We start from the raw sequence: 50,445 nt of genomic DNA on the forward strand, positions 1-50,445 counted from the left end.
GGGAACGGCTCGACAGATCCTAGAGCATAATCGAAGCGGTCAAGATCTGTGCGGATGGAAGCCTTGATCACGCCGTGAAGCCGGAGATGACCAGTAGCACGACAACGAAAGCCGCCAGCGCCGAGTAAAGCTTCAGCTTGCTCTTGTCGATCCGGAGAACGATGATCTCGCGCTCAAGTGGCGCACCGAGTGACTGAGGCTCGAGTACGGTCTCGCGGTAGCTCTCGACGAAAGGCACCCGACCGCGTTCGAGCCGATCTCTCCGCTCATCCATTCTTCTTCTCGGATCCATCTTCGCCCCATTATGCGCCTTAAGTCGCGAACAGCGACAATTTCCGTTCTTAAGTCGCGTTTATCGACAGATACAGCCCTATCCGCCGTCTTAAGTCGTGAATATCTTACAGCTTAAACCTATACATTCTTCGAGCGCTTCACTCGCACCCAGCGACCCCACTTCTCTTGCGGGTAGGCAATCTGCGTGATCTCGCGATTGCGCTGGAGTGCCTCATGCTGCCGAGCATGCCGCTCTGCGACCTTCCAACGATAGTAGACGGTTCCGGCAAGCGCGATGATGCACAGCGCGACGACCAGCCATGCGGCGGCCCAAATGATCCAGACGATGCCCACGAGGAGATAGTCATCTCCGTTCTTGAAATTCGACGCGAAGATCAGTTCGATCAGTCCGTCTTTTATGATGATGATCGGCGCCGCCAACATAAGAAAGAAGATGGCGAGGTATGGCAGCGCCCCCATCATCAGACGCTCCCAGCGGATCTGCCAGAGGTCTTCGTGGTAAAACCCTTGCGCCTGGTGGCCGATCCTTCCGGTGTAGTATCCAGCCATGCATAGAAAGAAAATTGCCAAAACTGCGTAGCCACCAGCAAGCGCATAGAACATTCGCGGAATTCCCCCAGGCAGCCGCAACTTCTGCATTTATAATCCCGCGAAGATATCGCGTCGAGGGGGCAGATCCTCGCTTCCAGGATAGCAATCCATGCTTCCTGGGACGAATCCGCCGGCGCTTTCGGTTGTTTGTGGGTTTCGGCCGACGGCAGGATCCTGGTCTCGTCAGACAAGGAGAACATACATGCTGAAGAAAGCCCTGAACCCGATCTGGTACCTGAACGGCCTGACGGCCATCCTGCACGATCTGTTCGGACGAATGCTGCGGTGGCTGGGCCTAATGAAATCGCAGCCGCCCATCGCCCACGACAACACGCAGGTTGATGATGTTCTAGCCGCGGCTGAGCAGGCAGCCGAGGATGCGGCGGCAATGGAAGAGCTGGGTAAGCAGATGACCCCGGCCGAAGTCGTGCGCAAATATGCGAAAGCGAATGAAGAAGATCGTCCGAGCATCGATCTGTCAGCTCTGACTGCGCAGCAGCAAGACTGGCTTCTGAGCCGATCTGATGTAGATCTGGTTTTCCTCGCGAACGAGACCGATACCGGACTCGAGCGCTCGTTGGAAGCTCTGCAAGTGTTTCGATGGAAACCGCGTCGTCCAGAACAAGAGCCAGCCCCAGTTCTGTCGACGACGCCGATGTCAGATGAAGAAAAAGCGCTTTTCATTCGCGCCCGCGTCTCGGAACTCTGGCTACCGAACGGAAGCGCCAATCCGGAACCGAAGTACCGAGGGTGAGCGGTCAACTGTCACCCTGTCGCATCTCATTCCGAAACCGCCCGAGGTCACGGCCGGGCGGTTCTCGACTTCAAAGCGTTTCAGCGCCTCGAAAAGTTCCGGGATCTCGAACAAAATGTCGCCGAACTGCGCGACGAGGCCTTCGTCGGAGAGATCAGGGATCATGCTGCACTCCGTGCGCGGTTGCGGTCGATGAATGCCTGACGCTGTGCCAGCACCGTCTTGAGCTGGCGAACTTCCGCTTCGAGAGCGGCGATGCGCCGTGCACCAGCGATAGCAAGACGGCCGAGTTCGTCCGCGCGACTAAGGGCTTCGGCGAGGTCGCGTGCCTCCCGACGGCGCATGTCCGCTTCACGAACACGATCTGCATGGCGGATCCCATTCATGAGACCGCCGGAAAGCGCCTGGGCGACGCCGTAGGACAGGACTCCAACCTGGAGCGCTGCGCTGACCGCGGGATCGGGAGCAATGTGTCGGTGCATGCGAACCTCCTTCAATCAAGAGAGGCCGACGCTATACGGACCCGGAACATTTGAGAGCCCCGCTGAGCGAAAATTCTGCTGCCAGTGTAAACAGAGTACGATCGGGAACACTGACTGGTCCGTTATCGCTTCATGCGACCGAGCTTCATTCGATTGCCAATCCTATTGTTGCATTTCGTACATCGAAGTCTCGGAAACAATGTCACGATAGGAGTCCGCTTGCCGTATCGCCGCGACAGCTCCCAGCGGTCGAGCCAGCCAGTGTGACTGCACATCGCACAACACCCCGCGAGCAGGTACCATTGTTCGAGTTGCTCGAAAGTGAGGTCGTCATCCTTGGACTGCTTGAACGGCGCGGCCGCATCCGCCGCATGGGCGGCCGCTGGAACTCCGGGGGCGGAGGATCCGGCGCCTTCTCGCATGACATCCTGTGACGACCATTGAGGTGAACAAGAACTTTACCAGGCCGGGCACGTAGCGACGCCCTGTAAGCTGCCATCGAGACTGAGAAATCGGTGGCGCGCGATATCGTCTCCAAAATCTCGCCGCCGGATTCGGGCTCATCGCTCCAGACTTCAACGCGATAGGTATGCTCCGTCGAGTCCGATCCAGATCGACGACTGCCTTCGCCAACTGTGTAACCGACGTCGGAAACTGTCCGTACGAGATCGATACCCTTGCGATGCTTCATCAGACGCGCTCGTACTGAGGCTTCCAACCGCGGCCTATCCCCTTCGACATCAGGCTGCTGGCGATGAAAAGCTGGTCGCGCAGGAAATCAGCGTCTTCAAGAAGAGATCGGATTGCAGCGACTGCATCACCATCGTGGGCCTGTAGGACAGACACGGCGAGATCGATTTCTGAAGCGGACTGGGTGACAGTTTCTTCGACAGCAATATCGAGAGCGAGCTGTTGGGTCATGAGATCTCCTTAGGAATAGCTTCCGTCGTCAACGGAATTTGTTCCTATTTTGTTCTCATTGGCTCCGGAGTCAAGCGGGGTCTTTGCAGACTGTCGCGACGACGCGCTTGTTCTTGAGGATAAGGTCACCGAGGTCGGCATCGCCGCTGAGGACGGATAGGAGCTGGTCGAGATCTGGGCGATAGAGATCGTAGGCATAGACTTCTGATGTCGGGACTTCGTAGCCGTCTTCCAGTTCGATTTCGGCGCGCACCTCGCGAAGCTCTTTCGCGACCTCTTCAATGGAGTTGCCGAATCCGGTGACCGTGCTTGCGGCCGGATCGACTGCGTATGCGTAGACTGTGATGCCCATGACGATCTCCACTGTTGGTCGAGGAGAGATATCCCGGATCACACGATCGATGTCCACTGTAGGATTCTACAGTGGACCATTACCGATCAGGATGTCGCCGTCTCTGTTTCGGGTTCAACCACAGACGTTCGCCTCCTAGCTGAAGGGCCTGCACGCTTCAGGAGATCGAACAGATAATAGATGTGTTCATCGGTCAATGCTATGCCAGCATACCAATCGCGATGGCCTTGAGCTTTGAACAAGGCGCCACTGACCTCTGGCCAGACACGGTGCAGGGCATTCAAACTTCCGTGGTTGTTGTGTTTCAGAGCATTGGCAAGACGGTGGACTCTAGCGAAGTCTGCCGGGATCTCGATATTCATTTCCCTGGCAGCTGCTTCCAATTCTGCGTGCTTGCCGTCCGAGAGCTTGCAGAATACCCGGATCTTTCGTTCCCAGTAGTGATAGATGGCCATAGCGAAAGCCTTCCTGAGTTCTCCATAGGCCTCCCCAAGCGTCTCCATCTTATAGTTATAGACATCGGCGGGATCGAAGAGCGTAGAGCCATCTTCGGCGAACTCTAGCTGGTTTTGGTACTCCCCGGATTGCAAGAGCGCTTCCCACGCTTCGGTTTCCTCTCGGCTTTTAGCCTGTATTCCTTTCGCTGCAGCGGTGAAGCTATCGCGGAGACAATCGATGCCCGATTCATACATCCATCCGTGCACGCTGAAATTAAGCTTCACGCAAACCCTCCCCGTATCTTCAGATCGTCGGCACCGAGCCGCGTCATCTGAAGAACACGACATTTCGCAAGTCAATAAGCGAGGATCTCGAATCTTGCAGGGGCCTGGGCGACGATCACCCAGCTCATCCTTGCTGAAGCTATCAGCCGCTCAGTTCAAAACTGAGGGGCTACGGCTCCCCGCTGCGGCCGAACATCTCGGCGACGGATGCGGATTAGGCTTGAGATTGCGTTCCAGTGTTTTGAACTTAGAGGCTCATAGCTTCAGCAAAACACAGTTGAGAATCTTGCTCACCGACGGTTTCCGACGGGTTGGAAAATCCAATCTGTCGGTCAATCTGTCGGTGGCGATTTCGGGCGTCCATTAGCGGAAATGAAAAAGCCCTGCATTGCAGGGCTTTCAGCTGGTCGGAGTGGAGTGATTCGAACACTCGACCCCCACGTCCCGAACGGAGAAGGCTTCGCGAAAACCCAGCATTTCTGGGACAGGCGGTTTCTATTTGTTCTCGCCTGTTCCTATTCTGTCCAGCGAAACGGTCCGCAAACGGTCCGGGAAGGATGATTATGAACGATCTCATCGAACGCATGGAAGCCCAAGCCGACATGCAAGGCCCGGAAGCTGAACTGCTGCGGGAGGGAGTTTTGAAGATCACGTACCTTCGCGAGGCATTGGCAACGTGGAGGCTTCTTGCACTGGTAATCGGCTCATATGGGGCCGGCTATATCGCTTACGATATCTGGAAGAGTCTTTGAAAAAGGCGAGGAATGGCAAGACTTAATTCTTGCACAACATGCCCAATGTGATATCATGGGCCATTAGCACATGGAGCACATATGGAAAAGGAACTAAAAGACCAACGCGTCCCGGTCATGTTCTCTAAATCGGAACTGGAACTGATCGACGATTGGCGCTTCGCACATAGAGTTGGATCGAGAGCCGAAGCCATCCGGCGGCTCTGCCGGAAGCAACTCATCAAGGACCGCCGCCTGCTTGAGGATGGACGGATCAACAAGTTGATGGATGAGGCAGCTACCCACAACGTGGAAGAGGACAGCGGTCAATGACAGATCCGCGGACGATAAAATTCCAGTTGATGCTGGCTCAGTCTGACGCGGATCACATCGATGACTGGATGTTTGCTCGCCGCATTCGATCCAGAGCAGAAGCAATCCGTCAGCTATGCAGGGTCGCTACAAGCCTGCTTGATGAACGAGACATCATCGTTCGCCTTACAGATGAGCTCTGGCCCGCAATTCAAAACGAAGCCGATCGGCATGGCCGTTCCATGAGTGCTGAGATTGCCACATTACTGGAGCAGAAGAAATCTTCGCCTCGTGAGCGGAAGAACCGGGAGAAGGCGTTCGTAGACGGCGTGCGCGTCCTTATGGAGAGGTATCTAGAGCCCGAAAATGATAGCGGATATAAAATTGAAGACGTTTAAGGAAACGTCGCTATTCATGAGCAATCGCGCCGCCCTCAAGGAGCATGAAGGATCGGGACTATGAGCGACGAAACAAATTTCCGCAAAGAGCGCGTTGAAAAACTGCTTTATGAACTGCAATACGAAGTGACGCGCGGCATAATGGAAGGAGACCTCGACGAGCACATGGGGTTTCTCTTCATGATAGGCGTGTCGAAGCAGATCAGTGATGGTGTTGTCGCGTGCGAGTTCAGAACGCGGCCAGTTCCCAGATATCATGTTTCGCCTGATGACCTTCAGCCGCGGCTTCGGGTTATCAAGTAATGCTGAACAGCCGCCGTCTCCACCTCCAAGCCTTTATCTTCGCCCTGATGTTTATCGGCTGGCTGGGGTATGAGGGGTGGAAGGCGATCGGCTAAGGCCGCACGACTGGCGTTCGCCATAGTGTCTTGTTCGCCCGCGTCTGCGCATCATCGAGCTTGCTGCTCAAGACCTCGACGCGGGTGGCAACCTTATTGATGCTCTCGATAGCGGTATCCAGTTTGCCACCGAGGGCTTCAACAACCCGATCGATCCTGGCGTTGGATGCCTCGATACCCTTCTTATTCTCCGCAACGCCTTCTAGAGCGCGCGTTGTTTGAAATGTGAGAGGCGCGATGTCGGCCACGGCCTTGTTCAAATCGATGTCGGCCTTGATACCTCTGTCGGTTTCCGACTTGAGCTTATCCTGAATGTCCTGGATATCCCGCTTCGTGTCGTTCCATGCGATAGAAGCCACTGCGACGTTTGCCAGGGTGGCGAAGGATATCCCGCCGATGACAACCAGCGTATTGAAGTTCCATTCGAACCTCTTGCTGCGTTCCGGTAGTTGCATGTTAGCTCCGTTCATTCCCCGCGCCCTGTCCGTCTATGCCCTGCGAATTAATGAAATAGGAATGTCTGGCTGCCACTCTGCACTCAGCCGTCGCGATCCCGGTGATCGTGTGGTCAGACCGCCGCTCCTGTTACGAGCAGGTGTGGCGGTCGCTTGGTCAAAGAAAAACCGCCCGAAGGCGGCCTATGGATGTCTGCGATGTGATTGCGCTCAGTCGTTCTTTGCCAGATACGCGGTTATAACCGGATAGCGTTCGTTAAGACTTTTGCGGATCGCGTCTTCGTCGCCCGCCATGAGCTTAGCCTCACGCCGGATTGCTTCGATGTCTTCGCGCCTCCGCAGCATGTTGCTGACATCTTTGGCGTCGATGCGCTTGCCCCAGAAACCGCCGCCGTTCTTTGCTCCGGAGTGTTCGGTCTTGATTGCCGGATATCCTCATGGAATTAAACGGGGGCGCTCTACCAGACTGAGCCACCTCGAAAGGAAGGGATTCGAACCCCTGACCTCCCCCGCCGCGTTGCGCTACCAGACTGCGCCACCATCCTGAGACAGGCCGGATTCGAACCGGCGACCACCGCGTCAATTTGATGATAGTCGATCAAGCTACCTGCGGCAAGATCGGATGGTTCGTATCCCGAGCCAATAGCTTGGTGCGCAGCGTCGTATAATCGACCGTCTGAACGCTTACAGCGCCGTCGATCGCCATCGAGGCGATAACGCCCGCCGCCTCGCCCTTGAGGCCGCCGGTGGGCTCCAGACGCCCCATGTACCAGCAGAGGATCGTGCACGAGGATGCCCAAGGAACAATGACATTGGTCTTCGTTGCGGCGTCTGGAACGATCTCCTCAAGAGGGACAGGGGCAATCTTGTCGGCGCCAGCCACAAGCGAGCCTGGAACGCTGCCCTGCGTATAGAGCAGGCCACCAGATGCGACCTTCCACGGCGGGTGCTTGTCGCAATCATATGAGGTGACAGCCACCGTCTTGTCGGAGCGGAGGGCCGAACCGTCCGTCTTGCAGTAGTCCTGCGCGGTCGAGACATAGCCCGTATTCTTGAGCCGCCAGATCGGGTCGCGCTGATACGGGCGGTTAGGCCAGAAGAGCAGCCCACCGGGGCCGGGGTCAAGGAAGGTTCCAGCATCAAGACCAAAGCCTTGGAACTGCGTTACCAGTGTCCCAGGAATGCGGCTGTCACCGGAATTTGCGTGCCACCAGAACCACCCGAGCTGATAATCCCTCAGATCGTCGATGACGGCAAGCTGCGCTGCCCGGTTCGCTGCGGTCGCATAGCGATAGCCGCTGCCTGGCAAGTCGGTCGACAGGCCACCGGAACCGTTGTTCACGTCCATCTTGTTCGTCGAGCCGCCGACCGCGAACTGCAGGATGGTCGTGGTAACGGCCGGATTGCCGATCGTGACGCTGGGGTTGAGGACATAGGCGCGGGCCGCTGTCTCGTAGCGCAGGGAATTATAATTCCGATGTGGGTCCATTGTGGTGACAGGAACCAAGCGCGCCGGGTCGGTCGTCATCGCAAGGCGGTAGTTCATGCTTTCGATCGATGGATCAACACCATCGACGGTAAGGCCGGGAAGCGGCATTTCGCCTTGGATGTCAGGCAGCAGGCCAGATGCCTGAACGCCATCCGTGATGTAGGGGCTGATATCCGAGCCATAGGGCTTGCTGAGAGCGCTTGATCCCTTGTAGCCGTTGTTGGCTTCCGAGCCGGCGCCGGCCGCCTCGCTGCCCGTGAATGTCGGAATACCGGACGATTTGTGGATGTATTCCCCGTCATAGTCCGCGGCGATGAACTGCCGAGCCGTGAAGGTCCGCCCGTCGTTGGTCTTCAGCGCAGTGTCCGTGGTGCCGACAGAGGTGATGGACTGGATGCCGGTGGAGAAGTAGACCGGGATATCCTGCCCGAGAATAAGCGTGCCGTTCGTCCGGGTCGGGTCGAGCATCCGGCGCACACCCTGGACGAACTGCCAGCTTTCAACAGAGTTGCCGGTCTGTGTGTTCGTGTCGGCGCGGTTGATGATGGTGCTGTTGACCCACGATGTGAGGTCTCGATAGAGTCCCTTGAGCGCCGTGAAGTTGTAGCAGTCCACGTAGGCCAGGCCCGACGCCGGCATGCCGCCGATATCCCAATCGGTCTTTGCCAGATCGTCGAGAACGAGGGCAACGGTCTTGCCTTCCTGTTTGGCGGCATAGGCAGCACAAACAGCCGTCCAGCTCGCGCCGTAAACGAGAACGTCATAATCGGCCGTCGTCGGGGCATAGCCCGCAGCATAGGTGTCCACATACCCAAAGCGGATTTTGTAGTAATAATCCAGCAGCGCCGCGCTGATTTCCCGGCATTGCGCATCGTTCAGGGTCACGTCGAAGATGGCGAAGAGGCCGCAGTCCTTGGTTGAAAGTGCGCCGCCATTGATGCCGCCGAGGTGAATTGTCGGGTTGGTCGCGGGAGAGACATAGGTGGGTGACGGGGCTTCGCGGGTGATGCCGAAGGTATCAAGGCTATTCGGGCGGATGCTGTGCATGCCTTGGCCTGGGGTGATCGTCGTCGAGGTCGAGACGTAGTTCGTAGCCTGCAGGCGCGCGTTGAACTTGCTGGACGCGTCTTTTGTGTTTGCCCCAATACCATCACCGCCGGCCGTCTGTGCGCCGAATTCACCACTGCTGCCGCCTGTCGAGGTCCGCGAATAGTAGAATATGGTGAACTGCCCCTGAGAGAAGCTCTGAAGCCCAATGCCGGTGTTGTATTTTGCAGTAGAAGTCCACCCGCTCCAACGGTCGTTTGCCGTATAGGTCGGCACGCCTGCACCGGTCAGCGTGAGGTCGTTCGTGCCTGGGTGGAACTTGTTCAGTCTGCTATTGATCTCAGTCGGCGTATCCGGGGTGTAGAGGGCTTTGGCATTCGTCATGCTTATGCCAGCGCCCTTGATGCGCGTGATCAGGCGATCGTAGGCCAGCTTCTCCGAGCGGCGCATGGTGATGCCCTGCGCTGCCTTGGCCGTCTCCAGCGTTGTCGTTTCAGATTGGAACGTGAAAGCAGGAAGCGATGCACTGCCACCACCTCCGCCCAACTGGTTGGTGATGCCGAGGCTGAGTGCTAACGTCGTGCTCATGGGCGCTTACTTTCGGCAGGCCGGCAGCGTGTCGCACGTCTGGTTATGTGCGACGATCTGCTTGGCGAAGGGGATATCGTGGGCGATGATGTATTGCCGTGTGCCGGCCGATGGGGTTAGGCGCTCGAACCCGGCGCCGTCATTCGCAGAGGTTGTCGCTTGGCACCCAGACACCGCCAAGCCGGCGGCAAATATCAGCGGGAGAGAGCTTGCCGATCTCAGCATTGGTCTTACCTCGTTCTTTGATGAGTTCCATGGACTTCTGAAGGGCGGCAGTGCGCTCGGCATCCCTGCCCTCATTGCGGGCCGCAGGAAGCCACCAGACAGCGTTGATGACGATAAGGATGGATGCGGCGGCCAAAGCCCCGGCAAGCGCTGCAGCGGGCAGCTTGAGGGAGTCAGGGATGAACGACAGCATCAGCTTTCAACCGCCTCGCGAATGTCCTTGATCGCCGCAATGATGTAGTGTCGCAAGACAAGGCCGCTGATTGCGACAATCAGGATGGCCCCGATGATGATCGCGAGCGCACGCCAATCGAACCCGGTTAGTGCCGCGACACCGAGACCGCCGCCGCCGCCGAATGCGCTGCCGGCCCAGCCGAGAAGGCTGAATTTCTTCTTGACCTGTCGTTCAACCGCCGTTGGCACGACGGGCTTTTCTTCGACGACAGGAGCCGCCATGAATGCTGCCTGCTTTGTCGATGAGCCGGATATAGCGAGAAGAGCTTTGTGCAGCTCTGCGCGAGTCTTCGGACCTACGTCCCCGTCTGCGGCAATGCCTGCCTTCGTTTGGAACTGCTCGACGGCTTCTGGTGCGAACCCGAGGACGACCAGCGCCAGTCGTGCATAGTGATCGATACGGTCTGCGAGCCCGTTGATGCCACCGTTGATCTTCTTAGTGATCGTCTCGATGTCGCCCTGATCGGCCCATCGGTTCAAATGGCGCGTATCCCAGTACCAGAGAGGAGCCAGTCCTTCCCATGGGTCAGTATTGACGAGATCGGGGCTGGCAACAAAATCCGGCGGGTTCAGGTTGTTTCCGTCGCACCATTCGTAGAATTCCCGATAGTTCGCCTTCCCGGTGATCTGGACGGCTGTCCGGCCGGCATAGAGCTTGCCGTCCCCATCGGTCGCAGGTGTATTGCCGAGGTCGGCCCGCGTATCGTAGCGCTTCTGTGCGGCTGTCGGGCCCCAGATTTCACGGTCAAAGCGAAAGTCACCGCTCTCGTGCATGATCTGGGCATAGTACTGGACAGCGCGATGAGGCAGATCCAGACCGAAAATAGATCCGTATTGGTCCATCGCTTGAAGCACGGAATTGAGATTGGCAACATTTACCGGCCCGTTTGCGGCCGCACGAAGTTGCTGAGCGGTGATGCTGCTCATGGAAGGCTCCAGATTGTGGATATGGCAAAAGGCCCGCTGCCAAGGGCAACGAGCTAGGTGGCTTCGATGATGTGGAATGCTTAGAGGTTCAGCGCTGCCTTGAGGGCGGCAACTGCCAGGGTGGCGCGCTGCTCGGCGCCAGCTTCATTCAGGTGGGTGTTATCGTACCGGCCGGATGGGCCGATCAGCTCGACGTTCTCGCCGGCAAACACAGTGCTGTTGTTCACGACGCTCGCCTGAGCAGCAAGGATGCCGGCATTCGTGTTGCCGTAGTAGTAGGCTTCCTGGGCGACGAGGACAGGGCAGCCAGGAATGGCGCGGTTGAATTCGGCAATCACCTTCTGCAGGCTTGCGGCATAGGAAGCTTGCGAGGTGTTGGCGGCGGTGTCGCTCTCGCCCTGCCCCCACATGATTGCGGTGCATGGGAGGCCGGCGTCTCGGATGCGAAGCCCAACCGTGTTGATGATGTTGAACAGGTATGGAGCTTGCGAGGGATCGGCCCATTGCCCGACGCGGGTATTTCCAACCGCCATAGGAACGAGGATGACGCGATCATAATGTCCATCGGAAATGAGTTTATCGGCCATCCGCATCATCCACGTGCCGCGCTGGTCCGTCACCGTGCCGCCGCTGACGTTGATGCCGAGCAGCGGGTCTTTGGCCTTGTAGAGCTTGCCGTCATGGATATTGATCTGGTCGATATTCGTGTTGACCGGGACATATGGCGTCGGCACTTCGTTGACGCTCAAGGACTGCCCGATAACGACGATGACGGCGGTATTGCTGAGATCGCCCTTCGGAACCTCAATGCGGCCTGTCAGGTCAAGGACAGGATCAGCCCCGGTAATGACTGAGCCGGGGGGATAGATGTAATACGCCTTCTCGCTAGTATAGCGATTGTAGGCCAGACCTGAGCCCCCGAAGAGCATGGCAGCCATCAAAGCACCACCGAGCCGATAATGCCGGTTTGGTAGCCGCAAGGTTGCCCTCCATCGCCGAACCAAGTCTGTGTGCCTCCATTGCCGCGTTCAAGCCACCGCAATTCATGGTAGCCGATCCCGACGTATCCAGCATATCTTGCCCACGCTGGCAAGACGGGAAACGCGCTACCGGCAGCGGCTGGGTTTTTCACCTGGGAAATATCGGAAGCCGAGGTATCCAAGCCGATCCCGACGAAGCCCGCAACCGCCGATGCAGCGCCGTTGATCATATAGGCTGAGGCCGTCACATCCACCATTCGCCCAGAGACGCCACAGAAGACTTCGATCTGGTTCAGCGGGTTGTTGTTGGCCTGCCGCCATTGCGCTGCAGAATAAACCCAAGAGTCCGCGGTATCGACACGGCAGACCGGCACGAGGGTCGCGTCTTCAAGACTCCAGACCAGCCGTGATTGTTTGGTGCTGCGCGTCTGTCCCGCAGCGTGGCAATGAAACCCGCCGACAAGATGGGCGTCTCCGGTCGCAATCCCGGCGAACGCGGAGGCATTGACGATATCATCGCCGCTCCGAACCACCTGCAGATCCCGGGTCGTGCTGTTCGTCCAAGCCGGGCCGATGACCAGCCCACCTGAGGTCAGGAAGACGTCGTAGTTCTTGCCCAACACAGCCGATGACAGGTCAAGTGTTTGACTGCCGTAGAACAGTGTGCCGGTGGTGACATCTGTTTCTGGAAATTCTTCAATCGAAACGGAAAGTCTCATCGGAATACCTCAACTCCTACAGCGGTTGGATCGAAGGCTCCGGTTCCGGAGCGGACTGCGATTATTCGGACTGAGCCAGTTGCCTGACCACCTGTCGCGTTCACGTTGATCGTGTCGACGTTGGCTGCAGTGGTGCCTTCCGCCCCACATCTGGTCACATAATTCGCATCCGGCATCGCTGTGGTGAAATTGATCGTATAATCCCCGGCGCCGTTCCTTGTGACGCTGGTGACGTTCCCGGAGCCGAGGATTGCGCCCGTGGCTCCGGTAAATCGAACCCACGCCCGGCAAGCGTAGACCGGCGCGCTGCCTGTCGCGTTCAAGGCATCCCGGAGCTTCAGCGGTGTCAGAACGGTTGCGTCATCAGTGCCGGCCGCAGCTTGCGCCGTCGAGGCTTTGGTGACGGTGATGACCTGGTTCGAAGAGAGCGCGCCGCCGCCCGTTGCCAGGCCACCGCCGGAAACCGTGGTGGTCTTGTCCACCTTCAGCGCAGCGGATGTTGCCACCGCGCCATCCGCATAAGCCGTTGTCGCCAGCCGGGTCGAATTGTTGCCGGCGGATTGCGTCGGCGCCGTCGGGTTGCCGGTGAAGGCCGGAGACGCGAGCAAAGCATACCCGGAGATCAAAGCCCCTGTCGGGATGGTGACGATGCCGGTGAACGTCGGGCTATTGAGCGGAGCGCCGCCAATGTTCGACAGAGAGGTGGATGCGCTCAAGACATCGGAAAGATTATTCGCCGCCAGCAGTGCGCCGGTCACCAGTGTGCCGCTGATCGTCGCGGGGTCCATCAGAATGAAATCGGTGCCGTCATACCAGAACGAATGATCCTTGCCGGCCACCAGATCTCCGACAACAACCGCGACCTTTCCCGCCGGCGTGATCCGCTTTATGGTCCGCGCGTTCGCGCCGCCATACTTCAGGGTCGGCGCCGTGGTCGTGTTGGCTCGGTCGATCCGGACGCGGATGATCTCGTAGATGTTGATGAACTGCGGGTTCGAGGAAGGGGTGACGATATAGGCGTCTGCAGAGCCGGTCGTCGGATAGAACGGGTTGAACCGTCGCCATGAGCGCTTGATTGCGCCCATCATCATCCGGCCGATCAACTCGATGGCGGCCGGCACGCCTGGAGGCCACCCGTAGGGCGCAACTTCGGCGTTCTGGTCGTCGCGTTCGGACCAGTTGTCGTCTGCAATATCTGGCATGGAGACCTCAGTTCACCCGGCCGCGGCTATCGAAGTAGCCGAGCGTTTCGAGATTATAGGCTGTCAGCGTTCCGGCGGTTTGCGAGTTGTAGATCTGCCCTGAGCTGTTCGTTCTGACGTCCAGAACCAAAGACATCGCCTGGGCAAACGCCGCAGTATTGGCAAACATCTGCAAGACGCCGGTTCGAGCAGAAGGCAGAGATGCGCCTAAGGACGGGTCCCAATGGTTCGCATTCGGCATGACACCTGCGCCGTTGTTGATCTGCACGCCGATCCTCGCCATGACAGAGAAAGCGGTAGGAACCTTGATCGTGCGAAGCGTCGGAGTGGTCAGGATAGCGGTTATGTCTGCGGTGGGGGCCTTGTATTCAAAGAAATCTCCATCCTGGATGAAGGCGATGAACGACCCGGCCGTCCGGTAGAGCGCGCCAATTCGCCGCTTCCTGTCATAGCTCCCGGGCATCGTGGGAGCCGTGGCGCTCAGCGAGAGCAGCGAATCCACAACGCCGGTATCCGATCGGGCGATGATGTAGGGATAATACCAGCCGTCGGCGATCGCCCCTGTATCAAGCCACCCATTGCCGGTGCCGACCGCCCATGAGACGTTTGCCACCTTCGTCAAGCCGCTCGCAAGACTCATGAGCGCCGGGGTAGCTCCATCGCTCGCTGTGGCACCCGAGGTGATGTCGATCGAGTTGGTGGGATCGCCGGCATTGTTGGAAAGCGTGAGGCCCCAGAGATAGCCACGAAGGAATGGACCGGTCGGCGTCGAGGGCGCGACGGACAGCAGAAGCTGGAAGGCCGAAAGCTGCGCCGAATACTGGATGAAATACGAGTTGCCGGCGACGAGATCGCCCGTGGCGAGCGCAACAGGGCCGCTCGCACCGTTCTTCAGCACCGCGATCGGAGCAGCGCCACCGACCGAAATCGTGGTTGCTCCCGTGTTCGATAGCCCCGCGACGAACGAGATGATCTGCCCATCTCCATAGGAGAACTGCGAAGCCGAAAGCGTCTGAGCGTTGGCGGTGCCCCCTGATGTTCCGCCGAACGACACGGCGCCGGAGTTAGGCTCGGCCGTCTCCTGATCCCAGACGAGATTTCCGAGCGAATCCTTGACGACCTGGCGATATGAGCCTGAGCCGTAGATGATCGCCCTGCCCGCGCTATCGAGCGTGACAGGGTTCGGGTTGAGGATCGTCTGGGCGCTGTTCTGCCAGGTGTCCTTCGGCGTCGTGGTGCCGGGGATATAGAATTCGACAGTTCCGGACGCCAGCGGAACGCCATTGGCATCAAGGAACGTCGTCTCGCCTGTCGGCAAAAGCGATGCCATCTTAACCTCTTCGATGTCGTGTGATAAAAAGGTGGCCTACTCCCCACCTTATGGAGACGTGATGGCCGAGCGCCTTGGAGTTACTGTGTCGTGGATCGGCACGACCCTCACAGTGATCATGCTGTTGTTTTTCGGAAAACTTGCGCTCGACGGGATGATGACATGGGCTTTTTGGCCCACGACCATCACCGCCATCGTCTGCTTTCTCCCGCACTTGTTCGGAAGAGCTGCCCGTTTCGTTCTATCCGGGTTCTGACCGCTATTTGCGGGGAGGCCGCAGCAGTTCGTTCGGAGCCTGCATCCCGATGCTGAGCGGCACCGCCCCGCTTGACCGCAGCAATGGCGCCTGAGCTCCACGGATGGGAGCAAGAAGCCTATTCGCTGTCCCGGCTGGCGCCACAGCCTCACGGAAGCGCGTTACGTCTCCGCTGAGGGCTTCGGCCATCAAACGGTTCCTCGCGATGTCACGGGCTCTCTGGGCCGCCTGCACGCCCATCTTGCCAAGCGATAGGCCGGCACCGGCAATAGCCCCCGGAATGCCCCCGACCTGATACCCCCCGCCGATGACGAAGGGAGCCGACAGGCTCAGGCTGGGCGTGACCTGTTTGACTTCCGTCAGCTTGTTGGCCGCCTGCCGCGGGGCCGTCTGAGAGCCGGCAAACAGTTTCGCGTTGGTCTGGGCGATCCGCTGCTCATCTTTCAGCGTCTGGACAAGCTTCTGCGTCTCGCTCTTGCCGAGTAGAGATTCAAGGCGAGCGACATTGAAATCGACATCGGCGATGGCCTCGCCCTTTGCCGCGGCGTTGCGGACGCTGCTGATCGTCTGATCGACGGCTACTCGCGTCCCAACCTTTGCCGCATCGAGCTCGGCCGGCGTGGCATCCTTCACCCATGCTTCCCAATATTCAGGCCGGTTCTCGATCGAGCCTTTGCCAGTGCCCCCTTTGAAAACCTCCAAGCCCTTGTCGAAAGCATCCTGGATCGCGTTGTCATCGGCGTATTGCTTCTGCGCCGGCCGATACTTTCCGCCGGTGGCGTTGTCGATCTGGTCGACGATCTTCTGACGGACATCCCGGAGCGCACCAGCTACGAGCTTATCTTGACCGGAAGCGCTCTTGGCTAGCGTGTCGGCTTCGGTGCGGAGGTTCGACTGGATCGTATGCAGGCGATCGGCGTCGGTCAGCATCTCGTTGCTGTTGGCGAGCTTGGCGCGGACGCGGGCAAGGGCCTGCTCTACCGGACCCTGCGGAAGATCGCTCACCTTCCCGACGACGCCATTGACGCCGGGTGCGATCACATTGTCGATGGATTCTAGGACCGGCGTGATGTCGACCGGCTGAGCACCTGTAAGGGCGTCTCCGAATGCCTGCTTTGCATTGGCGCGCGTTGTTGCCTTCAGGCCATCGAGATATGCCTTGACGTCTGGAACAGTGCCGGCGGCGGCATCATATGCGTCAGTAACGGCGCCTTTAGCGCCTGCCACACGGCTCTCCACCGCCGAATTGAGGACAGACCGCGGGGCACCCCCTTGGGTGGCGAGGTTCATGCCGATCTGCTGCAGATTGGTATCCACATCCATCGGGTTCAGGCGTGGGTTGCGGGCCATCTCGAGCGAGATGTCGTCGACCGTCTTGCCGGACTCCGCCAGAGCTGCGGTAAGGTTGTTCGCCGCTGCGCCCCTTGGCGTCATCGTCAGGAGCTTGTTGCCGGCGGCTTCTGCGCCACGCAAAAGCCCCTCTGCAGCCACGGGTGCGAGAAGCGCCCCGCCAATGCGCGCATAAGGTTCGAACTTCGTGCCTTCAGTCGCCTGTCCCGCCATCTCACTCGCCACGCCGGGGACGACGCCGTATTTGACGGCATTGGTCAGAAGATTTCCGCCACCAAACGCAACGGCGCCAGGAATGAATTCACCGGCCGAATGGGCAACTTTCCCCCATTCCGTCTTGGGCGCATAAAGGTTCTCGTCCATGAAGCCACGAACGGCGTCCTGCGCCCGATCAAGCGGCCCGTTCTGCTCCGTCATTGCCTTCTTGAGCGATTCACGCTGCTCTTCGGTAGGCACAGGCGCGCCGACAAGGTCGTTGTGCTGAGTGAGAAAATCTACAAGCTTATACGATAGCCAATCACTCAAACCTCCAGCCGCACGGGTGGTCGTGACGGGCAACATGGCCGTTTCGGCTGTGCCGCGAGCGAGACCAGACGCACCAGATGCGGCTACGTCACCAGCGACCGAAGGTGCTTGAGGCGTCTGCGGTTCTCCGGTGATCAACTTCTCAAACGGGGTATGTTCGCGCTTCTGACCAGCCGCCATCCCAGCAGCCGGGGCTTGCTCGTTCTGGTCGAGGCCCCATGCCTTGATGAGTTGTTCGTCAGGGGATGGCGTGGCGGCGGCAGGCGGTGGTGCTTCGCCGGTGTCCTGGATTCCCCATGCCCGCATCAGATCGTCACTGGAGGGGACAGAAGCCGCAGGCTGGGCCACAGGAGGCGCAGGAGTGGCGTTCTGCTGCTGGTCGGTCTCACGTGGCTGCAGATGCGGGATCGTCACCAGCGGGGTAAACTGAGGCGTTGCGTTGCTGCCGGGAGGCGGGACGTAATCCACGGTGTGGACGGGATTGGCCTTGAGTGTGCCGCCGGCCATTGCATCGAGGGCAGCGGAAGCACCATTGCCCTTTTGCGCCGGAGCGAAGGCCAGCGCCGAGGTGTCACCGCCCTGAAGACCGGGCTTCATCCCCCAGATCGCAGCCTGATCTTTTGTCAGACCTCCATCCCACGAGCCGCCGGCCATGCCGAGCTTGTCGGAGCCGCCAAGGTCGAAATGCATGAGGTCCATCGCCCCATACTTGCCCTTGTCGCCTGAGAAATAGCCGCCCCACCGGAACTGCTTTTCAAGCTCGGGATGATCGCGCATCTGGATAGCGCGCGCCGCCTGGGCGAGCGCCTCATAGGCGCTGAACGCCTCGGGCGACTGGTAATTAGGAACTTCCTTGCCATCCGGCCCGATGATGCGGATATCCGTGGCATGACCGGAACCGTGCTGGCGCTTGTCACCCGGGCGGAATCCCGAATAGGCCTGCACCGTCATGCCCGTGGCTTCGGCGGCCTTGTTCAGAATATCGACAAGGCGCGGGTCCACATTGTTCGCCCCGCGAGCGACAAAGTTACCGACCTCTTCGAATTTGCCAGCCATTTATTTCGCACCATCGTTGACGGAAGGAGGAGCCACGATCCCGAGGGCCGTTGCGGTCTGCAACGACTTCAGGAATTTCTGTTTGTCGTCCGCAGACAGACCCTTGAAGTATTTCGCGCGCTCTGGCCCCTTCATGAGATCGAAGCCATAGGCGACCGGATCGTTTTCGGCGTTCCACTGCGTCGACCATTTGCCATAGGCAGAGGGGCTTTGGCCGGTCGCCCCGAAGGCGCGAACCTGAGCATTCTGCATGCGGCGCAGCGAGAGCGCGGTCTTGACGACGTCGAGCGCCGCGGCATTGGAAATCCCAAGGCTCGGATTGCCGGCGAAGGCAGCGGCCAGCTTGTCGTTCGTCCCGGTATCGCCGGCGCCGCGCGCGTACTGGACGAGATATTTCCGCGCCTCGTCGTAGTTCTTCAGGTCGTCGGTCGGAGCGATGACGCCCATCGAGGTGAGGAAGGACTGGATTTCCTGGAGCTGCTCGGTGCCGGGACCGGTGCCCGTCGTGCCGAGGGCTTCAAGGGCCGGGAGTGCCTTCTGGAGGGGAACAACATCCTGCTGATAGGTCCGCTCCCTCGCGTTATCCTGGCTGAACTGGGTGGCGGATGCCTGAGCAGCTTGCGACTGGGCCTCGATCTCGCCAGCTGGAGGACTTGTGACGACGCCGACGGACGGCTGCGTCTGGGAGGTCTGAACTGGGGGAGGGGCGGCGGCCGGAGGCGCCCCAACCGGTGGAAGATCCTGTTGCTGGACAGGCATCGGAGGCGGAACGAGCTGGTTTGCCTGCCCCATCGGCGCAGTTTCTGGAACCGCGGTGAGCGCATTGACGCCGGCCTGCTGGAGCAATTGCCCCTTGGGAACGAGTACCGTGCGGCCCTGAGCGTCAGTCGTCTGGACCAGATCTGCGCGTTCGGACGGGCTTGTCGTGACGGGAACAGGCGCGCCGATCGCGCGAACGCCGGTGATCGGAGAGACCGCCGCCGGGGTGATCGACGACCCATTGTTGACGAACTGCGGCGTTCCGTAGATTTGCCCGAACCGCTCCTGGCCGGCCAGAGCCTGCGTGTTCATCGTCTGCAGCCACTGCGGGATCTGCGCCGGATCCTGCGGCATGGTGGCCATCGCCTGATCGCGCATCTCGGGCGTGATGTAGCCGAGCTTCACGGCCTGGTTGGCGTAATTCTGGATGACAGCCGGCCCATCGGCGGTACCGACGCGCGGATCCTGCGCCACCGAACCGAGAAGCCCGACAAAGCCCTCGTACATCTTGTGCGCCTGGTCGATCTTCGACTGGTCGAGCTGAACCTGGCCTTGCTGCTGCTGAAGCTGCAGGAGCTTGTTGGTCTCCTGAGCGTTCTTGATGCCGGCAACAGTGCCGATCGTGTCGAGAAGGCTGTTCTGGTTGGCGCGAGGATAGAAATCCGTCTGAACTTCAGCCATTATTTGCCCCGATGCAGATCCAAATGAGCGACATTCGTTTGTTCCTCGATGCAACCTGCGTTATAAACGACGAGCGCCCCGGATGCTGGAAACATCACGAGGCGCTCTAACCGAAACGATCATGGAGCGATCGAATGGCTAAGCCAACCTATGCGCAAGTGCGCGAAATTCTCAAGTACGATTCCGAAACCGGCAAGCTGTTCTGGAAAGAACGGCCTATATCCAGTTTCGTTGATGGCGAACGATCAGCATCGTGCCGGGCTGCTCGATGGAACGGTAAGTACGCTAACAAAGAAGCCTTTACGTGGTCCACGCACGCCGGGTATCGGATGGGCCGGATTGCCTATGAGGCATGCTACGCCCACCGTGTTGCATGGCTTTTGATGACCGGCGCATGGCCGGTTGATGAGATCGACCACATCAATGGTGATCCCTCGGATAATCGATTCGTCAATCTTCGTGAGGCGACCAGCACCATAAACCGAAAGAACCAGAAGCGGCGATCCGACAACAAGAGCGGTGTAACCGGTGTCGTATTCTACAAAGCTTATTCGCAATGGACGGCATACATCCAGGCTGGCAGCAAGACAAAATGCCTTGGCTACTTTCAAACCAAAGCAGACGCTGTTAGAGCAAGGAAGGCCGCAGAACGCGAAAACGGCTACCACCAGAACCACGGGCGATCTAGCTAGCGGCCGTACATCCCCCCGCTCTTTAAGTAGTCATAGCTGGCGTACGAATTCACTCCATTCGTGAGGGCATTAGCCGCCCCATTTATACCAGCTGCCTGAGCGTTGCCCCCTTGTATTAAATTGTTGCCGATCGACTGCCCCGTCTGCGTGGCATAGGCTCCGGTCTGCGCGGCCGCACTTTCGCCGAGAGACGCAAGGCCTATCAGCCGGTTATAGGCGTTCGTCTGGTTGGTATTCGCGTTGTTGAACTGGTTCTGGTACGTCGAGTCCGCCAGCCCGGTCGCGAAGGTCGCAGCGCCCTTGAGAGCCGCCCCCGATGTGCCGAGCCCGCGCGCCGCCGCGCTGCTCTGCGTGGACTTCAGCCCCTGCGTGAGGTTGAACTGGTAACCCGGTGTTTTTTCAAGCGTTGCCTGATCCATGACGATCGGCGAAGTCAGTTCCGTGAGCCGGTTGGAAAGCATCTTCGTGGCGTCTTGGCCGGCCGTATTGTACGGCAGCAAATCCTCACGGGTCTGCTGGTACATACGCTCCTGAACATCGGATGCTTTCTGCGTCGACTTCGCCTGCATAGACGAGCCGGCAAGCGATGCCCCTGCCCCGACGACAGCGCTGCCCACGACTGCGGTTGCAACCATCTCTTCAGTCCTTGTCCAGAAATTGCCAGAACGTGATTTCCGTCTCGAAGAAGCCGAGCTCTTCAAGGATCGGCCGAACGTATTTGGCGTGTCTCGATTTCATGCCGATCTGCGCCAGCCGGATTCCGCGGCGCTTGCATTCCTTCAGCCATGCCGAGAACAGCGTCTTGCCGCCCTCAAGGCCGCGGCGGGTGGGATAGACGAAGAAGATATCCCCGGTCGCCGTGAGGCATGACTGATAGTGCATGCCGGGCGCCACGAAGGAGACGAGATAGCCGATCAGTCGTCCCTCTTCCCGTAGCGTCACATAGAGCACCTGCCCTGCCGCCGCGCGGGCGAGATAGAGCCCGTACTGAGGATCAAGCGGGATGCCGGCAAGCTTGTGCTCCGACAGTTCATCGTAGTGCGCCGGCAGCAGCGGCTTGGCCTCTTCCAGCGTTTCAGGCGTGAGTTCTTCGACAGAAGCGACGATCATCATGCGCACCTGATATCAACGATGCAGACTATGCGATCGTCTTTCGAGAAATTTTCGACAGAGTGCTCGGTGCGATTGTCGATCATGTAGACATCGCCTGACCTGAAATTCACGGTCTCATCGCCGATATGGAAGAGCGCACCAGGCAGGCTCTGAAGCGCGATCTGGTAGCGGTGAAACCACTCGGCTGGCGCGCCCTGATCGACATGCGGCGTGATCGTCTTGCCCGGCGGCAGCTTGGTGATGATGACACGGCCGAGCTGGATGCCTTCCACGGTGCGCATGAGATCGAAGATCATCGAGCGCAGCTGCGGAAGCTTCTCCCATGCCGGGAACGGGATCACTTCCTTGTCGTTGATGATCCCCTCGGCCATCTGGTCGAGCGAATTGAAGAATACCAGGATATCCGAAACCTCGGCATGTGCGGTGCCGGGATGCTGCGTCCTGATCGGGTTCGCGTCCCAGAGCTCCGGCTGGCGCTGCAGGGCGTTCATCAGCGGGGTGACGTTCACACCGGCTGCAAGCTGCTGGAAATATCTCATAGGACCTCAAAGCGGGATGAAGTTGATGGTCGGAGCGACCGAATAGGTAACCGTCACCACATCGCCATTGGCGACCGCGATAGTACGCGTGGTGCCGAGAGCGACGACTGTTCCGGCCCTCGTGAGGGTGACCGCCGTCAATGTCCCGCCGGAAATCCCCACAGTGCCCCGCTGAGAGGCGGTGAAGCTCGTCGGGGATGCAGACACTGCAACGGCCGATATCGCTGCTGGTGAGCCCAGGAGAGCCCCAAAGAAGCGCTGCCATACCGGAGTGACGAAACCGCCTCCATCGACAAGCGGCTGGTTTGAGTTCGGGACGATCGGCGTGGTCATGTGGCGAGCGCCGTGGTTTCGATCCACGCCCCGTTCAGGCTGGTTTTCACCGGCGCCGACCAGGAGAGTTCGAACACCCGATCTCGAGCGTTGCCAAGACTGCGCCATTGCGGCGATATCAGATGCTGGCCGCCGGAGCCCATGGACTGGATTACCGGATTGCCGAAGGAGGCGCCTCGGTTATCGCTCCACCGAAGGGAGAGCTTCCATGGATCGCTGGTCATGTTGCCGCCGGTCTGCCCGACCTCGATATCGGCGACGAACTGGTTGTACTGGACGCGCTTGCCGTTGTTGACGACATGCGGGAAAGTCCGAATGCGCGGGATCGGAACAGTGCCGTCGAGATAGAAGGACTGATCGTAGACGTAGAGCGCGCCGTTCTGATAGTCGCCGACAAGCCCCTGATTATAGGCGAAGGCGAAGCAGTTACCCCGATGCCGGGCGAGATTGCCGTTGCCGTCGATCGATGCCCGCTCATGCCATTGTCCGGTGGCGAGTTCATAGGCCCATGTCCTATTGGCATCCGGGAAGGTCAGGACATAAAAGGCGTGGCCGTCGATCTGGTGGCAATAGCCGATCCCGTCCGAAATGACGTTGTAGCCCTGGATATCGGCCTCGATCGCGTGGGTGGAGATGCGCTTGACGCCATAGCCATCGGAGCGAACCACGACCGCCTTTCCCTGCCGGTCCATCGCCAGCCAGAACAGATAGATATCCTGCTGAGACAGGGAGTATGGAGCGGCACAGCCATGATCGCAGAACGCGCCCTGGATGCGGCCGAAGGTGAAATCCGCGGCTCCGGTGTTGGCCCAGATCTCCGACGTCAATTCACCGATCAGCCACAGCTCGCCATGGATCGCGGCCACCGCCACGACGTCATCGGCCGATCCGGTCTTGGCGGCGATGTCGAGCGCGTCAAACCCTGTCCCACCGATCAGCATGGCATAGGTGACGTTCGACACCGAGATATAGAATTGCGCCGTGCCGGGCCGGTTGAGGATGAAATAGGTGTCCAGATAGGTCACCCACGTCCCGCCGTAGAAGTTCGTCGCCGAGATCGTCCCGAAAGCCGACGACGACATGTCGATGGCATAGCTGGTCGCTGTCCCATCGACGATGACGATTGCCAGGCCATTGTCGGCGAAGATCAGCGGGTTGAGGCCGATCGGAACCGTTCCGAGAGCGGTCCAACCGAAGGTATCGGAGATCGCATAGATGACCGTTCCCGATGGGCCGTTGACCGCGGCGTAGAGCTTGCCGTCGGTTGCTCGATAGGTCGCCCGCATCCGACCGATGGTCGGCGACTGCGAGACCTTGCGCAGCCCCGGCGTCGGGTAATGGGTGACCGGCACCGGCGGCGTTCCCTCGGGCGGATTCTGCTCCGGGTAGAGGTTGACGCACCGCTGGGCGGCCGCGATAAGGCTGCGGGACTGGTATGCCCCGCCGAGCAGCGGTAGCCGGGACGACCTGGTTGGCGAACTGGCCATTACGCGAAGTTCCGATGGCCATATTCGCCGTGAAGCGACAAGGAGGCGGCGTCATATGCGCGGGCCGCATCTTCCTCATGGTGGTAATACCCGAGATAGGTGCGTTTACCGTGGGCATTGATGTATGCCACCCATAGATTGACGCGCTTGTTCAAGCAGACCCCTTTAAACCGCGAATGGTTTCCTTGCCTTGGAAGGACGTTGCATTGGTTCTGCTGCCTCGTCACGATGCGCAAATTGGTCTTTCGATTGTCGAGTGTGTCATGATTGATGTGGTCGACCACAAGCCCTTTCGGAGCGTGCATGATAACCCTATGCATCATCAGAACCTGATGAGTGACGAGAGCTCGAGCTTGCGCATAATGGTTCTTCCCCTGCGGGCAAGCATGCCACGATCTGGCAGCGCCCATGACAATGGCGTAGTCTTCCGCATCGATGATGGCTTCGCGCCCCTTAGTGAGGGGAATTCTGATAAAATCGCTCATGGGTCGTACCGGTCGGCAAAAATATTATAGTTGCTGCCGCCCCTCACCAGATCGCGCGGCATCTGCAGCGACGGGATCTGCGCATTCGAGTTGCGGATGACGTTCAGCGCGCTCTTCGCCAGGCCGATAAGCTGCGGGTCCATCGGCATCTGGTATTTCACCTTCAGCCTGACAGCGAGGTTGACGCGCAGTGCCTCCTCATATTCCGGAGGAAGATTGACCTCGGAATTGAGGCTCGCGAATGCCGTGAGCGTGGCCTTGAGCGAGAGGTGGATCTCATACTGGTTCGAGGGCACCGGCCAGATGTAGACGTACCCCAAGGGATAGCCGGAGTCGTAGAACAGGCAGGCCGGGAAGGAATCCATGCTCTTGAGGGCGATCTGGTTGTAATCCTCGCGGGAATTGAGGATATCCAGCGGATAATCCACCTGATTGCCCGGCACGCCGACTACCTGCCGGAAGAACGCGGCTTCCACGCGATCCGGACGGGGATAGTTGAGATCGCCGCCCGATCCTATGGAATAGTTCAGCGACCCGTCTGCCTGGAAAGCCACGTCGATCAGGTGATAGACAAGCCAGCGCTGGCGCGACCATTGCGCCATCATCGCATTCAGCCGCTTCAGGCCGTCGTTGATGTCCTCGGCAAGCGCCGTCTGGCCCACGCCGATGGCGCCGGCATCCTTCAGCGCATCATTGATCAGATCGCGGGCCGTGGTCATCAGTTAGCAGCCTTCGGCTTCGGGGCGCGGGTGGCTTTGGGCTTGGGAGCAGCCTTCGGCTTCGGGGCGCCCTCCCCTTCATTGTCGGCGCCGGAGCGCAGTTCCAGCTTCGGAGGCTCAGAGACGCCCCATGCCTCAAGCTGCTCACTTTCGCGATCGGCATCCCGCACGATCACCTGCTCGCCCGTCTTCGGGTGGTAGAGCATCTTCGGGTATTCCTGGAATTCTGTCATTGGTCGGTTGCCTTCGGATATCTGACGTCGGGCTGTGCCTCGCCCCAATCCGGGCCAAGAGCTTGCTCTTCCTCGATGGTATCAACCGATCGAGAAACACCGGTCAGGCGGTTGTAGAGGAGCTTCGGGTATTCACGCGAAGGGCGGCCCGAAGACCGCCCCCCTTTGTTGAGCTTGAGGTAGATCGTGGACATTATCCGTCCCTTTTGCGTCTGACATAGACGCGGCTAGTCTTCCGAGGAGGACGAACCATTTTCCGTGGGTCGGTCCATCCGTAGCGGATGCGAGATCGAAGCGTGGGAATGGGAACCCCATACTTCTTCGAGGCTTCATCCACCTTCATCGGACCTGCTGGCGTGTCGATCAGCCGGCTGTCCCGCCGATTGTCGGCCTGTTCCTTCGCCGTTGCCCATGTGCAGTTTCCGGGCTCGTAGTTCCCGTTTACTTCCACACGTTCAATCGAGAGGCCGTCTTTCCACGTCGGGCCCATGTCTTCCCAGAACGCCTCGAAAGATCTCCAGCGTTCGCACACAGAGATGCCGCGGGCACCGTAAAGATAAAAGCTGTCGTTGTTCTCGTTCTCGCACCGGGCATGCATGTAAACCCAACTACGATACGCGGGATGTCGGCTTAGACCGTGCGTCGTCTGCCTCTCTGTTTGGAGTGCCTTCGCTAAGCACCCGCAGCTTTTGGACATGCCTCTCTTGAGATCGGCCGCCCATACGCTCTTTTCAGTCCCACAATCGCAGCGGCAAAGCCAATAAGGCATCTTCCCTCTGCTCTCGTGGAAGCGGAGAACGCTCCAATTGCCGAAGCGTTCTCCAGTGATATCGACCTTGAAACCCATGACAAACCTCTCTATTTCTAGATCATTGTTTTATCATGGTTTTATAGCGAAAGTAAATCGCTATACGCGGTCAGCTACGACGACACCCCACTCACCACGCGGCCACGTCCATCCGTAGATGACGTCGAGGCGGGTGGCGAGCTGATCGGTGCCGACCACGTAGGCGGTGATCATGCGCATGGAGATGCCATCCTGCTGGCGACGTGCGGCCTCGTGGACGCCCTTCGGCAGGACGAGGTCGGCCGTGGCCATGGTGACGGCTTCCGGTGCGTAGGCGATGTTCTTGCGGTAGATCTCGCTCGGCTTGCTGGCGAGAGCGAGGGCTGCAGCGTTGGCCGGGGAATCCACCACGGTCTGGTACTGCACCGCCTGGCCGCCCGAGCTCGGCACGATGGCCGGGTAGATCGGGACAGAAGTCGCGCCGCTGGCGACGTCAGCTGTCACCACGAATTGGCGAAGCTTGCCGGTGGACTGCTTCGTCACGCGGTTGACGGCATAGACGCCGGCAATGGTGATGATGTCGCCCTTGGTCAGCGTGCCGGTGATGGCATTGACGGTCAGCGTGTTGCCGGACTGGCCGGCGCCGTTCACCGTGCCGGCCGTGAAGGTGCCGGAGGTGTGCTTGATGACGGTCTGGTCCATGTACCAATCGAACGACAGCGCGTTCTTCATGGAGCCGGTGCGGTACTGCTGGGAGACCTCCTGCGACGGATTGAAGAGACCGGAGAGCGTCGAGACGACACGGGCTTCCGTGTATTCGTCCATGACGATCTTGCGGCCGGGCATCTGCGGCGCAGAGTTGGATTCCAGAGCGGACTTCGCCTGGAGAACCGTGTCGGCGGTGGGCGAGATGATGTTGCCCGAGCCGTCGGTGTTGGAGACGAAGTTGCAGACGTTGCCTTCGACGGACGACATGACGTTGAGAGCGACAGCGCCGGCGAGGTTGTTGATCATCGGCATCAGGACGCGCTCGGAATAGTCGTCCAATTTCATCGTGCGCTCGGCGGTGCTGAACGACACGTCAACGCCCTGCTGGGTGGAAAGCGGCAGGGAGGTGTATTTTTCGGAAGTGTCCTGCGCCTGGAGCGCCGTGCCGGTACGGACCGTGAAGTCGTTCGGCAGGCGGATGCGCAGGCTGTCGCCGATCTTGGCGCCGTCGACCGCGAACTGCGAATCGTACTGCGTGTCGATGTTCTGGATGAACATGTTGGAGTTTTTGAACAGCGACACCGCGGCGCGCGTGATCATGTCGATCGTGAGGATCGAATTTGCCATGTTTCGGGTTCCTTGAAGCTATGGCCCTGTGGCCGTGCTGGGAGAGGGATCGCAGTCCTTTCGCTGCGATGTGCTTGCGGAGCCCGAGTGCCGCGTATTCCATGCTGGGCGATGCCTGGATATCGGACCAGTGACCGAAAGAGCCCCGGATTGCCTGCCGGGTCAGGTTCATGCGGTTGCGATGATCAGCGCTTCAGTTTCTTCGCCATCATCGCGTGGTAGTCCCTGCTCCATGTTTCCTGATCAACGTCAGGATCATCGATGGCAGTCGTGGTTTTCGCCGATCCTCCGACCGGCGTCACCGGCGGGGGAACCTTGGAAATTGGCTTCGGTGCGGGTGTGGCAGGCTTTGCGAGCTTGTCGCCCATTCGCGCGATCTCCAGCGCCATCTTCACCGGCGACAGAGACAGGATGCGCTCCGCCTCTGCCGGGTTGCGGCCGAGTTCGGCAAAGACCTGATGGCCGTTGTCGAGTTCGGTGATCGCATCGAGGAATTCCGGCTTGGTGTTGATCTCGTGCCCGAAGGCCGAGACCAGAGAGACGCGAGCATCGTCGAAGTCGGGGATATCGGCGACACCCTTTTCGAAGGTGGCGTTGCAGGCGGCGTTTCGCCTTGCGATCTCGGCGTTGACTGTTTCCTCGCGTCGGATGGCTTCCCGTTCCTGCCGGCGGATTTCTTCGATGGATGGCGGGGTGCCATCTGCCGGGGTTTCGGTTGGTGCTGCTCCGCCGCGAGCGCGAGCGAGTTCCGCCTCGAGTTCACGAGCGCGCTGTTCGGCTTCCCGACGCTTGTTCGTCTCCTCGTGGATACGCTTCATTTCCCATGACAGCGGCTTTTTCTGCTGCGGCTTGGGAGTTTCGGGCTGCTGCTGTTCTTCGGCGCCGGCTGTGGCTTCGGAGCCTTGTCCTTCACCTTCGCCGCCTTCGGTGTTTTCACCTTGGCCGGCGTCTGTATTGAGTTCGTCATTGTTCAGCTCCGGTGCTGCTTCGTTACCCGGATTGGCCGCAGCTTCGCCTTCCGGCTGGCCCTGCGTGGCCGTCAGAGAGTTGTCCATGTTTCACCATGTCGAGAGCCCTGTGTGCCGCACAGGTACGGAGCCACAGATTACCCGCTGTGTCGGGAACTGGTCTTGACGTCCATGCAGTGCGGCCAGCGCTCAGCGTCATAGGCGAGCTGCTGGACCTCTTCCATGCGATCGTCGATCGGCTGCGGTTGCCGCTTCTGGACGCCCATCGCGCGGGCTGTGTTGCCGATACCGGAGAAGGCCATCAGCTTGCGTCCACCACGGCGCACTTCTGGCCAGGCTTTGCAGCCCAGTCGCGGGTAGCGCCCGCCGGGACGAGGTAGTGGGTTCCAGCGACCGCCGTTGGATTGGTTCCGAAAGCCACCCATACATTACCGAGCGCTGTGATGATCCAATAGTGCTGGCGGCCATCATCCGGGCAAGTGATCGAAGCCTGTGCTGACGCCGCGCTTGAAGCGACGGTCGTCGAAAGTGTCGGCTCTGCATCAGCGGACGGCATCACCGCATTGAGGCCAGAACTTGCTTTGTTGCTGACCGATGTCAGCGCTACGCCTACGGTTGCCATTTACTTCCCTGCCTTTCCGCAAAGGCCAGAGAGCTTCTGCGCCTGTTCCTTGGCCAATGCCTCGACGTCGCGCATCAGGCCCCGGTCCTTCTTCAGTTCCTCGGCGCGCATCAGTGTGCGCATCGCGTCTTCGGTCTTCCACCGCTTGTCTTCGGCGGCATAGGACGGGCTGACAGACAGGCCTTTCGAGCCAGACGACTTCGAAACCGTTTTCGCCGGAGCGGCCTTCGGAGATCCGCCGGCCTTGGCAACCGGCTTCATCGATGCTGGCTTTTTCATTGAAGGGTCCTCATGGAAAGTGATGGTGTGCCGGCGCTCGACCGTTCCTGAAAGAGCGTCAGGGCATCGTAGATGGCTTCCTTCTCGTGCTCCGACGTGCCCGGCAGCGCGAGGACGCCGGTCAGGCACTCGATCGCCACCGGGATGTGATCGGTCCAGTAGCGCCGGACGAACTGCCGCTGCGATCCGGCCTGAGCCCTGAACTGATCGGTGCGGTGCATGTCGTAGAACGCCCCGGCGATTTCCTGGGCCGTGTGCTTGATGAGCTTCGGCACTTCGCCGGCTCGGATCTGGAGAAGCATGGTATGGCTTGCCCTTTCTGCGCGTCGTCAGGCGGCGTTCGCCGGCGGCTGCATCTGCGGCGCCGGTTGCGGCTGTTGCTCGCTGGTGGGCTCCGGTGAACCGCCCTGCAGCATTTCCGCCATGAGTTGGATGAAGATCGGACGGACCTGATCTGGCGTGATCGCCGGCCCAGAATTGCCGATGGCCGAAAGCCGCTTGGTGTCGGCGTCGTATTCCTTGATCCGTATCTCGTCGGACTTGTCGTTCAGCTTCTCGTTCAAGGCCGCTATGGCGTTCTGCATCGCCTGCATCTGCTGCTGCATCTGCTGGACCTCGGGAGGAGGACCATCGCCCTTGATCGCTGCCGGGATGGTCTTTGCCCACCGCTCTGCAAGTTCATCAGCCATCGGGAAGTCGGCAGCCTTGAACATCAGGTCACCGGCCACGTTCATGAACTGCTGGTTCTGCGATGCGATCTGCGTCATCGCGTTGAACGCTTCCTGCCGACGGGTGGCATAGCCGGGGCCGACATCCGACTGGACTTCATAGCGCCCGACGGTCGGGTTGAAGATCACCGATGCCTTCTGCTCTTCCTGCTCGACCTTCTGATGGGCGTCGGGCTGGCTCGGATCGATCGTGACATCTGACTCCTCGCCATCCTTCGCCATGATCTTGATCACCCGCTTGGTATCGTAGATCTTCGGGATGAGATCGATCAGGATCTTGCCGGTGAAGCGGATGGCGATCGCCAGGTTGTCGATGAAATGATACGTGGCCGTGTCGCCCTGGCGCTGGCGCTCATTGATCGCCTTGCCCGATGTGGCGTTCTCGTTTTGCCCGAACTGCGACTGATACTGCCCCGAGGACATCATCATCTGCTCTTGGGAGAGCTGCATGCCCTGGATATAGGCGGAGGCCATCTGTGGCGGCTGCTGGCGCTGCGGCGGGGGAATGGGCTGCCCCGTGTCTGTCAGCGCATTGTAGGGCAGCACGGCGGCGTTATCGACGTTGCTCTTTGCCCAGTAGGTCTCGAGCCCTTCAATGGCCTGCGCCGGCGCGATATACGGGCTCTTCGACTGAAGCGCGACCTGTGCGGTGCCTTCCGAAGCCCAGTAGTTATACATGCGCTGCGGGTCTTTCTGCGCCCGCGTATGGCCCTTGCGATCAAGCTTGCCCTCGATCACCGTCTCCTTGCCGATGACGCGGACGATCGGGACGTACTTCCCGAGCCATGGGCGGCTGTCGATAACCGTGCTGCCGGCGATCTTGTACCAGGTGATCTCGTCGGTCAGGATCTCGCGGCGCTGAGTATCCTCGGCCTTCTCCACCAGTGCGAAGATGGCTTTCTGGTTATCGTCCATCTTGGACTTGCGGACGATGATCTGCTGGCCGGCTTCCTGGTAAGGCATCGGCACGATGAAGGCGAGGAGCTCGTCTTTCTTCTGCTCCTTGCGGTAATATTCGCAGATCTTGATCGTGTCTTCGGTGACCCAGGTATCGCCGGCATTCAAAGCGACGTCCGCGGCATCCTTGTGGTCTGGATACTCGGCCTCGAACTGCTTGCGCGGCACGTCCTCGAACACGAAGCCATAGCGGGCATCGGACCCATCGGCTTCGGAGATATCCTTGTCCAGATAGATCGACAGCGGGTTCTTCACCCGGCGGATGAAGATTTCCTGATCGAAGCTCTCTTCCGACACATAGTCGGTGACGATGCGCCAGTAGCCGATGCCGCCTTCCACCTGATGCTCGGAAGCCGTGTCATAGGCCTGCTCGGCGTTGGACTGGTATTCGATGTGGCGGACAACCCCCTCGAAGACCTCGGCTGCTTCATAGGTCGCCCCATCCCCGACCGGCCGGATGTTAACACCGGGCTTGTTCTGCTTGGCGTCGTTGACGATCTGGAAGTTGTGCTGCTGCGTCTTGTTGATCGTGAGGCAGGGCTTGCCATCACGGGCGCTGACAACTGCGTCATCCCATTGCCAGCGGTTGTCGGAATCCCCATTGGCGAACTTGGTGTCCTCGATGAACCGCTTGCGGGCGTCGGACTCCCATGTCGAGCACAACTCGGCGCGTTCCTTGGCCTCCTTGACGATCTTTTCGTCTTCGGAAAGCTTGTCGCGAGGGGCCATCACTTCATCCATGATTGCGCCGCCGAAGCCGGCGGCAGTTTCAGGTTTGTCTTTGCGGGCAGGTTGACCTTGGGAGCGGCCGAGATGCTCAGCAGTCGCCCGAAGGCGCCGGAACTGGCGTCGACCTGGTCCTTCAGCGCTCCACCGGGGAACATGCAGAGCTCGTCGAGGTAGTCGTCATTCCATGCGCCGCGGATCAGGTAGACGTTGCCGGCCTCGCATTGAGCGGCGTATGGCTCGGCTCGGATCACCTTGTCGCCACTTTCGGGCTCAGCTTTCACCGTATAGCCTGCCAGCATCTTGACGTAGTCCTGAGCCTGCACCTTGCCCGCCTGACCAGGATCTTGCGGCAGGCTGATGTAGACGCCCTTCCCGTCGATCTCAGCGGTGGTCGAGATCAACAGGCGAACTGCGTGGCCTTCGGCTCGATCCTTGGCGACATGAGCGACGACAAACGTTCCGTCTGGCTGCCTACCCATCTTCACGCCTGCGGTCCTTGCCGAGGTGCTGCGCGCGCTGGCGGCAAGGTCCCAATGACGAACCCAGACAGTTCCGGGCTGCGCCTGGTCAATCATGTTGTCGGCGAACCATTCGCGCTTGAACATGCCGCCATCACGAGGCGACGGGCGCTGCTGGTACTGGCCGGCCCAAGCATATGTGCCCTTGCTCTTCTTGAGCCGCTCGACCTCGTCGCGAGGGAAGCGCTCGGGAAAGAGCAGTTCGCCTTCGACCTTGCGAGGATCTTCAAAGAACAGCTTGCCATCGACATAGGTCCGGCACGGGCCGCCGGTCTTCTTGCCCCCGACGATGCGCTCCGACTCGAACTCCATCGGCAGGTTGAGATGGATGAATCCAATATCAAGCTCAAGCGCCACGCCGGCTACGTCCTGCATGTGCAGGCGCTGCATGATGATGGCGATCGCCGATTTGGTCACATCGTTCAGGCGGTCCGAGATACCCTCTCGGAAGATACGAACGCCATTGGCGCGCTCGGTATCGCTCTCGGCCGTCTCGGTCGAATGCGGGTCGTCTATCTTCACGCGGTCGCCACGACCGCCTGTCATGGAGCCGAAAGGGCGAGCTTCGCTGAAGCCGTTGCCGACGTTCTCGAATTTCCCCTTTGCGTTCTGGTCGTCCCGGAGCTTCAGTGGCCAGAGCGTCTGGAACTTCGCGCTCTCGATGATCCGGCGAAGCTTGATGTTGTCGCGGAAGATGTTGAGCTGGCTGTAGGAGGTGGCCAACACCTGAATGTCGGGGCGCTCACATGGCCCCCACTCCCACGCGGTCCAGAATACCAACAGCAGCGACTTCATCATGCCAGGAGGCACTGTGATCAGCAGAAACTGGATCTGCCCGGCTGTCACGGCCTCCAGATGCTTGCACATCGCCCGGAGAGCCCATCCGAACCGAAGCTCTCGCTTAGGCTCAAGGATAGGCCAGAACTCCTGTATGAAGCCTTCCAAGGTCTGGCATCGCGCACGAATGATTTCCGCGTCCTGGGCAATCCTCTGCCGTTCAGCGGTAGCAGCCCGTCTAGCTCTCTCCTCCCGTATCGCCTTCATCATCATCGCCGGCGGTACCGGCAATCGGACCGAGGATAGTTTCGAGGCGCGAGAGGTCATCTTCACTCAGGTGCGAGAGATCGACTGTCTGGATCGGGCCGCCATTGGCGCCGGTGTGCTGATGTTTCGATGGGGCATAGCTGCCCTGCATCTTGTTCGCCTCTGCAATGGCAGAGATGGCCGTACGGCGATCATCCTTGGCGGAGGCATCATAGATAGCCTTGAGAGCGATAAGCCTGTCAGCGGCGCTCCATTCGGCTTTGTCGGCCACTCTGGACTTGATCTCGGCAACTCGGGCTCGGATGCTATCTTTTGCGCTCAGCCTGGCGGCATTGCTGCGGTGGGGCGAGAAGCCGGCGGATGCATAAGCGTCGTCAGCGGTGCCACCCTTCGCAAGGGCTTGAGCAAACGCCTCATGCTTTGAGTTGCGAAGGACCGGCAATGGCTCAACCTTCAAACGTCATGTTGTTCTGGGCGCAGTAGCGACGGAATGCCGCCTCATGGAGTTCGCCCGGCTTCATGTCGATCGAATGGCCCATGGTGCCACCCTTCCATGAACCCTTGCGGCGCCCTGTCTCGCCCGAGAATTCGATATCGAGAGAGCGTCGGATCTTGGCGGGTCGGAAGAGCGAGAGCCATTTGAAGTAGCCCTCGCCGAACTTCCATTCCCGCTCTTCGATGCGCGTAACTGCCTTCAGGTCCTCGCCGTCGAAATCTTTGAAGGCGAATGTGCGCGCCGGGCATTCTTCCTTTGCTCGACGGGCCGGCTCGAAGTCGTATCGCTCGCCGGGCTTGCGCTGCTGCTCAGTCCAGAAGTGGCCGCCTGACAGGTCATAGAGGCTGTGACGAACGAAGCGCCACTGCGTCCACGGCAGGAAATAGCCCTTGCTGCGGTCTGTAGTGCTGTCGCCGGTCGAGCGTCCGAGCTTCAGCTGCAGAAAGCCTTCGCTATAGGAGAAGCCGAAGACGCGTTCGTCCGTCTGTGTGTAGCCCTGTCGACCGTCTGGACGGACATGCGCCCAATGCTGGCCGGTCAGATCCACCCACTCCGAATGGGGCTTGATTATCTGCGGCAGGCTGACAATCAGGGTGAAGCCGTAGCAGCTGAACCGGGCAAAGCATCCGCCCTCGTCATCGTCATCACCGCCGGAGCTGATGAGCAGCGCGAGGTGTTTGTATTTCCGATCGATGGCAAACAGGAATGGCCCGAGGTGGCGATCATTGTCGCCCCAGCGTCTTGCGTACATATTGAGATCCTTTGTCGGAAGGATGGGGAGGAAGGCGGGGCCGACACCCCGCCAACCCGTTGCGCAACCTGTGTCGGCTATGTCGGCGCCGATTGATGGATCAGTACAGCAGCGCGACCGGGCCGCGAGCAGCGGTGTAGGTCGTCGGCGGGGTGATTGCAGCGCCGGTGCCGAACGTACCGGTTGCCGAGCCGGTGAGCAGCGGCGTGGACGGCGCGTTGTACTGGGCAAAGCGGGCCGTGGTGCCGTTGAGCTGCAGGGCGATGAAGTAGGTGCCGGGCTGGGCATTGTAGGGCGCCGTGAAGGCGATGCGCTGATAGGTGCCGGCGGTGCCGACCAGAGTGCCGGCCGTTGCCGAGGTGGCGACCAGTGCGCCGGTGGAGTCGTGAAGCTCGACGATCGCATTGTCCGTGCCGCCGGTCGCGCCGATCAGGAACTGGACGCCGGTGATCTGCTGGGCAACGCCGATCGATGTCGAGACATAATAGCGGGTGCCGGAGACCGGGGTGGCGCTGACGTTGTTGGCGAGCATGTTCATGACGGCAGCCAGATGCACCAGGGATGCCGCTGCAGTGATTGGCAGAGAGCCGGTGGCATTGGTCGTGTCGAGCAGGGTTTTTTCCGAGCCGTAGAGCGGGCCGATCGAGGGCACGCCATTGGTGAGAAGACCGGACATTGGTGATTTTCCTTTCGGTTGCAAAGAAAAAGGCGCTCAAGGCGCCCGCGTCATCCGGTCTTGCCGGAATTGGAATTTAGCCCAGCTTGCCTGCTTGCACCGGTAATGAGCTTGCCCGCTACGGCGCCGGTGTTCCTCTTCGATACGAGCATGGCCTTGTCATCTGGTCGCTGGTTGGGCCCGGCAGGAGTACCGCCGCAGCGGTGTGGAATATTATTTCAGAGAGGCTTTATCCGGCCGGTGGGCCGGTGCCATTTCGCGGCTAATGAGCGATATGAATTTTCTACAAAAGCACGCCGTGAGAAGGCACCAAAGGAACGTCCCCGCTGCTCGTGGTCTGGACATAGCCGCCCGCTTGCGCTGGATTCCATGTGAAATAGTCATCGAGAGCCGGAAGGATGACGCCGCCTGGGATAAGGCCAGTGGGCGCGACGTATTTGCGCGTAACCTTCCCGATCTTGCAATGGCGGATGACGGCGTTAAGCCGGTTTTCGAGCTGCTGGCCGCGGTAGTCTTCATCGATGATGACTGTGTGGCTCATCTCGCTCTCCTCACCAAACGCAGGGATCTTCACAAACCAGCTTGGCGCCGATCTTCAGGCGGATCTTGCCTATGCGGCAGTGCCAGTATTGGGTGCGCAAGAGGTGCATGTCAGTCTCGCGGCGTGCCGTCAGGATGGCGGGTGACGGCGACGTTGGCCCACATGGCGTTGGAGCGATGGTTGCGGATGACGAACGTCTTATCTGGGCCGTCAGGCAGGATCTCAGCGAGAGCCATACCATAGACTGCGGCAGCTTCACGAAGCTTTGCCATTGCGGCCTTCTGCTCTTCGGTCGGCAGAAGGTATTCGTATGTCGAAGGATGCATTGTCACTCTCCAAATGGAAAACCCCGCCATTGCTGACGGGGCTGACGAGACGACTTCCACGTCTCTCCGGGTATAGCGCTCCCGGTGCTTCTGGACGCCGGGGAGGCCGAAGCCTCACGCGCAACGCGCTCCCGAACGATTAATGCAATTGGCACCGCCCACCAGATCCTACATCAATACCCCACGTAGAACGCAAGGCTTCGGTTATGGCAGGCGGTAGGCTACACCCGCGTGTAGCTGTCTATGCGGCCTGACGCCTGCGCTCCTCGCGCTCCCGCCGTGCCTGATTTCTTGCCTCAGACCAAGAAAAGTCTCTCGCTTCGAGAACACCGATCGGGCTGAAGGCTGTATCATCCATGATTGACCGCAGGCCTTCTTCGCTAACCGATCCGGCTCCGATCATGTCTGAAATATGCTCGAAAACCTCACCAACAGGCAACACCCCGAAAGGGCTACTTACGTTATTGGGTGAGCTTCCCCGAACAAGATGCTGTTCTATAACAGCAATTGCCCGATCCTTTCGACGCGAACCAGTCATCTCGTGGATGCCTTCCGACTTGCACCATGCGGCGAAGGAGACATCCTTCCTCGTGCGCTTGTGGAACTTAAGCTTTTGCCGTCCGAGCTTCTTTGATCCGATGCGGATCTTGGTTTGCTGAGCATCGAGCTTGCCGATCTTTGCCCGAGCCCATGCCCATAGAGCGCGTCGGTTGCCTTCGTCGGAGACCAGAACGATCAGTTCGTTTGCTCGTTCCCATGTCGCAAGGTCGTCGGGTTTCAGCCGCTGGTTCTCCTCGTCCCACCACTTCTGCACCCAGTCTTCGAAGGGATTGTCGTCGGCGTGCAGCTGCTCGCGGAACTCCCCGAAGCTGACGCCGGTCTTGATCCGCGACTTCACGTCTTCCTCGGTGTGGACGAAGGGAACCCATGAGCCTTTGAGCCGCTTCGGGCTGGCGTTGATAGGAAGCCGGCCGTCGATCCATGCCGCCTTGATGAAGAGGTCTGCGATCTCGGTCTTGTTCACGATACTCTCCTGTCGCTGAATAGGTCCGGTTGTGTCGCCCTTGGGCCGAAGGCTATGGCAATGCGCTCGGCCAGCATCCCGACGAGGGCGTAACGCTGATGCTTCAATGGTCTGGCAATATACTGCAGTTCGCCCACAGGAGCCGCGTCAAAGGCTTTGAGCCATTCGCTGGTATGTTCCTCCACCAGATGGTGATAGGTCTCCACGAGGTCGCTACAGGCCCACCAGAGGAATTTATCGAGGTAGGCCGCATTGTTCTCGGTTTCCGCCAACGTGACGAGCACCATGCGGAAATGGCCTTCCCCCTTGGAGTTGAGAATCCGTTCCATCGTGGTGACAGCGCGCGTCTCCCGAATGCCAGGGTACGCCCGACCGTCAACGATGCGTATGCCGTATTCTTCGCAAAGGGAGGAGACGCGCGGATCGATCATTTCACTAATCCATTCCGAAAAGCGAACGCCACGAGCGCGGTATCCTTGTAGACGTCGGCCTTCTCCTTCATCCTCGCCTGATAGGTCCGAACGGTATGCGTCGACAGGGAGAGGATCGCGCTCATCTCCTCCGCGGTCTTGCCTTCGCATAGAAGGTTGAGGACTTCCAATTCCCGGCGGGTCATATGAACGGTCTGCGGCTCCGTCATTGCGTAATCCCCCCCGTTGGAATCTGCAGGATGATCGGCGCCGGACCGTCTATGGTCGGAACGCGCGGCATTGTGACTTCAGCCCCTGATACCGTGATCCGCTTCACGCGATCAGGATGAAAGACTTTCGGAGGAACCTCATAAGCAACCGGCTCCCGATGTTTCTGCCTTTCAGGGAAACGTGGGCGGTTACGATGTGCCATGCTGATGACAGTGTTCTTCGTCGAACCCACCACCTCAGCAATGGCACGGGCCGTCAGGCCTTCACTCCAAAGCTGCTCTGCCTTGGCGATCCGCTCCTCTGTCCAGAACAGTTCGGTCATGGCGCGCTCTTCCCCCTCCTCGGCCAATGCATGCGACGGGCAATGAAGCGGATAGAACGATCTGAAACGCGATAGGTGGCATTCATTTCGCTATAGAGCATGCCGCCACGATAGGCCCACTCCAATGAGCGCATGAACGTCATTCCAGGTTCCAGAACGAGACGCATCGATGTCTGATCTTCCGTTGGCCTCTGGCCTTTGAATGTTTTGTAGACGCAACTGTGATCGCGCTTCAGAATGCGGCTGATCTGCAGTTCCTTGAGGCCGAATTTTTCCCGCAATTCCCAAGACAGCATCCGGCGAGCCATCGCAAAGGGGAATAAGTTGAAAGGTGCTACGATCTCATCAGCCGTGAACCCAAGTTCCAAAGACCGGCGCCCTAAATATTCCCTCGGCGTCTTCGCGAAGGCCGATGAGACACGGTAGGCAGTGACGTGCGCATCGAACCTGTCCGCATCGCTCCATACGAGCCTCACTGGCGGGCGTTCGGTGGGTTTGGGGGCCGGGATAGCCTTCTGCTTATCGATCGCATTCGGCGGGTTCAGGAGGCGCTGCCGGCGAGCCCATCCCTCGGATAGGTAGGTGGCGACGTCGAAGGATTGAGATTGGATGGTCATGCACCAATCTCCTTGGAGGCTTCGGACAGCCAAGCCCAATTTCTGCCTACATGGATATTCGCAATAGTCCCAATCGCCACGCCGAACCGCTTCGCTAGTTTGGTCTGCGTTTCTTTTCCCTTGAGGGCGATGATTTCGAGGACATCTACCTCTGTAAGCTTTGCCACCCCACTTCGTTCACCTCGGTTGTGCGTGCCGTGAAGCAGCCTGTCTGCATTGTTATCTGCCGGTGTCTTCCACGATAGGTGCCCAGGCGAAATACATCCTTGGCTGCCCTTGCCGCATGAGTGTGCGGCTTCGTGCTCGGGTGTTGGCGGAGCGCCGTGAACCAATTCGCAGACGTAGCGGGAGACGACAAAGGGCTTTCCTCCGTTCCAGACCTGTCCATAGCCGCTAGTATTCCTACCAAATGGCCATGTAAGACAATCGTCGCCGACATGATGAAGGGCAACTTCGTGGATAAAGCGAAGCGGTTCGCCTTGGAATGTTCCGCCGCCGAGCGGGTCACCATACTTGCGCAATCGATCGTAATGAGCACGACAGTAGCGGCTGCCGTGACGCCTCTTACCGCAGTCAGAAATCGAGCATATGCGTTCAATCCTTCTCATGCTGATGCTCCCCGGCGTTCGATCTCGGTGACTTTTCCATTGCGAAAAATCCGCTCAGCTTGGCTCTTGGCCGCAAAGACTACCTCTCCGTCCCTCTTCATCACTCGTTGTTCCAACGAATACAGCACGCGCCAGGCGGCGCATTCAGCCGCTTCAGGGGTTTTGAAATATGCCGGCCGGCCCTTTACCTGCACGGTGCGGAATTTCGCCGACCAGACTGGCCGGTAATGGCCTTCCCAGCCGTTGATGGTGCCGATGGCGATCGCTGCGGACTGGTTCATTCTGCTGCCTCCAGATATTCGGCTTCGGGCTTGGGTTTTTGCTTCGGAGCCGCGTCGGCCATGATCGCTCCGACGCACGCCTTCATCTTTGCCACCGAAACGGCATTGCCGATCTGCTTGATTTTCTCGGTCTTGGTGCCGGCGAACTCATAGGTCGCCTCTTCGGTATTGAAGCCCATGGCGGCGGCCAGTTCGTGCGGCTCGAGCATGCGGAAGAGGATGTCGTATTCCGGCCCGGCCTCAACGAAGTTGATATGGCCTGTTGCCGCGATCGTCGGGGTGGGTTGGTTGATATCGTGGACGCGCGGCGCTTGGCCTTCCCGCTCGCCGAACTGTGCCGCGATGAACGCGAACTCTCCGCCCTTTGCTGTGGTCATGGTGGGGACCGGGTCAACATCGATGTTTCGCGCCGTCGCTCCGCCGTTTGAATTGGTGACCGGCACCACCATGCCGAAACGGCCTTTGCTGGTTATGGTCGGCAGCGCATCGTCGACATGATTGCAGGTCTCACCGGAGCCCGAGCCGTAGTAAGGCGAGATCAGCGCGTGCGCAGCGCCATTGCCCCCGGTCGTCTGGGTCGGGATGGGCTCGCTGACGCCGCGAGGTGAACCGCCTGACGCCTGCGACAGGACGAACGGCTCTATTACCGCGTAGGAGCCGCCGTCGCCGTGGATGGCCCCAAGCGGCTGTTCGATGTCATGCGATCGGCGCCAGTTCGGATCGCGCTCACGTGCATCGTTGCCGTGGGCCACCGTCACCAGCATGGGACGGGCACAGCCAGGCCTTTCCTCATTCGCCGCGCCGCCGGTCGTGATGGTCGGCAGCGGGTCATCCGTAGACCGGGGCGCGCCGCTGTTGTGCTGGGAAAGAACCATCGGCTCTGCCAGCCAGACGCCGCCCTTGGTGTCGAGCGTGGGTATGAGGCCTTCAGAAACGCCTTCGGCCTTGTTGCCCTTGCGCCCGTTCATGATGATCGGCTCGGCAGCATAGAGGTGGCCGGCGTGGGACGTCTGGGTCGGGAGAGGTTCGCTCGACGAGGTCGCCGTGGATTGGCCTTTCATGTTCACGATGACCGGCTCCGCCACGGCCATTTGGCTGCCGCCCGCAGTGATCGTGGGCAACGGCTGCTCTACACCGCGGGGGCGCGGCCCGGCCCCTTCTTTGCCGTGTCTAGGAGAGACGATCACCGGCTCCGCGATGCCGATATGCGTGCCATTGGCGGCTATGGTCGGCAGGGGCTGGTCCATCCCCTGCGCGGACATGTGGTTGCGGAGGATGACGAGATAGGGTTCGGGCCACCCGAACTTCTGAGCGCCGGCATAGATGCGGGCCAGGGTCTTCGGCGCCAGCGGCTTCTTGCGGTTGAAGATCGACCGGCCCTTGATCTGCCAATCGATGATCTCGCGCGCCGGACGCCACGGCTTTGCGGCAGAGAATAGATCGGCGTTGACCTCGTCGCGCTTTCGGTGGGTCGGCATTGGCCAATGGATCTTGCGGCCGTCGGATCTCCCCATGAGGATGAAGCGCTGACGCGTGGTCGCGTCCCCATAGTCGGCGGCGTTCAGCTTGCGCCACTCCAGTTCGAAACCGAGGCGCCTAAGCGTTTCCGTCCAGGCATGGAAATATTCGCCCTTCCTCGATGCAATCGGCCGGCCAGTCTTCATGTTGACCGGGCCCCAGCCGATGAACTCCCAGACGTTTTCGATGATGATCCGCTTCACGCGAAGCTCGGTCAGCCAGGTGATGATGTGCCACGGGTCGCTGCGCTGCTGGTCGCTGGTCGGCTTGCCGCCGCGCGCAACGGAATGATGCGTGCAGGTCGGAGACGCCATCAGGAGGTCAAGGTAGCCTTCAGGGACCAGGATATGCGGGCGCACGGTCGAGATGTCCTGAACGAAGTGCCGGGCCTCTGGATGGTTGCGTTGGTGGGTGTCGATCGCCACCGGCCAATGATTGACGCAGACCAATTCCATTTCCAGGCCAAGCTCGGAAAGCGCGCGCTGCGCACCGGTCGACGAGCCGCCGGCGCCGCAGAGAAGATCAGCAACGAGCATTTTGCGCGCCATTAAAACAATTCCTTTTCACGTTCTGGGACGATGGAGACGTAGCGGGTGAAAGCAGCGTCGAAATTGACGCGCTCGACGATGGTAGGATCACCCCACCTGACCTTGATCGCGGCAATCTCGGCAACGCCCTCGATTTCCGACCCGAAGACGGTGTTGATCACCTTCCAATCCTGGGCGGTGGCGGCGACCTTCTCCATTTCCTTCTTGTATTTTTCCGGCCGGTAGAGAGTGATCACGGCGTCATAGTCGGCGCGCGCGTTCTCGCCGCCATAGAGGTCTTTGGCGATCGGCCGCGGGTTCTGCCGCTTGCCGCTCTCTCCGTTCCTCTGGTTGAGGATGAGGACGGATGCGGCGACTTCATCGGCCAGCGCCTTGAATTCGACCGTCACGTCACCCGAGATGCGGTCTGCCGAGAGCTTGTCATTCTTCGGTTTCACCTTGCCGATGTGGTCGAGCACGATGAATGGCGTCTTGCCGTTGCTTTGCTTCTTGATGAACCGTCTGGCGTAGGCCATGAGCCTATCCACGCCTTCACGCTGGCATCGGATGATTTCGAATGGTTGGCCGCTGATCCAGTTGGCAAACGAGATGCACCGTTCCTGCTCGGACTGAGACATGAGCCGCATCGGCTCCCGCTGCTGCCTGCCGCTGATCTGATGAACCTGGGAGATCATCTGACGCACGCATTGGGCGGCAGATTGGTCGTAGGAGAGGAACAGAACCGGGTGGCCCTCGCGCACCGCGTGGTGGATGAGCTGCATCGTCAGGGAAGATTTTCCTTCTCCCGAGCTCGACAGAAGCCCGTAGAGGTTGCCAGCTTCGAACACCGGCTCCGACAGGACGCGGGCGATCTCAGGCAGGGCGATGGGAACGCCTATCAGGCCATCGCGCTTGGCGGACGCCTGAAAGGCCGACAGATAAGAAGAGCCGGGAGACGCGATCGCCGTCGTCTCGGAGAACCTGGCGCGCAACTCACGTAACCGCCCCTCGAGTTGTTCGATCTCATCCCCGAGGGTCAGAAGGGTATGCCCTTCCTTCGCAACGCTGACGGCGAATTCCGCCTCGCGCTGCAGTTCTCGGGCGAGTGTCGTGCTCTTGATGGTCTGCACCGCCCGTTCGAACATGGATCTTCGATGCGTGGCGGAGCCCATCAAGAAAAGATTCTCGACGTATTCGGACGGCGAATAAGGAAGCTTGGGAATGGCGAGCGGAAGGAACGGCTTGATTGATACCGGATCGGCGATCTGGTGGCTGGCGACAATGGAATTGATCTTGTCGAAGATGGTCTGATGCAGCCCTTCGACAAAGTCCGACCACTCGAGGCCGCATTCCGAAAGCAGATCATTGGAAGCGAGGATGCAGGCGAGAACCGTTCTCTCGGCTTCGAAGATATCGTCCTCGGTGATCTTGTCCATGAAGTCGCGGCGATTTGGCAATTCGTTCACGAGGCTCTCCCGGCGTAGAGGATGACAGGCGAGCGCGGCAGGCGTGGCCTTTCCGTCCAAACGTACCAGGCATGGTCTTCGGTGCCGGTGACACCGTCGAGCGTCCAACTGATGCGATCGACGAGGGTGATCTTGGCGGCGAAACGTGGGTTCTGGCTGAACAGGTGACCGCGGGTATTTCCGAAGTCGAATTTTGCTGTGAGGAGGAGTGCCACAAGGCCCTTGCAACGGGTCAGCGCGTATTCTGCGAACAGCCTCGCTTGGCGGTTCCCTTTGCCATAGGGGGGATTGGTGATGATGGCCGACACATCCGGCCACACGCCATGAGGCTTCAAGAAGTCATAGATGGAGTCATGCTCTCTGCCATAGACAGCGATGTCGGAAGTGTAGACGGCGTCGGCCTTTTCCTTCAGGACATCCGCCATCAGGTGGTTGCCGGCCGCCGGTTCCCATACAGTCATCCAATCCACCGGAAAGTGCCGCAGTAGCGCTTCGGTCACCCATGGCTCTGTCTGGTAAAGATCGTTTTCGGCGCGGGCATATTTTGAAGCGGTTACCGTCATGCCACCGCCCTCTCGTTCCGCTGCATGCGCAAATCCATGAGGGGCTGCTGGTACCGGCCGGCGTGGATCTTCATCTCGCGGACGCCCCAGCAGATCGCCAGAGCGCAGGCCTCCGCTGCGTTATGGGCAAGCGCCTTCTGCGTGGGGAGCTTGATGCCGATGCGCTCGCATTCGGACACCGCGGCGCTCTTCCAGTCCTTCTTGCCCTTGTTGTCGAGCGGCGGCTTGAAAGTTTGGCCGTAGAAGCTCTTGCGCCAGGTGGCCGGCGGCAGAGTGCCGTAGGGAATTCCGAAATTGGCGATGGTCGAGACAATGGCCGTCGTCGCGATCCACGGATAGAGCATGGCGTCTGCGCTGGTGTTGCCGATCTTGGCGAGCGACTGCTCCTCGAGCACGACCCAATCTGGCCTTCCATGCTCGCGGATGAGCGCTGCGACTTTCAAGCCGATCTGATCGCCGGTGTAGTAGTGGTCGCTCTTCTCCGGCATCTGGAAGACGCCGCATTTGATGTGGGAGAAGTTCCGATCGGCCTTCTGCTGATCTGGATCGTAGACGCACCAGCCGGTGGATTTCGAAGGGTCAAAGCCATAGATGATCGTCATGGGCGCCTCGCGGGAGAGAAAATACCGGTCATTCGCGACCGGAGAGTTGGGCGGCTCAAGGCTGGGAGGTGCCGAGCCGCCTGGGAGGTTCAGTGCTTCACGACAGAGAACGGATCGAAGCCGCTCGCCGGCGGCTCTTCACGCGTCGTTTCGGCTTGGATCTGCTTGAGGATGTCCGGAAGGTCGGTTTCGTATTCCTTCTTCCCGGCGTCGTAGGATTCCAGGAACATCTTGTCGTCGACACTGCCGGCGTCATAACCGGAGACGCGATCGAGCCCGAGCAGACCGGCCTTGTAGCCCTTGGCCCGGATCATGCCTTCCTTGTCGACGCGGTCGACCTTGGCGAGGAGGTCGCCCTTTGTGGACGGGATGAGACCGAGCCATTCGAGGTTCTCTCGATCGGATTTCAGCCGGTCGACAGGCTTCTGATCGTCCTCGCCGAAATGAGCATTCAGGTAATGATCGAACTTCTGACCGGTGAAGGTCGGATCGGCGGCCTTGGCGACCTTCCGATTGGCCGACTTCTTCGCCGTCGCTTGCCGCCGCTCGGTTTCGGCGGCAAGCTCGTTGCGGAAATAGTAAGCGAACAGCTTCTGCCGCTTGTCGTTAATCGCCTTCGCGCCTTCACTTGCTGCCATTGGTATCACCGTCCTTTCGCTTGCCTGACCTTTTCAGCCAGAGCTTCAACCTCGCGGCCAATATCTTCCAGAGAAGCATCCGCGTTCCTCGCTTTCTCGATCTCTAATTCATGCTGTAGTGCCGCAATCTGCCGCGCGCAGAGATCAAGGTACGCGGCTCGAATCCTCCCGAAGACGGCGATGCCAGGATCGCGCGTCTCACCATTCAGAAGACGGCGCAGCGATCGAGCGGTCATGCCGCAACGGCGCCCTACTCGTTCGAGCGCATTCATCTGATCGCCGTTTCCACGACTTTCCCTTTCGACCATCTTGCGCGCGTACACCGCGGCTAGATCGGGGGTAAAAGCGTCTACAGAACTCATTGTGTTCGCCTTGTTTTCGGATTTTCTAATTGTCACTACGGGGCTGTGATTTTCCATTCCGGGCCGCCTGCCTTGATATGTTGCTGATCAAGAGCAGGCGGCAGGAAGGTTATGCGTCTCCGCCTCTCGACGGGTTGGATGCCGGAGCGATAAGCGTGGAACCTGAAGCGTTCCGGCGGAAATGATGAAGTTGAATGACGTTTCCCCTTTCGGGGGCCGGGGCGATCAGAACACGATCCTCCGGTGCGGCGCGCATGTATCGAAAAGCGGCAGCCAGCAGAATGAGAATGCAGGAGACGATCATGGCGACGAGAATGGCCTGCAGCATGACGAGGAGAGTGCTCATTGCTTGTCCTCCGCCTTGAAATGCCCCATCCAGCCATCCGGGCGAGCGTTGTCGTAGTCGATATCTTCGAGGTCGCGGGTGCGCGGGTAGCGATTGCGACCGAAGTAGGCGATGGCAAGGAACACACCGAAGACGAGCGCCCCACCGGCTGCTGACAAAAGGCCTTTCACGAAATCGCTCATGCCGCACCGCCTTCGCTGTTTTCTGCCGGCGACAGCCAGTAGGAAGCCCTGGGCGTCCCGTTCGTCCTAGCGATCTGCCAACCAACACGATTGGGAAGCCTGGAATTGATGTGAGAAACCGACATGCAGAGCTCGGTGAAGGCCAATACCGGATCGCTGTGGAACGGAAGACCAGCGCGCACCATCAGGTTCGAAGCTGAGATTTTCTTGGGGTATTCAGAGCAAAGGACGCCGAGCACCCTCGCATGGCGCGTACCGATGCCAACACGGGCGGACAGAGCCTCGGGAGACAGGGTGGGCTTCATGACCGGCCCTTTACCGCAACGGGCTTGGTGTAGCCGTTGCAGTCCTCGCAGTGGCGCTCGATGAATTCGGCGACTGACAACGTTCGATCACAATTTCCGCAGACGTGAAATGTCGACCGGAAGGCGGCGCGCTGAGACTGACGAGCGGCTTCGACCTGGGTCGAGATACCGAACTGGTGTTTGGTCTGGATGGTCATGCTCCGCTCCCAACATCATCGAGGAAAACATGATCGCGATTGATGAGAGGTGCCCGTTTAACGTCCGGGCCAGACGCAGTTTCATCTATAAAACTAGCGTCAATTCCGGCTTCTATCCCGCCGGCTGGGTGCGTTGTGTTGTTGCTCTGCCGAGACGCGCGCTCCGCGCTGCCATCTACATCGCTTCCTCCTGTATTGGCGCCGCCGCTACCCGATCTAGAAAGGGGGTTTACGCTGGCTTCGCTGGGGGCCGCAGCTTCGCCTTGAGAGGCTGCAGCAAATGGATGCTCCGGCGTGACAAACACCTGCCACGCGACCGGCTGCTCGTTCTCGGCAAAGCCCGCCCAACGGCCGGTGCTCTGCTTCGTGGCTGGAACCCAGTAGGATCGGACGACCTTGCCGTCAGCGCGCGCCAGCCAGACAGGCGCGACATGGTGTTCCGTAAAGTCTCTATCGACGGAGCCTTCGGCAGTGCGCACCTTGCGGGTGACTGTGACCTGTTGGCCGCGCGGTGCGGCGGATATGTCGTGGTTCCAGGTCATGCTGCCTCCGCCGCGGCGATCGCGCGCCGCATCGCCTTCGTCACGGAACGATGACTATGGCTGTCGTTGAATTCGAAAATGGACTGACCTCTACAGGCGTTGCGGAGATGCCGGATCGCTATCCCGTAATCGGTAGCCGAACACGGGACTCGCTGAAGGGCGCCGACCATGCAGAACCGAGACGCCTTCTCGCTGTTCAGCTTGACCTCGTGGCCTTTGGCATCAGCAGCACATGCGCACTGGCCCCACGTCTTGGGTGTGCCGATGATCGCCAGGGCTTCCGTGAGGACAGCGGCGGCGCTCATTCTGCGCTCGCCGACTGGAAGAATGACTTTGGTTCGACTGCCCCGCTCGTGGCGCGGCAAATCTCTTCGATGACGCTCTTGCTCAGATTTTCACCGCGCATGTACCGGTGCACTTGCGCCCGGCTCTTGCCCAGCAATGCCGCAAAAGCTGTTACAGTGGTGTGCTCGTGGATGTAATCTTCAAGGGTCATGTAGCAATTACTGCTACACTTTGTTGTCTATGTCAACACCAGTGTCGCATTTTATGGCATAGATCGATGGCCAGAGATGGACGATAAAATCGTCATGTCGAAAAACTGGCTCGAACCCTTTCTCAAAGCATCAAATATTGGCTCACAAGAAGAGCTGGCTGAAGCGTTGGATGTGTCACGCGCGACGGTGAACCGGCTTGCCAATGATCACAGCCAACTCAAGCGGGACAGGGCGGAAAAGTTGGCGCCGTTGCTCGGCACCACGGTTGAGGCGTTGATGCTAAATCAGCCGCCGAAGATAGAAACCGCCATGGTTTCGAGCTTCGATCCAGACGCCAGCGATGAGGATCACGACACGCCGAAGCGGGAAGCGAACGGCAAGGATATTCCGGAGATTGACCTGATCGCCGGTCTCGGCGGTGGCGGAATGTCGATCGTCGAGAACACCACTCAGAACGGGATCACGTTCCATAAGGAGGCCGTGCGCGACCATTGGCGCCTGCCTGAATGGATGCTCATGCGCATGGGCGTTCGGGCACCGCACGTCGCCGCTTTCCCTTCCCGGGGCGATTCAATGACGCCGACGATCGAGGACGGCGACGTCGTGTTCATCGACACCCGCCACCGGGTTCCGTCGCCGCCAGGCGTCTATGCGCTTGCGGACGAGTTTGGGGGCGTCGTTGTCAAACGCCTCGAGGTGACATCCAGCCCGGGTGATGAGCGGATCACGGTCCAAATCTCGTCGGACAACCCGCGCCACATGACACGCATCCTCAATCTGGATGAGATCCAGATCGTTGGCCGCTACATCGGCCGGTTCACGATTTAAGGAACCGGCTGTCCCGCGTCCGGATATCGGCGACGACAATCCCCACAACCGCGTCACTGAATTGGCCACGCGGCAGCCGGTGCGCCGGATAATGCTCGTTCTCGCGGGAAAGAATCAGCTCTCCAGCCGGCCCAAGAGTATTCGTCACCCGGAAAAGCTCGATCCCGAGGCCGATGTCGACCAAGTAAATCCCCTCCCCCTCGTAAGCTGTCACTGGCGCCGTCAAGACAAAGTCTCGCCCACCCCGAAGCGTCGGCTCCATCTCGTCGCCGATGACGGGGTGCACGCGAAACTTGCCAGACATAACCTTTTCGGGGGACACAAAAGAGGCGAACAGCTCGTTCATTTCATCGCTCCATAGGCACTTGGCAGTGCTCTTTTAAGTATGAAAAACGATCATAGCGACGTCTGCGTGTATGGCCACTGGCCGATATTTATTTGGTTAAGCGGCGCTTGTATGCGTTCAGGATGAGCGAGTACAGCCCGAGCCGCCTCCTGGATAAAATCATCATCCGCGTTCCGAACGGCTTGCGCGATCGCATCAAGCGTGTCGCTGATTTCAACAACCGGTCGGTGAATGCCGAATTGGTTGTTCTTCTTGAGCGAACTTACCCGCCCGAGACGAAGATAGACGAGTACCTGCAGGATATCGCAGGGATCGTTGGCAAACTGCCGGCTGAAAATCGAGCCGACGCCTGGCGGGCTGTCTTCGACCGCCTGGATGCGTTGCGAAACGAGACAATCTAATTTTTCGCAGCGGTTTCTCGGTTTTTCGCATCGGGAGGGCATAGCTCTACCCTTTTCTGCCTGACAGGGGATGGAAGCGAAGCTCCCTACCGTCAGTCCCGGACCAAGGGAACCCGTTTGACCGGGCGCATACTCAGTGCCTTTTCCGCCGCAAGCGACGTATGAGCCTTCCACCGCTCATGCCTTGCTCCGATTTTTCCCGGCTCGGAGCAGCTTCCAGCTTTACCCTTCTGGTCAGGAAGGAGGAGGCTGAAGCCGTGGGACCGTCAGGGGGATGCCCTGTTCCGTCAGGCCCTGGCGGCTATGGGTCACGCCATCCAGGTATTTTTTGATTCCGCTCCTGACTGGCGAGCGGCGACCGCGATGGGATTGATCACCTGATGATCGGTGGCGCGGGACAATGCCCTTGAAAAACCGCTGCCGTTTGAGCCTCTGAACACATCATCTTGGCGGGAACCTCCGATCAGGCCCAAGATTTTGCGTTTTTCAGCCACTCTCAGCAGCTTTTCGCTTCCATCAATTGTTGTGATGTGTTAAGCGAAACGTATCAACTTAGCTGCATTGAGCGCCGGTCGGATCACCCCGCCGGCGCTTTTCTTTTGCGCCATCCCGATTTCGATGTCAAATATTTTGCGTCATTTCATGTTACACGTCGGTTGACACTGTCGCATTATCTGTTACATTCCTCCTCACAAACCGATCACGACTGACTAGCCCACGGGCTCAGAGAAACGGGATCGGCGGCACGAAGAGGACCGGGAAATGCAGCACATCCGCCAGATCGAGACAGAGCAGAGCAAGCGCGACGCCCGCTGGAACGGTGCCCGCGACCTGGCCGACTGTGACGTCTACATGGCGATCGAAGCGCAGCGCTACGGCGCCCTCGGCTTCGAAAAGATGCACGAGCCGCAGAACACCATCAAAGGCCCGGTCTTCATGCGCGGCTACCGGTTCGCGGTCGAGGGCCACTACCGCTACGCCCGCGAGATCATGGGCCTCAAGGATGAGGATCAGTTTTATGCGTAAGGCCCGGGCTGACTGGCGCCCCAGCGAGAGCGCGAGGCTTGAGGATCACTTTTCAATCGCAGCCGAATAACGAATTCAACCTGCCGCTAGACGGCACGACAGAGGGAAGACAATGAAATTCGACGTTCTTGACCGGTATACCGGCGAAGTAAAATTCACAGCTGACATTGAGTGCAAGGAGGACGCCCTTCCGTCTCTCAAACTTGGTTTGGCTGTGAAGTGGGCTATCAAGGGAAAGGCCGACCTGCGCTCCGCCAACCTGCGCTCCGCCGACCTGAGCTCCGCCAACCTGCGCTCCGCCAACCTGCGCTCCGCCGACCTGAGCTCCGCCAACCTGAGCTCCGCCAACCTGAGCTACGCCGACCTGAGCTCCGCCAACCTGAGCTACGCCAACCTGCGCTCCGCCGACCTGCGCTCCGCCGACCTGCGCTCCGCCAACCTGCGCTCCGCCGACCTGCGCTCCGCCAACC

At 59.6% G+C, this 50,445-nt stretch carries 72 protein-coding genes (1 of these 72 running past the window's edge); 12 read left to right on the forward strand and 60 right to left on the reverse strand.

Annotated features, from left to right (window positions below; genetic code table 11):
* Window positions 1–67: 67 nt before the first annotated feature.
* Both FHX03_RS01565 and FHX03_RS01570 read right to left on the reverse strand, forming a co-directional pair.
* Window positions 68–274, reverse strand: a complete 207-nt coding sequence (locus tag FHX03_RS01565; protein ID WP_183852197.1) for a hypothetical protein — start codon at window positions 272–274, stop codon at window positions 68–70.
* Window positions 275–411: 137 nt separating this feature from the next.
* Window positions 412–897, reverse strand: coding sequence for a hypothetical protein (locus FHX03_RS01570; protein WP_183852199.1), 486 nt, complete (start codon window positions 895–897; stop codon window positions 412–414).
* A 190-nt stretch (window positions 898–1,087) separates the two neighbouring features.
* Between FHX03_RS01570 and FHX03_RS01575 the strand changes: the two genes are divergently transcribed.
* A complete protein-coding gene (locus FHX03_RS01575; protein ID WP_183852201.1) occupies window positions 1,088–1,639 on the forward strand; it encodes a hypothetical protein in 552 nt (183 codons plus the stop codon).
* Window positions 1,640–1,800: 161 nt separating this feature from the next.
* Here FHX03_RS01575 and FHX03_RS01580 read toward each other — a convergent pair whose 3' ends face one another.
* On the reverse strand, window positions 1,801–2,121 hold the full coding sequence (locus FHX03_RS01580) for a hypothetical protein (protein ID WP_183852203.1): 321 nt from the start codon (window positions 2,119–2,121) through the stop codon (window positions 1,801–1,803).
* Between the two features lie 302 nt (window positions 2,122–2,423).
* Between FHX03_RS01580 and FHX03_RS34880 the strand changes: the two genes are divergently transcribed.
* Complete coding sequence (locus FHX03_RS34880) at window positions 2,424–2,555, forward strand: hypothetical protein (protein ID WP_281413073.1); 132 nt, start codon at window positions 2,424–2,426, stop codon at window positions 2,553–2,555.
* Between the two features lie 256 nt (window positions 2,556–2,811).
* Here FHX03_RS34880 and FHX03_RS01585 read toward each other — a convergent pair whose 3' ends face one another.
* The 3 genes from FHX03_RS01585 to FHX03_RS01595 form a co-directional block, all read right to left on the reverse strand.
* Complete coding sequence (locus FHX03_RS01585) at window positions 2,812–3,042, reverse strand: hypothetical protein (protein WP_024315798.1); 231 nt, start codon at window positions 3,040–3,042, stop codon at window positions 2,812–2,814.
* A gap of 70 nt (window positions 3,043–3,112) precedes the next feature.
* Window positions 3,113–3,394, reverse strand: a complete 282-nt coding sequence (locus FHX03_RS01590; RefSeq protein WP_183852205.1) for a hypothetical protein — start codon at window positions 3,392–3,394, stop codon at window positions 3,113–3,115.
* 86 nt (window positions 3,395–3,480) lie between these two features.
* Entirely contained in the window at window positions 3,481–4,116 is a 636-nt protein-coding gene (locus FHX03_RS01595) for a hypothetical protein (RefSeq protein WP_183852207.1), read from the reverse strand.
* Between the two features lie 563 nt (window positions 4,117–4,679).
* On the opposite strand from FHX03_RS01595, the gene FHX03_RS01600 reads away from it, so the two are divergent.
* The 4 genes from FHX03_RS01600 to FHX03_RS01615 all read left to right on the forward strand — a co-directional run bounded on the left by FHX03_RS01600 (window position 4,680) and on the right by FHX03_RS01615 (window position 5,860).
* Window positions 4,680–4,868, forward strand: a complete 189-nt coding sequence (locus tag FHX03_RS01600; protein WP_183852209.1) for a hypothetical protein — start codon at window positions 4,680–4,682, stop codon at window positions 4,866–4,868.
* 81 nt (window positions 4,869–4,949) lie between these two features.
* Window positions 4,950–5,180 carry a hypothetical protein gene (locus FHX03_RS01605; RefSeq protein ID WP_183852211.1) on the forward strand — a complete coding sequence of 77 codons (231 nt, stop codon included), beginning with the start codon at window positions 4,950–4,952 and terminating at the stop codon, window positions 5,178–5,180.
* On the forward strand, window positions 5,177–5,557 hold the full coding sequence (locus FHX03_RS01610) for a hypothetical protein (RefSeq protein WP_183852213.1): 381 nt from the start codon (window positions 5,177–5,179) through the stop codon (window positions 5,555–5,557). Before FHX03_RS01605 ends, FHX03_RS01610 begins: the two co-directional genes overlap by 4 nt.
* 60 nt (window positions 5,558–5,617) lie before the next feature.
* Window positions 5,618–5,860, forward strand: coding sequence for a hypothetical protein (locus FHX03_RS01615; RefSeq protein WP_183852215.1), 243 nt, complete (start codon window positions 5,618–5,620; stop codon window positions 5,858–5,860).
* A 91-nt stretch (window positions 5,861–5,951) separates the two neighbouring features.
* On the opposite strand, the gene FHX03_RS01620 is transcribed toward FHX03_RS01615, so the two are convergent.
* From FHX03_RS01620 to FHX03_RS01655, 8 genes are all read right to left on the reverse strand, one after another.
* The gene (locus FHX03_RS01620) at window positions 5,952–6,410 is read right to left on the reverse strand and encodes a hypothetical protein (protein ID WP_183852216.1); all 459 of its coding nucleotides are present in this window, start codon (window positions 6,408–6,410) and stop codon (window positions 5,952–5,954) included.
* A gap of 598 nt (window positions 6,411–7,008) precedes the next feature.
* Entirely contained in the window at window positions 7,009–9,534 is a 2,526-nt protein-coding gene (locus FHX03_RS01625) for an FAD-dependent oxidoreductase (RefSeq protein ID WP_183852218.1), read from the reverse strand.
* Window positions 9,535–9,673: 139 nt separating this feature from the next.
* Window positions 9,674–9,952 carry a hypothetical protein gene (locus tag FHX03_RS01630; RefSeq protein WP_183852221.1) on the reverse strand — a complete coding sequence of 93 codons (279 nt, stop codon included), beginning with the start codon at window positions 9,950–9,952 and terminating at the stop codon, window positions 9,674–9,676.
* Entirely contained in the window at window positions 9,952–10,920 is a 969-nt protein-coding gene (locus tag FHX03_RS01635) for a glycoside hydrolase family 19 protein (protein WP_183852222.1), read from the reverse strand. Before FHX03_RS01635 ends, FHX03_RS01630 begins: the two co-directional genes overlap by 1 nt.
* An 80-nt stretch (window positions 10,921–11,000) precedes the next feature.
* Complete coding sequence (locus tag FHX03_RS01640) at window positions 11,001–11,858, reverse strand: sialate O-acetylesterase (protein WP_183852224.1); 858 nt, start codon at window positions 11,856–11,858, stop codon at window positions 11,001–11,003.
* Window positions 11,858–12,619, reverse strand: coding sequence for a hypothetical protein (locus FHX03_RS01645; protein WP_183852226.1), 762 nt, complete (start codon window positions 12,617–12,619; stop codon window positions 11,858–11,860). The genes FHX03_RS01640 and FHX03_RS01645 overlap by 1 nt, the downstream gene beginning before the upstream one ends.
* Window positions 12,616–13,821, reverse strand: coding sequence for a hypothetical protein (locus tag FHX03_RS01650; protein ID WP_183852228.1), 1,206 nt, complete (start codon window positions 13,819–13,821; stop codon window positions 12,616–12,618). Before FHX03_RS01650 ends, FHX03_RS01645 begins: the two co-directional genes overlap by 4 nt.
* A gap of 7 nt (window positions 13,822–13,828) precedes the next feature.
* Complete coding sequence (locus tag FHX03_RS01655) at window positions 13,829–15,151, reverse strand: hypothetical protein (protein WP_183852230.1); 1,323 nt, start codon at window positions 15,149–15,151, stop codon at window positions 13,829–13,831.
* Window positions 15,152–15,212: 61 nt separating this feature from the next.
* Here FHX03_RS01655 and FHX03_RS01660 point away from each other — a divergent pair, with 61 nt between their 5' ends.
* A complete protein-coding gene (locus FHX03_RS01660) occupies window positions 15,213–15,407 on the forward strand; it encodes a hypothetical protein (RefSeq protein ID WP_183852232.1) in 195 nt (64 codons plus the stop codon).
* Window positions 15,408–15,410: 3 nt separating this feature from the next.
* On the opposite strand, the gene FHX03_RS01665 is transcribed toward FHX03_RS01660, so the two are convergent.
* Together FHX03_RS01665 and FHX03_RS01670 are read right to left on the reverse strand one after the other, a co-directional pair.
* On the reverse strand, window positions 15,411–18,338 hold the full coding sequence (locus FHX03_RS01665) for a hypothetical protein (RefSeq protein WP_183852234.1): 2,928 nt from the start codon (window positions 18,336–18,338) through the stop codon (window positions 15,411–15,413).
* A complete protein-coding gene (locus tag FHX03_RS01670) occupies window positions 18,339–19,778 on the reverse strand; it encodes a hypothetical protein (RefSeq protein ID WP_183852236.1) in 1,440 nt (479 codons plus the stop codon).
* A gap of 134 nt (window positions 19,779–19,912) precedes the next feature.
* Here FHX03_RS01670 and FHX03_RS01675 point away from each other — a divergent pair, with 134 nt between their 5' ends.
* Window positions 19,913–20,470: an HNH endonuclease gene (locus FHX03_RS01675; protein ID WP_183852238.1), complete on the forward strand. Its 558-nt coding sequence runs from the start codon at window positions 19,913–19,915 to the stop codon at window positions 20,468–20,470.
* Here the strand turns inward: FHX03_RS01675 and FHX03_RS01680 are convergent.
* From FHX03_RS01680 to FHX03_RS01885, 42 genes are all read right to left on the reverse strand, one after another.
* Entirely contained in the window at window positions 20,467–21,105 is a 639-nt protein-coding gene (locus FHX03_RS01680; RefSeq protein ID WP_183852240.1) for a DNA transfer protein p32, read from the reverse strand. The two genes, FHX03_RS01675 and FHX03_RS01680, sit on opposite strands and share 4 nt — an antisense overlap.
* A gap of 4 nt (window positions 21,106–21,109) precedes the next feature.
* The gene (locus FHX03_RS01685) at window positions 21,110–21,580 is read right to left on the reverse strand and encodes a hypothetical protein (RefSeq protein ID WP_183852242.1); all 471 of its coding nucleotides are present in this window, start codon (window positions 21,578–21,580) and stop codon (window positions 21,110–21,112) included.
* On the reverse strand, window positions 21,580–22,122 hold the full coding sequence (locus FHX03_RS01690) for an aspartyl/asparaginyl beta-hydroxylase domain-containing protein (protein ID WP_183852245.1): 543 nt from the start codon (window positions 22,120–22,122) through the stop codon (window positions 21,580–21,582). The genes FHX03_RS01685 and FHX03_RS01690 overlap by 1 nt, the downstream gene beginning before the upstream one ends.
* A 6-nt stretch (window positions 22,123–22,128) precedes the next feature.
* Window positions 22,129–22,455, reverse strand: a complete 327-nt coding sequence (locus FHX03_RS01695) for a hypothetical protein (RefSeq protein WP_183852247.1) — start codon at window positions 22,453–22,455, stop codon at window positions 22,129–22,131.
* The gene (locus FHX03_RS01700; RefSeq protein WP_183852249.1) at window positions 22,452–23,942 is read right to left on the reverse strand and encodes a hypothetical protein; all 1,491 of its coding nucleotides are present in this window, start codon (window positions 23,940–23,942) and stop codon (window positions 22,452–22,454) included. The genes FHX03_RS01695 and FHX03_RS01700 overlap by 4 nt, the downstream gene beginning before the upstream one ends.
* Window positions 23,942–24,427 (reverse strand): HNH endonuclease, encoded by a 486-nt coding sequence (locus FHX03_RS01705; protein WP_183852250.1) that lies wholly within the window; start codon window positions 24,425–24,427, stop codon window positions 23,942–23,944. Before FHX03_RS01705 ends, FHX03_RS01700 begins: the two co-directional genes overlap by 1 nt.
* Window positions 24,424–25,146 (reverse strand): hypothetical protein, encoded by a 723-nt coding sequence (locus FHX03_RS01710; protein WP_183852252.1) that lies wholly within the window; start codon window positions 25,144–25,146, stop codon window positions 24,424–24,426. Before FHX03_RS01710 ends, FHX03_RS01705 begins: the two co-directional genes overlap by 4 nt.
* Window positions 25,146–25,379 (reverse strand): hypothetical protein, encoded by a 234-nt coding sequence (locus tag FHX03_RS01715; protein WP_183852254.1) that lies wholly within the window; start codon window positions 25,377–25,379, stop codon window positions 25,146–25,148. Before FHX03_RS01715 ends, FHX03_RS01710 begins: the two co-directional genes overlap by 1 nt.
* A complete protein-coding gene (locus FHX03_RS01720) occupies window positions 25,376–25,573 on the reverse strand; it encodes a hypothetical protein (protein WP_088940608.1) in 198 nt (65 codons plus the stop codon). Before FHX03_RS01720 ends, FHX03_RS01715 begins: the two co-directional genes overlap by 4 nt.
* Window positions 25,574–26,286: 713 nt before the next feature.
* A complete protein-coding gene (locus tag FHX03_RS01725; RefSeq protein WP_183852257.1) occupies window positions 26,287–27,501 on the reverse strand; it encodes a P22 phage major capsid protein family protein in 1,215 nt (404 codons plus the stop codon).
* Between the two features lie 185 nt (window positions 27,502–27,686).
* Window positions 27,687–28,556, reverse strand: coding sequence for a hypothetical protein (locus FHX03_RS01730; protein WP_183852259.1), 870 nt, complete (start codon window positions 28,554–28,556; stop codon window positions 27,687–27,689).
* A gap of 50 nt (window positions 28,557–28,606) precedes the next feature.
* Window positions 28,607–28,771, reverse strand: coding sequence for a hypothetical protein (locus FHX03_RS01735; protein WP_183852261.1), 165 nt, complete (start codon window positions 28,769–28,771; stop codon window positions 28,607–28,609).
* A complete protein-coding gene (locus FHX03_RS01740) occupies window positions 28,771–29,091 on the reverse strand; it encodes a hypothetical protein (protein ID WP_183852263.1) in 321 nt (106 codons plus the stop codon). Before FHX03_RS01740 ends, FHX03_RS01735 begins: the two co-directional genes overlap by 1 nt.
* On the reverse strand, window positions 29,092–29,370 hold the full coding sequence (locus FHX03_RS01745) for a hypothetical protein (RefSeq protein ID WP_183852265.1): 279 nt from the start codon (window positions 29,368–29,370) through the stop codon (window positions 29,092–29,094).
* The gene (locus FHX03_RS01750; RefSeq protein ID WP_183852267.1) at window positions 29,367–29,672 is read right to left on the reverse strand and encodes a hypothetical protein; all 306 of its coding nucleotides are present in this window, start codon (window positions 29,670–29,672) and stop codon (window positions 29,367–29,369) included. The genes FHX03_RS01745 and FHX03_RS01750 overlap by 4 nt, the downstream gene beginning before the upstream one ends.
* Window positions 29,673–29,699: 27 nt before the next feature.
* Complete coding sequence (locus tag FHX03_RS01755) at window positions 29,700–31,784, reverse strand: portal protein (protein ID WP_183852269.1); 2,085 nt, start codon at window positions 31,782–31,784, stop codon at window positions 29,700–29,702.
* A complete protein-coding gene (terL, locus tag FHX03_RS01760; RefSeq protein ID WP_312865329.1) occupies window positions 31,784–33,346 on the reverse strand; it encodes a phage terminase large subunit in 1,563 nt (520 codons plus the stop codon). Before terL ends, FHX03_RS01755 begins: the two co-directional genes overlap by 1 nt.
* Window positions 33,318–33,788 (reverse strand): hypothetical protein, encoded by a 471-nt coding sequence (locus FHX03_RS01765; RefSeq protein WP_183852968.1) that lies wholly within the window; start codon window positions 33,786–33,788, stop codon window positions 33,318–33,320. The genes terL and FHX03_RS01765 overlap by 29 nt, the downstream gene beginning before the upstream one ends.
* Window positions 33,789–33,792: 4 nt before the next feature.
* Window positions 33,793–34,593, reverse strand: a complete 801-nt coding sequence (locus FHX03_RS01770; protein ID WP_183852271.1) for a hypothetical protein — start codon at window positions 34,591–34,593, stop codon at window positions 33,793–33,795.
* 100 nt (window positions 34,594–34,693) lie between these two features.
* Window positions 34,694–35,269, reverse strand: a complete 576-nt coding sequence (locus tag FHX03_RS01775; RefSeq protein WP_183852273.1) for a hypothetical protein — start codon at window positions 35,267–35,269, stop codon at window positions 34,694–34,696.
* A gap of 283 nt (window positions 35,270–35,552) precedes the next feature.
* Window positions 35,553–35,810: a hypothetical protein gene (locus tag FHX03_RS01780; RefSeq protein ID WP_183852275.1), complete on the reverse strand. Its 258-nt coding sequence runs from the start codon at window positions 35,808–35,810 to the stop codon at window positions 35,553–35,555.
* Window positions 35,811–35,920: 110 nt separating this feature from the next.
* Entirely contained in the window at window positions 35,921–36,136 is a 216-nt protein-coding gene (locus FHX03_RS01785) for a hypothetical protein (protein WP_183852277.1), read from the reverse strand.
* 241 nt (window positions 36,137–36,377) lie between these two features.
* A complete protein-coding gene (locus tag FHX03_RS01790; protein ID WP_183852279.1) occupies window positions 36,378–37,160 on the reverse strand; it encodes a hypothetical protein in 783 nt (260 codons plus the stop codon).
* Window positions 37,157–37,591, reverse strand: coding sequence for a hypothetical protein (locus tag FHX03_RS01795; RefSeq protein WP_183852281.1), 435 nt, complete (start codon window positions 37,589–37,591; stop codon window positions 37,157–37,159). Before FHX03_RS01795 ends, FHX03_RS01790 begins: the two co-directional genes overlap by 4 nt.
* Complete coding sequence (locus tag FHX03_RS01800) at window positions 37,588–37,800, reverse strand: response regulator transcription factor (RefSeq protein ID WP_246699180.1); 213 nt, start codon at window positions 37,798–37,800, stop codon at window positions 37,588–37,590. Before FHX03_RS01800 ends, FHX03_RS01795 begins: the two co-directional genes overlap by 4 nt.
* Window positions 37,797–38,123, reverse strand: coding sequence for a GcrA family cell cycle regulator (locus FHX03_RS01805; protein WP_183852283.1), 327 nt, complete (start codon window positions 38,121–38,123; stop codon window positions 37,797–37,799). The genes FHX03_RS01800 and FHX03_RS01805 overlap by 4 nt, the downstream gene beginning before the upstream one ends.
* Window positions 38,120–38,740: a hypothetical protein gene (locus FHX03_RS01810; RefSeq protein WP_183852285.1), complete on the reverse strand. Its 621-nt coding sequence runs from the start codon at window positions 38,738–38,740 to the stop codon at window positions 38,120–38,122. Before FHX03_RS01810 ends, FHX03_RS01805 begins: the two co-directional genes overlap by 4 nt.
* Window positions 38,737–39,348: a hypothetical protein gene (locus FHX03_RS01815; RefSeq protein WP_183852287.1), complete on the reverse strand. Its 612-nt coding sequence runs from the start codon at window positions 39,346–39,348 to the stop codon at window positions 38,737–38,739. The genes FHX03_RS01810 and FHX03_RS01815 overlap by 4 nt, the downstream gene beginning before the upstream one ends.
* Window positions 39,345–39,629: a hypothetical protein gene (locus FHX03_RS01820; RefSeq protein ID WP_183852289.1), complete on the reverse strand. Its 285-nt coding sequence runs from the start codon at window positions 39,627–39,629 to the stop codon at window positions 39,345–39,347. Before FHX03_RS01820 ends, FHX03_RS01815 begins: the two co-directional genes overlap by 4 nt.
* Window positions 39,626–41,695, reverse strand: coding sequence for a DNA cytosine methyltransferase (locus FHX03_RS01825; protein ID WP_183852291.1), 2,070 nt, complete (start codon window positions 41,693–41,695; stop codon window positions 39,626–39,628). The genes FHX03_RS01820 and FHX03_RS01825 overlap by 4 nt, the downstream gene beginning before the upstream one ends.
* Window positions 41,695–43,140: a DnaB-like helicase C-terminal domain-containing protein gene (locus FHX03_RS01830; RefSeq protein WP_183852293.1), complete on the reverse strand. Its 1,446-nt coding sequence runs from the start codon at window positions 43,138–43,140 to the stop codon at window positions 41,695–41,697. The genes FHX03_RS01825 and FHX03_RS01830 overlap by 1 nt, the downstream gene beginning before the upstream one ends.
* Complete coding sequence (locus FHX03_RS01835) at window positions 43,137–43,703, reverse strand: hypothetical protein (protein WP_183852295.1); 567 nt, start codon at window positions 43,701–43,703, stop codon at window positions 43,137–43,139. Before FHX03_RS01835 ends, FHX03_RS01830 begins: the two co-directional genes overlap by 4 nt.
* Entirely contained in the window at window positions 43,700–44,305 is a 606-nt protein-coding gene (locus FHX03_RS01840; RefSeq protein ID WP_183852297.1) for a hypothetical protein, read from the reverse strand. Before FHX03_RS01840 ends, FHX03_RS01835 begins: the two co-directional genes overlap by 4 nt.
* 89 nt (window positions 44,306–44,394) lie before the next feature.
* Entirely contained in the window at window positions 44,395–44,943 is a 549-nt protein-coding gene (locus tag FHX03_RS01845) for a hypothetical protein (protein WP_183852298.1), read from the reverse strand.
* Between the two features lie 5 nt (window positions 44,944–44,948).
* Window positions 44,949–45,362, reverse strand: coding sequence for a hypothetical protein (locus tag FHX03_RS01850; RefSeq protein WP_183852300.1), 414 nt, complete (start codon window positions 45,360–45,362; stop codon window positions 44,949–44,951).
* Window positions 45,363–45,414: 52 nt separating this feature from the next.
* Entirely contained in the window at window positions 45,415–45,651 is a 237-nt protein-coding gene (locus FHX03_RS01855; RefSeq protein ID WP_183852302.1) for a hypothetical protein, read from the reverse strand.
* Entirely contained in the window at window positions 45,648–45,833 is a 186-nt protein-coding gene (locus tag FHX03_RS01860; protein ID WP_183852304.1) for a hypothetical protein, read from the reverse strand. The genes FHX03_RS01855 and FHX03_RS01860 overlap by 4 nt, the downstream gene beginning before the upstream one ends.
* Window positions 45,830–46,138 carry a hypothetical protein gene (locus FHX03_RS01865; protein WP_183852306.1) on the reverse strand — a complete coding sequence of 103 codons (309 nt, stop codon included), beginning with the start codon at window positions 46,136–46,138 and terminating at the stop codon, window positions 45,830–45,832. Before FHX03_RS01865 ends, FHX03_RS01860 begins: the two co-directional genes overlap by 4 nt.
* The gene (locus FHX03_RS01870) at window positions 46,135–46,335 is read right to left on the reverse strand and encodes a hypothetical protein (protein ID WP_183852308.1); all 201 of its coding nucleotides are present in this window, start codon (window positions 46,333–46,335) and stop codon (window positions 46,135–46,137) included. The genes FHX03_RS01865 and FHX03_RS01870 overlap by 4 nt, the downstream gene beginning before the upstream one ends.
* Entirely contained in the window at window positions 46,332–46,877 is a 546-nt protein-coding gene (locus FHX03_RS01875; protein WP_183852310.1) for a hypothetical protein, read from the reverse strand. The genes FHX03_RS01870 and FHX03_RS01875 overlap by 4 nt, the downstream gene beginning before the upstream one ends.
* A complete protein-coding gene (locus FHX03_RS01880) occupies window positions 46,874–47,182 on the reverse strand; it encodes a hypothetical protein (protein ID WP_183852312.1) in 309 nt (102 codons plus the stop codon). The genes FHX03_RS01875 and FHX03_RS01880 overlap by 4 nt, the downstream gene beginning before the upstream one ends.
* On the reverse strand, window positions 47,179–47,373 hold the full coding sequence (locus FHX03_RS01885) for a helix-turn-helix domain-containing protein (protein WP_183852314.1): 195 nt from the start codon (window positions 47,371–47,373) through the stop codon (window positions 47,179–47,181). Before FHX03_RS01885 ends, FHX03_RS01880 begins: the two co-directional genes overlap by 4 nt.
* 76 nt (window positions 47,374–47,449) lie before the next feature.
* Between FHX03_RS01885 and FHX03_RS01890 the strand changes: the two genes are divergently transcribed.
* Window positions 47,450–48,202: a LexA family transcriptional regulator gene (locus tag FHX03_RS01890; RefSeq protein WP_183852316.1), complete on the forward strand. Its 753-nt coding sequence runs from the start codon at window positions 47,450–47,452 to the stop codon at window positions 48,200–48,202.
* On the opposite strand, the gene FHX03_RS01895 is transcribed toward FHX03_RS01890, so the two are convergent.
* Window positions 48,192–48,548, reverse strand: coding sequence for a hypothetical protein (locus FHX03_RS01895; protein WP_183852318.1), 357 nt, complete (start codon window positions 48,546–48,548; stop codon window positions 48,192–48,194). The two genes, FHX03_RS01890 and FHX03_RS01895, sit on opposite strands and share 11 nt — an antisense overlap.
* 122 nt (window positions 48,549–48,670) lie before the next feature.
* Between FHX03_RS01895 and FHX03_RS01900 the strand changes: the two genes are divergently transcribed.
* Window positions 48,671–48,949, forward strand: a complete 279-nt coding sequence (locus FHX03_RS01900; RefSeq protein ID WP_183852320.1) for an Arc family DNA-binding protein — start codon at window positions 48,671–48,673, stop codon at window positions 48,947–48,949.
* A 308-nt stretch (window positions 48,950–49,257) separates the two neighbouring features.
* On the opposite strand, the gene FHX03_RS01905 is transcribed toward FHX03_RS01900, so the two are convergent.
* Entirely contained in the window at window positions 49,258–49,443 is a 186-nt protein-coding gene (locus FHX03_RS01905) for a hypothetical protein (protein ID WP_183852322.1), read from the reverse strand.
* A 268-nt stretch (window positions 49,444–49,711) separates the two neighbouring features.
* Here FHX03_RS01905 and FHX03_RS01910 point away from each other — a divergent pair, with 268 nt between their 5' ends.
* Together FHX03_RS01910 and FHX03_RS01915 are read left to right on the forward strand one after the other, a co-directional pair.
* Window positions 49,712–49,975, forward strand: a complete 264-nt coding sequence (locus FHX03_RS01910; protein ID WP_183852324.1) for a hypothetical protein — start codon at window positions 49,712–49,714, stop codon at window positions 49,973–49,975.
* 112 nt (window positions 49,976–50,087) lie between these two features.
* Window positions 50,088–50,445 carry the beginning of a pentapeptide repeat-containing protein gene (locus tag FHX03_RS01915; RefSeq protein WP_183852326.1) on the forward strand. 389 nt of this gene lie beyond the right edge of the window, so 358 of the gene's 747 nt are visible here — the first part of the coding sequence; the start codon lies at window positions 50,088–50,090; the stop codon falls past the right edge of the window.

The sequence above is a fragment of the Rhizobium sp. BK456 genome (assembly GCF_014194045.1).
GTDB lineage: Bacteria > Pseudomonadota > Alphaproteobacteria > Rhizobiales > Rhizobiaceae > Rhizobium > Rhizobium redzepovicii.

Coding starts and splice junctions, on each gene's coding strand:
- FHX03_RS01565 (WP_183852197.1), bottom strand. CDS start 274: ATGGATGAGCGGAGAGATCGGCTCGAACGCGGTCGGGTGCCTTTCGTC.
- FHX03_RS01570 (WP_183852199.1), bottom strand. CDS start 897: ATGTTCTATGCGCTTGCTGGTGGCTACGCAGTTTTGGCAATTTTCTTT.
- FHX03_RS01575 (WP_183852201.1), top strand. CDS start 1,088: ATGCTGAAGAAAGCCCTGAACCCGATCTGGTACCTGAACGGCCTGACG.
- FHX03_RS01580 (WP_183852203.1), bottom strand. CDS start 2,121: ATGCACCGACACATTGCTCCCGATCCCGCGGTCAGCGCAGCGCTCCAG.
- FHX03_RS01585 (WP_024315798.1), bottom strand. CDS start 3,042: ATGACCCAACAGCTCGCTCTCGATATTGCTGTCGAAGAAACTGTCACC.
- FHX03_RS01590 (WP_183852205.1), bottom strand. CDS start 3,394: ATGGGCATCACAGTCTACGCATACGCAGTCGATCCGGCCGCAAGCACG.
- FHX03_RS01600 (WP_183852209.1), top strand. CDS start 4,680: ATGAACGATCTCATCGAACGCATGGAAGCCCAAGCCGACATGCAAGGC.
- FHX03_RS01605 (WP_183852211.1), top strand. CDS start 4,950: ATGGAAAAGGAACTAAAAGACCAACGCGTCCCGGTCATGTTCTCTAAA.
- FHX03_RS01610 (WP_183852213.1), top strand. CDS start 5,177: ATGACAGATCCGCGGACGATAAAATTCCAGTTGATGCTGGCTCAGTCT.
- FHX03_RS01615 (WP_183852215.1), top strand. CDS start 5,618: ATGAGCGACGAAACAAATTTCCGCAAAGAGCGCGTTGAAAAACTGCTT.
- FHX03_RS01620 (WP_183852216.1), bottom strand. CDS start 6,410: ATGCAACTACCGGAACGCAGCAAGAGGTTCGAATGGAACTTCAATACG.
- FHX03_RS01625 (WP_183852218.1), bottom strand. CDS start 9,534: ATGAGCACGACGTTAGCACTCAGCCTCGGCATCACCAACCAGTTGGGC.
- FHX03_RS01630 (WP_183852221.1), bottom strand. CDS start 9,952: ATGCTGTCGTTCATCCCTGACTCCCTCAAGCTGCCCGCTGCAGCGCTT.
- FHX03_RS01635 (WP_183852222.1), bottom strand. CDS start 10,920: ATGAGCAGCATCACCGCTCAGCAACTTCGTGCGGCCGCAAACGGGCCG.
- FHX03_RS01640 (WP_183852224.1), bottom strand. CDS start 11,858: ATGGCTGCCATGCTCTTCGGGGGCTCAGGTCTGGCCTACAATCGCTAT.
- FHX03_RS01645 (WP_183852226.1), bottom strand. CDS start 12,619: ATGAGACTTTCCGTTTCGATTGAAGAATTTCCAGAAACAGATGTCACC.
- FHX03_RS01650 (WP_183852228.1), bottom strand. CDS start 13,821: ATGCCAGATATTGCAGACGACAACTGGTCCGAACGCGACGACCAGAAC.
- FHX03_RS01655 (WP_183852230.1), bottom strand. CDS start 15,151: ATGGCATCGCTTTTGCCGACAGGCGAGACGACGTTCCTTGATGCCAAT.
- FHX03_RS01660 (WP_183852232.1), top strand. CDS start 15,213: ATGGCCGAGCGCCTTGGAGTTACTGTGTCGTGGATCGGCACGACCCTC.
- FHX03_RS01665 (WP_183852234.1), bottom strand. CDS start 18,338: ATGGCTGGCAAATTCGAAGAGGTCGGTAACTTTGTCGCTCGCGGGGCG.
- FHX03_RS01670 (WP_183852236.1), bottom strand. CDS start 19,778: ATGGCTGAAGTTCAGACGGATTTCTATCCTCGCGCCAACCAGAACAGC.
- FHX03_RS01675 (WP_183852238.1), top strand. CDS start 19,913: ATGGCTAAGCCAACCTATGCGCAAGTGCGCGAAATTCTCAAGTACGAT.
- FHX03_RS01680 (WP_183852240.1), bottom strand. CDS start 21,105: ATGGTTGCAACCGCAGTCGTGGGCAGCGCTGTCGTCGGGGCAGGGGCA.
- FHX03_RS01685 (WP_183852242.1), bottom strand. CDS start 21,580: ATGATCGTCGCTTCTGTCGAAGAACTCACGCCTGAAACGCTGGAAGAG.
- FHX03_RS01690 (WP_183852245.1), bottom strand. CDS start 22,122: ATGAGATATTTCCAGCAGCTTGCAGCCGGTGTGAACGTCACCCCGCTG.
- FHX03_RS01695 (WP_183852247.1), bottom strand. CDS start 22,455: ATGACCACGCCGATCGTCCCGAACTCAAACCAGCCGCTTGTCGATGGA.
- FHX03_RS01700 (WP_183852249.1), bottom strand. CDS start 23,942: ATGGCCAGTTCGCCAACCAGGTCGTCCCGGCTACCGCTGCTCGGCGGG.
- FHX03_RS01705 (WP_183852250.1), bottom strand. CDS start 24,427: ATGAGCGATTTTATCAGAATTCCCCTCACTAAGGGGCGCGAAGCCATC.
- FHX03_RS01710 (WP_183852252.1), bottom strand. CDS start 25,146: ATGACCACGGCCCGCGATCTGATCAATGATGCGCTGAAGGATGCCGGC.
- FHX03_RS01715 (WP_183852254.1), bottom strand. CDS start 25,379: ATGACAGAATTCCAGGAATACCCGAAGATGCTCTACCACCCGAAGACG.
- FHX03_RS01720 (WP_088940608.1), bottom strand. CDS start 25,573: ATGTCCACGATCTACCTCAAGCTCAACAAAGGGGGGCGGTCTTCGGGC.
- FHX03_RS01725 (WP_183852257.1), bottom strand. CDS start 27,501: ATGGCAAATTCGATCCTCACGATCGACATGATCACGCGCGCCGCGGTG.
- FHX03_RS01730 (WP_183852259.1), bottom strand. CDS start 28,556: ATGGACAACTCTCTGACGGCCACGCAGGGCCAGCCGGAAGGCGAAGCT.
- FHX03_RS01735 (WP_183852261.1), bottom strand. CDS start 28,771: ATGGCCTTCTCCGGTATCGGCAACACAGCCCGCGCGATGGGCGTCCAG.
- FHX03_RS01740 (WP_183852263.1), bottom strand. CDS start 29,091: ATGGCAACCGTAGGCGTAGCGCTGACATCGGTCAGCAACAAAGCAAGT.
- FHX03_RS01745 (WP_183852265.1), bottom strand. CDS start 29,370: ATGAAAAAGCCAGCATCGATGAAGCCGGTTGCCAAGGCCGGCGGATCT.
- FHX03_RS01750 (WP_183852267.1), bottom strand. CDS start 29,672: ATGCTTCTCCAGATCCGAGCCGGCGAAGTGCCGAAGCTCATCAAGCAC.
- FHX03_RS01755 (WP_183852269.1), bottom strand. CDS start 31,784: ATGGCCCCTCGCGACAAGCTTTCCGAAGACGAAAAGATCGTCAAGGAG.
- terL (WP_312865329.1), bottom strand. CDS start 33,346: ATGAAGGCGATACGGGAGGAGAGAGCTAGACGGGCTGCTACCGCTGAA.
- FHX03_RS01770 (WP_183852271.1), bottom strand. CDS start 34,593: ATGTACGCAAGACGCTGGGGCGACAATGATCGCCACCTCGGGCCATTC.
- FHX03_RS01775 (WP_183852273.1), bottom strand. CDS start 35,269: ATGTCCGGTCTTCTCACCAATGGCGTGCCCTCGATCGGCCCGCTCTAC.
- FHX03_RS01780 (WP_183852275.1), bottom strand. CDS start 35,810: ATGAGCCACACAGTCATCATCGATGAAGACTACCGCGGCCAGCAGCTC.
- FHX03_RS01785 (WP_183852277.1), bottom strand. CDS start 36,136: ATGCATCCTTCGACATACGAATACCTTCTGCCGACCGAAGAGCAGAAG.
- FHX03_RS01795 (WP_183852281.1), bottom strand. CDS start 37,591: ATGATCGATCCGCGCGTCTCCTCCCTTTGCGAAGAATACGGCATACGC.
- FHX03_RS01800 (WP_246699180.1), bottom strand. CDS start 37,800: ATGACGGAGCCGCAGACCGTTCATATGACCCGCCGGGAATTGGAAGTC.
- FHX03_RS01805 (WP_183852283.1), bottom strand. CDS start 38,123: ATGACCGAACTGTTCTGGACAGAGGAGCGGATCGCCAAGGCAGAGCAG.
- FHX03_RS01810 (WP_183852285.1), bottom strand. CDS start 38,740: ATGACCATCCAATCTCAATCCTTCGACGTCGCCACCTACCTATCCGAG.
- FHX03_RS01815 (WP_183852287.1), bottom strand. CDS start 39,348: ATGAGAAGGATTGAACGCATATGCTCGATTTCTGACTGCGGTAAGAGG.
- FHX03_RS01820 (WP_183852289.1), bottom strand. CDS start 39,629: ATGAACCAGTCCGCAGCGATCGCCATCGGCACCATCAACGGCTGGGAA.
- FHX03_RS01825 (WP_183852291.1), bottom strand. CDS start 41,695: ATGGCGCGCAAAATGCTCGTTGCTGATCTTCTCTGCGGCGCCGGCGGC.
- FHX03_RS01835 (WP_183852295.1), bottom strand. CDS start 43,703: ATGACGGTAACCGCTTCAAAATATGCCCGCGCCGAAAACGATCTTTAC.
- FHX03_RS01840 (WP_183852297.1), bottom strand. CDS start 44,305: ATGACGATCATCTATGGCTTTGACCCTTCGAAATCCACCGGCTGGTGC.
- FHX03_RS01845 (WP_183852298.1), bottom strand. CDS start 44,943: ATGGCAGCAAGTGAAGGCGCGAAGGCGATTAACGACAAGCGGCAGAAG.
- FHX03_RS01850 (WP_183852300.1), bottom strand. CDS start 45,362: ATGGAAAATCACAGCCCCGTAGTGACAATTAGAAAATCCGAAAACAAG.
- FHX03_RS01855 (WP_183852302.1), bottom strand. CDS start 45,651: ATGAGCACTCTCCTCGTCATGCTGCAGGCCATTCTCGTCGCCATGATC.
- FHX03_RS01860 (WP_183852304.1), bottom strand. CDS start 45,833: ATGAGCGATTTCGTGAAAGGCCTTTTGTCAGCAGCCGGTGGGGCGCTC.
- FHX03_RS01865 (WP_183852306.1), bottom strand. CDS start 46,138: ATGAAGCCCACCCTGTCTCCCGAGGCTCTGTCCGCCCGTGTTGGCATC.
- FHX03_RS01870 (WP_183852308.1), bottom strand. CDS start 46,335: ATGACCATCCAGACCAAACACCAGTTCGGTATCTCGACCCAGGTCGAA.
- FHX03_RS01875 (WP_183852310.1), bottom strand. CDS start 46,877: ATGACCTGGAACCACGACATATCCGCCGCACCGCGCGGCCAACAGGTC.
- FHX03_RS01880 (WP_183852312.1), bottom strand. CDS start 47,182: ATGAGCGCCGCCGCTGTCCTCACGGAAGCCCTGGCGATCATCGGCACA.
- FHX03_RS01885 (WP_183852314.1), bottom strand. CDS start 47,373: ATGACCCTTGAAGATTACATCCACGAGCACACCACTGTAACAGCTTTT.
- FHX03_RS01890 (WP_183852316.1), top strand. CDS start 47,450: ATGGACGATAAAATCGTCATGTCGAAAAACTGGCTCGAACCCTTTCTC.
- FHX03_RS01895 (WP_183852318.1), bottom strand. CDS start 48,548: ATGAACGAGCTGTTCGCCTCTTTTGTGTCCCCCGAAAAGGTTATGTCT.
- FHX03_RS01900 (WP_183852320.1), top strand. CDS start 48,671: ATGAGCGAGTACAGCCCGAGCCGCCTCCTGGATAAAATCATCATCCGC.
- FHX03_RS01910 (WP_183852324.1), top strand. CDS start 49,712: ATGCAGCACATCCGCCAGATCGAGACAGAGCAGAGCAAGCGCGACGCC.